Consider the following 57671-nt stretch of genomic DNA (forward strand, 5'->3'; position numbering starts at 1 on the left):
TGTAGCCTATGTTACCATAGACGGATTTTTTTGTCACCGTCATTTCTGTTAAACATTGTCTTGAATCGTCTAGTTTTTCTCAGACCACTCTTCGACATTCCATGTTTTGGTAACCCAACCCTCGTAGAAATCAGGTTCATGAGATACCAGTAACACCGTTCCCTTGAATTCTTGCAAAGCACGCTGCAACTCCGCTTTGGCTGTGACATCGAGATGGTTTGTCGGCTCATCGAATAAAATCCAGTTGCTTTCACGCATCAAGAGTTTGCATAAACGAACCTTGGCTTGCTCTCCACCACTCAGCATGTTAAGCGGACGGGTAATGTGCTCATTTTTCAACCCACAGCGAGCGAGATGACCCCGGACCTCATTCTGGGTCAAATGTGAAAACTCATTCCAGACATCCTCGATAGGCGTGATATTTCCAGCACGAACTTCCTGCTCAAAATAGGCCGTTTCGAGATAATCTCCCAAAAAGGTCTTTCCACTGAGTGGAGATATTTTGCCCAGAATGGTTTTCAGCAGTGTCGATTTACCCACACCATTACAACCTACGATGGCAATTTTCTCACCACGTTCAATTGTCATCGTCATTTTGGGCAGCAAAGGATACGTATATCCAATTTCAAAATCAATGCCCTCAAAGACCGTTTTGCTGCTCGCGCGGGCATCCTTGAATTTGAACGTTGGTTTAGCTGCTTCATCCGGACGATCAATACGTTCAATTCTGTCCAGCTGTTTCTCCCGGCTCTTCGCTCGACCTGAAGTTGAAGCACGTGCCTTGTTACGCTGAATGAAATCTTCCTGCTTCTTGATGTACTCTTGCTGCTTCTCGTATGCGTCAATATGCTGGGCTTTATTCATATCAGCCATCTCAAGGAACTTGTTATAGTTCGCTGCATATCTCGTTAATTTGGCAAATTCCAAATGATAAATGACATTTACGACTTCATTCATGAATTCCGTGTCATGGGAGATTAAGAGAAACGCATGCGGGTAGTCCTTCAGGTACCGTGACAGCCATTCAATGTGCTCTACATCCAGATAGTTGGTCGGCTCATCCAGCAAAAGAGCTGTAGGTTTCTCAAGCAGAAGCTTGGCAAGAAGCACCTTGGTACGTTGTCCACCACTTAGAGCTGCGACATCTCGATCAAGACCAATTGCGGACAAACCAAGACCATTGGCCATTTCTTCCACTTTTACGTCAATCAGATAAAAGTCGCCCTGTTCCAGTTGTTCCTGAATATCGCCCATCTCTTCCAGCAACTGCTCCAGCTTATCTGGATCTGCATCTGCCATCTGGTCCGTAATATTCATCATTTCTTTTTCCAATTCAAGCAACGGAAGGAATGCATCCTTAAGGACGTCACGAATGGTTTTGCCTGGCGTAAGCTTCGTGTGCTGATCCAGATATCCATAACGGACCTTAGGTGTCCATTCCACTTTTCCACTATCTTTAAGCAATTTACCAGTAAGGATATTCATTAATGTGGATTTACCCACACCATTGGCACCAACAAGTCCTACGCGCTCTCCGGCAAGTAAACGAAACGATACATTTTTAAATAACGTGCGATCTCCAAAATTGTGACTTACGTTCTCTACTGACAATAAACTCATAAGATGAGGTTGCTCCTATCTATTAGACATTACTTTTGTTATTGTTCCGAAACCCTATTCTAGCACAGGTCCCGTCTTTTCTGAAAGTAATGTAAACAGTTCAAGAACCTCTTACATAATTTTGTCATACAGGCTACCCTAACGATTAGAGCATTTATATTCGAAATAGCCTTGTGCAGCTGCTTGTCTTGCGTCTGTAAACACCTCTTCAGCACGGTAACCATTACCACATGTGGAGGGATAATAGTACCTGATACCCGTTAAAGGATCTACCCCACCTACGATGGCCGTTTTCTTCACAAGTCTGCCTCCACCGATCGCATAATTGTTGATCTTTTGGTCACCCACACCTATACCTTGGATAAAGGCCATAATCCCTGTATCGTTAATGGAGTTGTACCAATCTTCCTGCGCAATCAGGGGGATCGTAAACGTATAGGAAATACCGTTCTTTCTGGCAAACTCATTATGGCGGTTAATCACATCAGCCAGATCATCCTGCACAGTAGTCACAATCCGGCTTTGTCTAACTTGCTCAAATACGCTGGTATTCTGAAGTAAAGGAATCTGTGTGCTTGAGGCCAGTTCTTTTTGAAACCCTTCAATCCATTTCCCTGCGTTTGCGTCATAGGCATATACGTAGTCGTCCAGTGTGAAGTTAATACTGTTACCATTAGAATCTGAATATGTATAAGGTTTCTTGGGGCTCCACACTTGCCTGAAAGAATCTTCACGGTTACCCGTCATCTCTGTTTCTGTGGACAACATATAATAGCCATCATAATCCAGAATAACCACGGCAGGAATGTAATTAAACATGTTTCGAATAGCTGCGGGATCATCCTGAATCCCCATATTCAAAGCCATCGTCTGCGTAAATGTTAACAAGGCAAGCTCTTTGTCCGCTTTAACAAACTTGGTTGAATCATAACCTGCTTCATCATTTTGTTTCTCATTCTGATGCATCACTGCACCTGCATCCATGACTGCAGTTTGAAGTGCAGATCTGTATCGTTGGCCAAGATATTGAGCCTCTTCGGCATCTTGGGTATGGAGTGAGATGATCCAGAAGAGCGGGAAGAAGATCATCACAAATACAATGGATAGCTCAATAGAAATAGGTAAGGATTTGATATAATCACCGCCTTTTCCCCTTCTCCGCACCGTGCGTGCGACTTTCATCGCACACGGCGCTCCATCTTTTTAGATTTTTATTACAATAGGTTCCAAGTTACTCATTTTTCGGTACAGGTTGATTTTCTGAATCGTAGAGTCTGAAAATCCAAACGGTGACATGAGTTTGACAATCGTCTCTAATTTTGTAGCATGAACGAGTTTATGGATATCTTTGTGTAGAATACGTAGATTGCTAAAATCGTCTGTCCCACCTAAGAAGATTGGCAAAAGATGATGGCAATGCACGTAATCAGCAGTTAGTAAAATGCCAGATATCTCGCATTTGCCACCCTGCATACTATACCTACTCAGTCTGTTATCCAGGTACTCAATGCTACGGTTTGGTATGTTTGACTGCATTAGTTTAATTAGTTCATATCTAATATCCGTCTTTAAATCCCTATGGAGTCTCTTTCTTCCTTCTGATGTATACGGATTTAACGTCTGCTGAAAGCATAGGTTATTAACCGTTTTTACATCTCTGAACGGAAAGAGATATACTCCGGCGACCTTGAAGGTTCTATACCTGTTCCTGTAGAACTTCTTGAAGGTTGGTGGGGCATTATCAGGATATTGGTATTTACCAATAACTTTGAGACGATTGTATGTGAATGCTTTCAGATCATAGGCAAGTCGTGAGAATTCTACACTAACATGTGTTGCACGTGAAAAGTAATTGTGTAACCCAAGTACAAAGCTATTGAAGAGAAGAGCGTTTTGAGTAATTGGTGCTTTGTGCAGATTCTTAATGCGCTCTCTTGTTTGCTTCTTGATTTCTGCTCTCTTCTTTTCATTTATACCCGTATAGGCAACTCTTCTTTTCCCTTTTTTCTCAGCCCATATTGTGAATCCCAGGAAATCGGATTTACGTTTTCTAAGGTTCACAATCTGTGATTTTTCGGGTGAGATGTCCAGTTTAAGACGGTCTCTAAGATAGAGTTTTACAGCGTGATACCACTTCTGAGCTGATTTCCAATCCCGACAAAGAATTTTAAAATCATCGGCGTACCGCACAATATATCCTTCTTTAAGATTGGTTTTCTTTAGTGCTCTAATCCTATGGTAGTCTCCTGCATAGGCGTATTGAGTTTCGAAGTTTGTCCATTGTCCTGCAACCCACTGATCCAAGTCATTTAATACTACATTTGATAGGAGAGGGGATAAGATTCCACCTTGTGGTGTGCCTTTCAACGGTATCCCTTCATCTTCTATTTCAGCTTTAAGCATCTTGCTGATAATTCGAAGAACTCTTTTATCCCTAATACCCATATTCCATAGTTGTTTCAAAAGCAATGTGTGGTTCACATTATCAAAGAATCCCTGAATATCAACATCAACAACATAATGAAGATTGGTTGTATTTATAAGATGTTGTACTCTCGCTAGAGCGTTGTGTGTAGATCTTACCGGTCTAAACCCGTAACTATGTTTATAAAAGTAAGCTTCCGCAATGGGTTCAATGATTTGTTTAAAACATTGTTGAATGATTCTGTCAACTATGCATGGAATACCTAACGGTCTTTTTTTGCCATTAGGTTTTGGTATAAGGACTCGCCTAACCTTTTTGGGTTGATAATTCAAAAGCTTGTTTCTTACGAGGCTCACACTCTCTTCTTCTGTTAGTGTCTTTATATCCTCGATGGTTTTGCCATCTGTTCCTGGTGTAAGTGAGCCTTTGTTTGATTTAATTGTTCGAAAGGCTAGGAGGATGTTCTGATTAAAGTTTATTAACCCGTATAAATTATCGAACTTTTTTCTTCCTAGTGCTTTTTCGTGTAAATCAGTAAAAGTACTCGTCATGTCGTAGTAGTCCCAGTATCGAAGAGTTTGCACTGTGGCTTCACCTCCTTACGGTGATTCCCCACGTTCCTACCTGATCGGTGCAATTCACTTTTCGGAAAAATTGTGTATTATCTAAAAAGACTTGAGGCTGTTCCTCCGCAGCCATTACAGCCACTTCATTGGTCGTGCCTCTACTCTCACAAGGATTAGTACATTTCAGCAAATTTCTGCCTTATAGTAGACGTCTAGGATGACAGTCCTTTAAATCGACGTTCCTTGCTTTCCTTGTACCTTGTGACCTAGCTATGCTTGCTAGACCTTAGGTGCCTCCTTTGAGCCTGTGGACTTGATATCGCCATTGTTCGATATAGCGTGTTTCCTAGACTACAATCGTACTCTACGCTATCCACCCTGACTTATGTCAGTACATATGTTTCCATATGTTATGAATTTAGACCCGTACATTCGGAGGTTCGTCAGGCTTTTACAACCATTCTCACCATAGCCCGCTTTTCAGCCATCCGGCATATCAGTTAGCATACCTTCTCAATAGAGTGGCTTCAGCTTCCCTTCTGCCGACTTCACCTGTGCTTCATACCCGACACGCTGTCCGTGTCACGCACGCAGGAGATTAACGGAATTGTTTCAGGATACGTGGTTCCCTCTTTCCAATTCTCGGTCGCAAAGTTGGACTTATTTAATTAAGTCCCCGCTTTTCCCGAATTGTTCGGTTATAGCGGAACAAGTCACACGTAATCTTCATTGAGGACCATACCTCCGTATGTTACAAATACTGCTGAAGCCTGAGCCGTACCACTCAACCATTCACGAATGAGCATGGAAGGTGTACGATTTGTATTTTGGAGTGTCACGGTGAAAAAATCCCCTGTCGTCATCGTATATCTTCGGCCAGGATCATCAACCGGTATCACACCTGAGGATGGGAATAGTCTTTCTCGAATCTGTGCTGCATAATATCCATCCTGCACTACCTCATAGGTCCCGTTAAAACTGTTATTGTCCATCGGGTCTGTATAATGAGGTACATATTTTTTATGTAAATGTTCCATCGACACCTCATACAGATTGCCCGTCTGGGCCAGTTGCTCCTCAAACTCAGCCAACATTCGAGGTGAAATATATCCTTTCGTTCGGACAGCATCAACTAAACGTGTTACATTCTGAACAGCCGTCATACGTGATATATCATCCTGCCGATCAGCTGTTTCAGCAGCTGGATACACATAGAGCAGAAGGACTGCGAGCAATACGGCAAGCAGCTTGGATGCGGCATTAATCAATTCATACTGGCCTCCTTCCAAAAAACAATCTTGAGCAGTTCTCCAGTTTCATTTCGTATAAACTCTGGTCTGTAGGTAGCATCGAGTTGGACAGGAATAGTCGCTGTTTTGCTGACAAGTGGATCGATCACATACGATGTCCCATCTACCTCCACAGGAATGCTAGTGCCTGTCATCTGTCTCACAGTATGCAACACTTCCACACCACTATACTGATACGGATTGGTGGTATGCAGTGTTGTTGCCAGCCGACCTTCCATGCCTGCGGTTGTCTGTACTCTGTCGTTCAAGGCCGCTGATAAAATCTTAACATTCTGTTGCCCGTACAGGCAGGCTGTCACAAACAGGACAACCGCCGTACAAAACAACATGAGATGCTGTGTATTCCGGGACATGTTAAACCAACTCCTGTCAGGATTGCTGGAAGATCAACCCTCTTACCACGTTGGATCGGTCTTTTACGATAATGGCTTTGAATTTACCACTTGGATTGACGTATTGATTGTCTTTTTCACTCATGGTCTGGTTAATAATCCCCACTTTATCGTCAGGTGCAATAACCGAGCCGTAGTCCGCATTATTGAGATCCTGTGAAATGTTTAATTGATTGCCGTACCATTGACCCGCTTTATTTTTACCTGTAATAACTTGAATACCGAACTGATCCTTGTCCGCATATTTACGCAGCGCATTCGTTACCTGTGATCCACTGATGGTTGTTCCGTCATATACCGTAAATGCAGCCTGGGACAACTCGGTTTGGATATCAGCAAAATTGTTCTGGGCCGTCTTGGTTGCCTCCTGAGCCGATATAAACAACAGAACTACAATTGTGATTAAAGCGATTGTTAAGAATATCCCTGCTGCCACCTTTAAAGCACTTGATGCATTATTCATGATAAATCCTCCCATGTTATAAGTTATTAAACTATTTCAGACTGTCACACAGATGAATTGTGCTACAGTTTCTGAATTTGTTCATAATAAATGTTCATCTGCAAGAAGCTCATACCGACCAATGGTATGACCAGGTACAAAAAAATTAGGGCATACATAGGAGTAAATCCGATGGTTCTCCCCCATGATGCTTTGACATCAATCATTTTGCTGTACTCTTGCTTGCGTTGTTCAAAATAAAATGCCATCATACTCTCAAGATCATCGAAGGCTTCACGTATTGAGATTTTGCCAAGGGCAAGCTGCAATTTATCAACCAGTCGCTGGAACTCGGGCAAGCCCGCCTCTTCCTTTAATTGTTCAAGTGCAAGCTCTGGACCATGTTCAAAATGCAACAAACATTTTTGCAGCGGACGCTTGAAAATGACGGCAAATCGATTAAGCCATTCCAATATCTCCTCGACTGACATCCTGTCCATCTCACGCAAAATGGATATCACTGTCTGGAATTGATAGATTTCATGTCGCATATCCAATCTTCGCATTTTCCGTTGAAATAACATGAGCCATACCGGCATGTAATACCCTGCTACACCCATAAGAATGGCTATAATCATTTCCCACCAGCGTACATATTGCTTGTTGTACACCTCAAGTTTCTGCATAATGCGCGTGATGGTCTCATTCTGGGCATCATGGTCTAACTGAACTGGAGATAACTGCTGTAACACTTTGGAGACTTCTTCGTATGTAGCTCCTCGGTTCATTTCTACACTTGCCAACACGGATTGATCCAACGCTGTTTTTTCCTCAGCTTTCCTGAGATCCGCTTCAGCCATTGCACCAAACATTCGATCATCGCGGATTGGATCATACAAGATGTGGTTACGTTCAACCTGGTGCAACAGCAAGATGCAACCCATTGTAAGGACCAAACAACCTGCGAATAACATCACTCGTCGAATGGCAAGCCATTCGTATTTCAACTCTGAACTGCTCTCCCTCATGAGCCGTATCGTTTGACTGTACTGTGAACTGCCAGGTTTTGCTGCAAACAACATCACCAATTTTCGTATGAAGGTCTGCCTGTACAGAAACTGATCCAACCATGAATGCTTATGCCCTGACCGGTAACGTGTCTCATCGTATTGCTGGAGCCTTTGCAGAAGCAAATAAGCAAGAATAATGATGACATAGATCGATATTTTGGTAACAAAACCGATTTTGCTGCGATAAAATTCATCCATCGTTGGGAAACTGACTCTGGCCCAGCGTTCGATTGGAGCGGTGAATAATACCGGAGCTAGCGCGATGATATTAAGTCCTTTAAGCAGGTAATCCAATTTATCACGCCGCAAAATCTCCAGATGAATCTCCTGAGTCAGGTTACCAAGTCCTTTAAGATAAATAGAGCCTTGTGCTCTGTCCTTATCCCCAAACTCCATAACCATGTAGGAAACGCCGGCAAATCCTTTGAGAAAACGGTTGGGAGCCCCTTCATAATAACGCTCAAGTGCTTCATTCGGATCTGGAGAAGTTAGAGCTTCGTAGATCAGTCTTACTTGTTCTGCTGCTTCTCCTGTACCTGCTTCAGCGGCTTCATATAGCGCTTCTTCGACCATGCCATGCTGATGATACCGATGCCTTACATCTGCAAAGAGATCCAACATCTGCACCAGCAACCTTTTTTCCATACGACTGAGGCACATATCCAATACCAGGCTGTTTAGTACCACAGCACAGAGTACGGAAAGTATTACAAAAGCGATACCCGGCTGCAGAAGAAACAGAATGACACTTATGCCTCCATAACCTCCAAGAATAATCAGAACCACTGTCATCGTCAGCCTGCGAAGTGAAGGCTCATCCCCAACATGGCGGAATGAAATACGTTTCTGCACCTGTAGAATATAAGCTGATAGCAGTGGGACTTTCATTCCAAGACGGTAGGACTGCAACAAGATTGATCCCAGTCCCTTGAATCCCTTCCCGTTAGGAGCAAAAATCACGCCGGATTGACTTGTTGAACCACCTCCTCTGTGACGTAACATACTTAAAACCAGAAGTGTGATCAGCAAACCTCCTGCACAAATACTTAATACGAGGAGCAAAATCCATTTAATTGTCATGCTGATCACCCCAGTGTTGCTTCATAAACTGTTCAAATCTCTCAGCATCCTGTAATGTCATCTGTTCTCGCATATCCATCATGCATCCAGAGGAGATTGGAGATGTTGCGACATACGCTCCATCTCTGTACTCCACAACATTATGAAATGTAAATCCTGCTCTCTCTTCCACGCTATCACCTTGATTCGCACGAGGAAGACACTCCGTAATTCGTTCGATATATCTTCGTCCCTCAGCATCTTTCTTCATATGAACATCGAAGTTAATTACACTCACAACCTGCTCCTCAGCAATATGCTCATGCTGGAACATACCTGTCTTGAGCAAGGAATTACGGAGGGAGAAGACCAGATCACGAAACGTTTTGGCATGGTGGGTAAACAGGGTGAACAGACTGGCAACCTGAGACATTTGAATCATCCATGCGGCCACCTCATCACTCGCAACCTCACCGAGAATATTGACGGTACCATCCGTTTTTTTCTGCAAATCAAGCCCTTGTTGACCTGAAATGTGTTCAGTCTCTCGGAAACTCAAAATATTACGTCGGCTATAGATCCGTCTTAATTGAAGTTCAAACGCCATCTCCTGCACCCGAAGGGTGTAAGATGCATAGATGTGTTTGACCATAGCCATAAGCAACGTCGTTTTACCAGAACCTTGGGCCCCGGTTACAGCTGTGATCCGGCTTCCTTTCATCAGGAATTGAAGTAATGTGATTGGCAGATCTGCATTGTTACCCGTAATCAATTGTTCAAGTGAAGCATTCGGAATATCGAACTTCCGGACGAAGAACGCCCACGATTCTGCAAAAGGAGGTCTAACAACTACGACACGGGAGCCGTCTTTCATCTCGTTCACCTTGTAGCCACTTGCTTCCGACAATTGTCCAGGATAATTGTATTTGTATATATTCTGGCATACCCTTTTCAGTTCACGAATACTGCCGAAGGACAGAAAGGATAGATGAATGGACTTACCTTTATAGAAAATCCAGACACTTTCCATGCCGCTAAGCGGTTCTTCATGTGCATCATCCTCCAGTCCTTGATCCAGCAAATCATTCCATGATGCCGGTTTTCGAAGTCCCATATTATGAACAGCATCAAGCATACCGCTGACACCACCACTAACACCGTCAATACGCTGGTCCCTTATCTCATCAACAACCGAGAAACCTTTATAATGCTGGTAGATACGTTGCACGATGATATCCGTCTTTTCTCTGAATCCAAGCTCTCGATATTCGCACTCGAAAACATACTGAATATCCTCCTCAGAGATATAATAACTTCCTCCATCGTCCGTACCTTCCTCCATTCTCAGTCTGCCAAGATCGTAGGTATCAATCATTCGGGAGAGTGCATCCATACCGAATTGCTGTCGGTACAGATAAAACACAATTTCGAATCGGTCCTGGATCGTCAACAAATCTGGTTCTGCAAACAAAATAACTTCATCTACATTTGACTTGTTCAGCCCTATGCTTCGAGTCAGCAGATCCCCTATCAGATTTTTGACATACGTTTTGTCGCTGATACTGCCTGAGACACAGCCCTTCAGCGCTTTTCTCATTTCGGCACGTTGATTGATTCTTCGTCGATATTCTTCTTCATGCAGACCCGCATCCGCGAGCTGACTATGACTAAGCTCATGAAGTGAGTTCTTCACCTTCTCAATCAACATATCAATTGTGAATGATTCCTGTTCAGGAACACGAGCATTCTTTTCACGAAGAAACGTTTTATACTTGAACCAGATATAAGTCAGGCACAGAATTAAAATCAAACTTATCCATATGGTATTCCAGAGCATCGGAGGTTCAGGCTCCCCTTTCCAGCCTCTTCAGAACTGTGCGCATACCTGCACCGTCCATAATCAGGCGAGCGAGTTCGCTCATACTTGCAGCAAAGCTCCCTTTACGAATATCCTTATCCTCAGTCAAACTTTCCAACTGCAAGTATCTAGCGACATCTCGCCGATTCATTGCATCCAGGTATCCGGTTGTGTACGGTATCGCAGATATCGTACCTTTGTATTTGAACTGGCGCCGAATATTGGAAAGCGTTGCACGGGAATGCAAATCGTATTTGTTAATTACAACATGTATATTCTTATTGTTCATTCGTTCTGGCAGGATCTCTTCAAAGAAAAACTCCAGATTTCGCATATTTTGATCGAGATTAATTACAACATAGTCCGCCTGTTGCAGCTTGAGCTGTGAATCGACACCAGCATGATGCGCATCCAGAAGAACCAGATCATAATACTCGTTAGCTACTTTCAGCAGCTTTTTCACAGTCTCATCATGTTCCTGCGGGGAACGTTCCATCTCATCAGTTCTTCCGGTTAGGAAATCAAGTCTTTCCTTCAGAAGTGGCTTGGTATAATCCCTGAGATTGTGCTTATTCAGGCTTCCGCTCGAATGCAGCCGTTCAATCGCATCCCAGCCACCCTCTTCGAAGGAGAACATAAAATCCGCTGAATCCGTATCTTTGGACGGTAGAGCAGCTTCTGTGCCAGTACCGGCAATGCCTGCATTAACAAGTAACACTCTTGTCCTGTAGTGAAGCGACATCGCATAAGCACTAATTAATGTGCTCGAAGTGCAACCTGTTCCTGCAAAAGGGCTCCAAAAGGTAATGGTGCTCATGCTCTCATCCTCTCTGCTTCTTTCATCGCACGACGACTACGAACACTTTCCCAACCTGTTAACTGCTCGACCACGCGACACAACGATTTTTTGTAATTTCGTGACAAAGGTCCAAGATGAACTCGGCGATGATGCTCATTCTCAAGCTTAACCGCAGCTGTTAACTCATCCCACGGAAGCACTAAGGATTCTCCTGTCCATGCAAACGGACTGCCCTCCAGATACGCCCACAGATAACGAGCTTCAAGCTTGCAGTCAACCCCGTTAATTAAGATCCGCTGAAATGACAGCTCACCAGGTAATGATTGTTCTTCAAGCAACCGCTTCAACCAGCCCTTGCCACGTTCCAGATTGTAACGCTCATAATCACTCACCCAGACTCTTACATCAGCATTCAGCCAGAGATTACGGGAAGCAAAGTGTGAGGTCTCCATGTCATATAACACATAGTCATAACTGTCTAATCGCTCTCCATTTACTTCAAGATGATTCTCTACAGCTGCTGAAGTGACAAAATGACAAGCGATATCAAATCCTTCAAATTCCGTAATTCGCAAAGACTGCTTACTGTCACCCACACCGTATCCATACTTCTGTTGTAAGGTTCCATCTACGAGCAAAACCTTGTTGCCTGTCGAAGCCAATATCTTGCATAGATATAACATCAGATCATTTTTCTCACATAAACCCGCAAAGATCCATGTATGCATAGATGTTACAACTCCTTTCTTTTTCTAAAAATCCTTGTTATCTGAATTATTCTAAAATAAACCTCGGATTTCGCTCTATTCTCCACCCGTTAGCAAGCTCTGTTGTTCTGTTTGTGAAGCTTCAGCAGGATCATTCACGCTTCCAGAATTAGCTCCTGCTCCGTTTCCTGAACCATCATTCCACATCACTCCATCCGACGTTGCCGGATTATTGGCTGATGGACGACTGTTATAGGTAACTGAGGATTGTGCCACATCCTGTTCAACCCCTTTTGACGGTGCTGTCACGGAGGCGGCCAGTGAACTTTCAAGCGAACTTCGCACCTGTCTGGATAACTCCTGTTCGGCTCGTCGAACAATATTCGGATCACTCTCCAGCAGTTTTAACACTTCTGAATTGGCGGGATACGTCGCTATTGCAGGTGTCTGAAACTGTGGTTCTACATAGGTTAAGGCATAGATTGAAGCTTTATGTAAATAGGCATCTACAATTGCACTTGAGAGTGACAGAATCTCTTCCTCCGTCATCGTAATCCATAAGGTAGCTGCATTGAGTCGTTCCACTTTTTTCTTCGATAAGAGAACATAGTCATGTCCGGTAGGGAATTGGATACGAACATCAATAATATCTCCCTTAACAAGTGAGGACGGCAGTAATACAACTTGCAGCTCTCGATTTCTTAAATCGGGCGGAGCCGGTGCATCCTCATACACCATCTCGGTGGTAATGGCTGTTCCTTTTTTCAACTCTATTTTGGCCACTTGGCCGTCGATCTGCTTGGTACTGGACCAGAGATTTCGCGGTGCTTGTGCATCCGGAACAGCAATGAGCTTCAGATCCTCCGGTAATATCGGTTCACCTGCTTCAATATCCCGAATCGTAACCCATCCTTGTGCTCCCGAATCCCATTGTTGCTTTAACTCAGCTTCCTTTTCCTCATATGCCGATAAATAACGGGCTTCTACAGCTGACCTGACATCCCCCATCGTTTTGACATTGTAAATAACATATCCTCCGAACACCAATCCTACAGCTCCTGCTCCGATAAGTCCGGCATAGATCAGTTGACGGCTTTGTTTTCTTAATTTAGACAAAAGAGGCTCTCCTTTCGTAATCTCTTCTAATCATGTACTTTCCTTCGTGAAAAGAACGAACGTTTCTTGGGTTGTTGTGCCATCATATGCGTTAAAATATGAGAAAACACTTTATCCATCTGTGCGTTCTTGTCAAAAGGATCAATATGTAACGGCAGCCCATATACACTCGGTGTATCCAGAGCTTTACGAATGCGCTGAACAGCTTCACTTGCTGCCAGGGGCAGACAATATATCCATTTCTCTCGTGGATACCGATGATGTGATCGAACAAAAGCACCAATCTCCGCCTGTCTCCATTCGGCACCTGAGCCTATAACAATAGGTAGATCTGCACGCAGGAATTCTTCCAGCCGGTTCTGGTCCTGACCACTACCAAGATCCATCACGATGAACTGATAACTCCCCCCAAGCAAAGACAAAATATCCGCTCGCCCGGATTGTTTCCAATAATGCACACCATCCACTGCAAACTGTCTGCCTGCTGGCACCGGTTTACCCGATTGAGCGATTTGTTGAATCCTTGCAAAGGATTGAGAACGAGGTGACATTTCAATCACAGCTACTTTGAAGTTTTGCCTTTCGAGATAATGACTGATAGCTATAGCCGTGTGGGTAACCCCTACACCAGATGAAGCCCCAGTCAAGGCAATAACTCTTGTTCCGCCATTCAAGGTCATGGTTGCATCTCCACCAGGCGTTATTCCACCGGGTATTCGGAGCAGTTCCTTCCGCACCTCATCGGCAGATTGGAATCGCTCCTCGGCATTATATCTTAACAATCTTCTTGCCACAGGGATGTACGTCCGTGGAACATCGCTCCGGATAGAACTTTCCACACCCTGAATCCATTCCGTATAGGCCCCTCTTGTCATAAGATACAGCAGCAATGCTCCGAGTCCATATAGATCTGAACGCGCATCGGTCTGACCCGAGCCATATTGTTCTGGAGCGGCGAAACCAGCGGTTCCCAACTTAACGGTATCTTCGGCACTTTGCGGTTTGTAACTTCTGGCGATGCCAAAATCAATTAATCTTACTTCATGTTCCGGAGTGATCATGATGTTTGATGGTTTCAGATCCCTATAGATCACAGGTGGATTCAGATTATGCAAATAACTCAACACATCGAGCAATTGAAGTACAAGCTCCGTCAACTGCTCCATCGGGATCTTCCCACGACACTGCTTGAAATACTCACTGAGCGTTAACCCGTCGATGTATTCCATCACCAAGTACGTGTACCCATCTTCATCCGGGACAAAAAAATCAACAATTTGCGGCAATCTTGGATGGCGAAGTGATGTCAGAAGAGCGGCCTCCGTCTCCATACTGCCTTCATATGGCATAATCGTTACGCTTTCTTTAATTGCCCATATCTTGCCCGGCAACTTCAGATCCTCCGCCTCGTATACATGGCTCATTCCGCCTGTTCCCAGAATGGATACGATACGATATCTACCTCCCAGCAGGCTTCCGCGTTCCAGCCTGGCCGGTTGTCTCATACCAATTCCTCCTTCATTACACAACAAAAAAGGGAAAGCTTCACCGAAGTAGAACAGACCGGATATCCGGTTTTGTTCACTTCGGGATGCTTTCCCTCAGGTTTGTTATGGTTAATATTGGTATCATTATAGTACAGGCAGGAATAGATTGTAAAGCACAAAATTTAATGTGCTTAATCTCTTAATATTTGACCATATAAAGTGTAATCTCTTCCCGGTTATGGAACAACTGCTTGGAACGTTGAATCTGCATCCGCGAACGCTCAAACGTATCAATCACATCTTTAATGAGTGCGAGCGGCTTTTTATGCAATAACTTCACGGTAACAATCGCTGTTCCCCCAGGTTGCAGACTGTATAGAAGGTCTGATACAAGTCGGCTCATCAGCTTCGGACTCCAACTCATATCACATACGAGCAGGTCGAATTCTCCTTCGCGGAAACGAACATCCCCTGCATTCTTTTTCAAGAAAGTCAGTTTGGGTGATGCCAGCAGCGTTGCATCCATCTTCGCCGGATCTACCGCGGTAACTTCAAGCCCACGTTCAAGCAGGAAGGAGGTCCATCCACCTGGTGCTGCACCGATATCAAGTGCTTTATGAAATGAAGTAAAGTCAATGCCAAACGTTTGCTCGGCTTCAAGCAATTTGAACTTAGCACGCGAGATCTGCCCATCTTCTTTTTGAAAACGTACGGCCCCCCCGCTCCAGTCTGACAGGTTCTGTTCAGGTCTGGATACGCCAGCATACAACATATCATTCGCAGCAAATACAGAAATGACATATTCAGCATCACGTACAACCCATTCACAGCCTAGCTCATCCAGCTTTTCAGTTAGCAGTTGCTTCAATGAGGCTGCGTTTTCTTGCCAAAAGGACCCTTCTGTCTTCCTTACCTGCAATACGACAGGGGTGCCGGACAATTCCTTATGATTTAGGACGAATGCTATCAATTTCTCAATAGACTGTTCCGAATCTTCTGTATTCTCCTGAAACTGAACAGGCTGAATATGACGTAAAAAAATTGGATACTCTTCCCACAGCTTACCTGCAACTTCTTCCTCCGCTACAGGCAGACCCGCAAGCAAAATTTCTCCTGGTACAAGTACTGTGCTCTTGACCGCACCAAACGTACGGCGCAACTCTTCCTGAGCATAAGGGGCAAAGCCATGATTGGCTGTGCATATAAAACGGGAGAAGTTGCCTTCTTCCCAAGACGATTGTGTACTCAAATTGTGTTACCCTCCAGAACGTACGCGTATCCAAGGACGACCGTCATCCCACTGGATATCGACAGGGACATCGTACGTATGCTTAATTGTATCTTGTGTCAAAACTTCATGCTTAGGGCCTGCCGCAGCAATACGTCCATCGCGGATCAAGGCCACATGCGTAAACAAAGGTACGATCTCTTCAACATGATGTGTTACATACACAACTGTAATGTTATGCTGGCGCAGACGATCAATCTCAGCCAGCATTTTCTCACGTTCATATAAGTCTAGCCCGGCACAAGGCTCGTCCATAATCAACAATTTTGGCTCAGCCATTAATGAACGAGCAAGCATGACTTTTTTGCGCTCTCCCTGGGATAACGTTCCAAGCGGGTTGTTAGCCAGGTTGGCAAAGCCCATATCATCCAACAAACTCATCGCCTTGGCTTTCACTTCATCAGGAATCGTCTGATAAAAACGCAAAAAAGCGTACGCTCCTGTAGCGACGACCTCCCATACCGGATCTCTGGGTGTGAGTTTCTCAATCAACGTTTGGCTGATATAACCGATTTCCTTACGTACTTCCCTGACGTCACATTGTCCATACAGATTACCGAGTACTTCAATACGTCCCTGGCTTGGAAACATATATCCGTTCATCATTTCCAACAACGTTGTTTTGCCAGAACCATTCCGGCCCAGAATAACCCAATGTTCGCCTTGTTCAATGTGCAAATGTACGTTATCCAAAATCTGATTCTCTTCTCGTCTAAGTGAGACATGTTCCATCGAGATTATACTCATTTCAGCACCACCTTCCGGATCTCCGAGAGCAAATGCTCCACAGAGCTCATCCGATAAACCATTTTTGGAACATCTTGTTGGCCATCAAAAAGCATCACTGCTGGAACGCTTGAAATTTGAAATTGTTGTACAAGTTCAGGAATATCATGAATGTTCATTTCAGATAAAATACCTTCTGGCAGCATGTGCTCTACTACCTCTAACATACGGCGTGCTGCCGCACATGTCCCACATAAAGGGGTATATATAAATACAGCCTGTGGCATGCCTTCCCATACGCCGCGCATTAACATTTTGGATGTAATTGGCTTCATTAACTTTCTTCTCCCGCAGCAACACGCAGCATGACCTCACCCGTCATTGGACCATTATGAATGGTTACCGAATCCGGTTTATTGCTGTATAACATCTCGTACATTTGGCGTTTTCCAAACATACTGGACGTATGCAAATAGATCTCACGTGGAAATAAACCTTCTCGTACAATGGATGCCGCGACCTCACCGCCATTGGGAGAATCCGGACCAAGCTCATAATCCAGAGACAAAATGTCCACATCACCATCTCTTAGCAGCATCAGGCACTCTTCTGCATTCGTTGCCAGAACAAATCCTTTCGGACAGGCCCGATAGTCATCCAAAAAAACATGCATACAATCGCTCCTCTCCCCATTATAACCAGGAACGCATGAGCGCTATATCATCATGGTGCGTTCCATCTTCGCCCGTTTCTGTCTCGAGCACAACAACCGCTTTTTGGAACTCAGGCGCAGTTAACAATGCTTTCATTGATTCATCTCCGATATATCCCTGTCCGATCCTCGCATGTCTATCCTTACACGAACCAGACGCATATTTGGAATCATTAAAATGTATAGCAGCAACATTATCCCAATATCCAAGCATCCTGCCCTTATCAAGCATCGCCGCTTCGTTGCCTGACGACCACAAACCTGAAGCAAAAGCATGGCATGTGTCAAAACAAAAAGCAATATGCTCCGGATATCGGCTTAATTTGCGAATCTGTATCATTTCTTCCATTGTCGTGCCCATCGGGCCATGATCACCTGCCTGATTTTCAATCAGCACCTTCGAATGTCCATTCCAATTCTCCAAGGCGGTATCCAAACAATGAATGAGGTTCTGATAACCCTCCAGCGGATCGTTTGTTTTGATATGTCCAAAATGGACCACCGTCCCAACAGAACCGCAAGCATTTGAAATTTCAAGATCATTGCGAATAGAAGCTATTGTAGCATGAAACCCCGCCTCTCCACGGGTCATGCCCAACGCCGGATTCGTAGGATAGGGTGAATGCGCAATCGAAGCAAGTCCATGCTGTTCACACCAATCCCTGCACTTCTCAGCATCCTTGAGGTCCAGACTTTTCAGGCTGAGACTACGCGGGTTCTTCGGAAAATACTGAAACGCCGTTGCCCCCATCTCATACGCTCTCTTGGCAGCCTGAAGAAATCCACCTCTGGTGCTGACATGTGCCCCGATACCAGTTTTAGGCCTCATGCTGGCATTTCGGACAGAAGAACGCCTTCTTGCCCGTAATTTCCACTCGTTCAATTGTTCCCCCGCAGCGCGGACAAGTCTCGCCTTCCCGATCGTACACTCGACATTGCTCGTCAAAACTTCCTGTCTTCGTATCCCCTTGCATCAGTGGCATTTCCATATAGCCACCCTCAGAAGCTGCTTCACGCAACACGGACTGCATCGAATGGAACAAGCGCTCCGTCAGCTCAGGTGAAGTCGCGATGTTCTGCGTTTTGGAGCTTGGTCTCAGACCAGCAGCAAAAGCAATCTCATCCGAATAACAGTTGCCAATCCCTGCAATGATATGCTGGTTTACCAATGTTGTCTTAAGTGTACCCCGACGACCTTTCAACAGAGAAGCAAAACGTTCCACGTTCATCCGTCGATCCAATGGTTCAGGCCCAAGATCAGACATCGCCTCTTCGGTTTCTTTCGAAGTAAGCAGATGTAAATAACCCAAGCGCAGTCCAATAAAGAATAAAATGTGATCGCCAAACTGGATTTCCACTTGCGTGGAACGATCAGGGCGTTCCTCTTCCGTGCCCCAGAAAATCATACCACCCAACATGAGGTGCAGCACCAGACGTTTACCATTAGCCAAGTGGAAAATCAAATGCTTCGCTCGGCGCTCAACAAATATGATGCGATTACCTGTAAGTTCATTGATGAACAGATCAGGCTCCGTATTTATCGTTTTATCGCGATTAATTACAACACCTGTAATCGGTAGATCAAGTATTTTCTCGGACAGCAAAGTCCGGTAATTTTCCATTTCCGGTAGTTCCGGCATCGTACATTACCCCTTTTTGGAAGCTTGGTCTGCCTCTTGCGACAGCCACTCCATCAATTTATGCAAATCTTCAAACACATGATCAGGTCGAGCCTTGGCTGCTTGTATGTGTCCATCCATATTATCCCGTGTTGTCACACCGGTAAGTACCAACAGCGTCTCACACCCTGCTGCCACTCCAGCTGCAATATCGGTTCGCATATTATCTCCGATCACTGCCACTTCATGAGACGCCAGGTTTAGCCGGCTAATGGCCGACTTCATTATAACACTCGATGGCTTGCCTATAACTGTAGGATGAACTCCGGTCGCGGCTTCAATTGCTGCTCCAATAGTCCCCGCCCCAGGTGTCAGTCCATCATCGGAAGGAAGCTGCAGATCCGGGTTGGTCATGATGAATTTTGAACCCGCATTAATCCACCTTAGCGCCTTGGTCAGTTTATGATAGGAAAATTCACGATCAATCCCCTGTATCACGTAATCTGGTGCCTCTTCTGTCAGCTGTAGTCCTGCTTTTTCTATGGCTTCCAGCAGTCCTGCTTCTCCAATACATGCCACTTTTGCACCCGGGGACTCTTCAGCAACATATTCAGCAGCCGCCACAGCAGAAGTACATACTTGAGACGCGTCGGCAGGTATGCCCATCCCGTTCAGATGATCTGCCACACCTTGTGGTGTACGGGAAGAATTATTTGTTACGAATAAATACGGCTTTCCTAGCTCTTGCAGTGTTCGAATAAGCTGATCGGCTCCTTCGATACGATGTCTGCCATGATAGAGCGTACCATCCAAGTCAATCAGATAGGCCTTAATCACACACAGCACTTCCTTTCTTCATTCCATTAACGTTTCATGTCCTTAATCATTTACCTCGAACTTGAACGCGAACCTATGTATTCAGGAAAAAAATAATGGGTTGCTGACATATGCACGCAACAAGTCGAACCGGATCGAACACCGACGGTTTAACTCGCGCGTCTTCTGTACAAGCTTGTCATTTCCTGCGCTTTCCCGGAAAATAATTTGAATCATTTCCCTCTTCATATTGCCCATCCTACACGCTTTCTGACCAGATTGCAAAAGGGACCGCGGGAGTTCCTCTCCCTCAGTCCCGTGCAATTACCCGGATCTTTATATGACGTGTTTAACCGTGCACTGGTTCGCAATCAGGTTTAAGATTCTTGCTTGCGATGCACGACAGGAATAAGCTGGTGTTCGTTTGCAAGTCTGGTATTCGGGAATACGGACTGCGCCTCTTCCAAAAGTGGCTGAAGTTGATCCTCGTCCTTATAGCGTGAACTGAAGTGAGTCATAATTAGTTGCCCTACATTGGCTGCTCTAGCCGCTTCTGCCGCTTGTTTAGAAGTACTATGATAGTACTCATGCGCTGTATCGGCCAAATCATGCATGAATGTAGCTTCATGCACAAGTACATCTGCATTAATGGAAAGTGGCTGTACGTTGTCACATGGACGTGTATCACCTAATATAGTGATCACCATGCCTCGTTTTGGCGCTCCCAATACATCTTCTGGACGAAGCGAATCACCGTTATCCAACGTAATGGTTTCTCCACGTTTCAACCGGCCGAACAATGGGCCTGGTTTCAAACCGTATTCCGCCAGTTTGGCTGGGTCCAGGCTTCCTGGACGATCTTTTTCCGTAATCCGATATCCATAGCTGTCAATCCGATGCTCAAGCAAAGCAGCTTCCACGATAAAACTGTCATCCTCGAACAGGACGCCGCCCGTATGTTCCACGATATTCAAATCATAGTTAACCCGGGATTGGCTAAGCTCCATTGTTGTACTGATCATTCGTTCCGTACCTGGCGGACCATATACGGTTAATGGTGTGGTGCCACCTTGATAGGCTCTGCTCGAAAGCAGTCCTGGAAGTCCAAATACATGATCACCATGCAGGTGAGTAATGAATATTTTCTCCAATTTGCTCAGTTTAAGCGGAGAACTTAAAATCTGGTGCTGCGTTCCTTCCCCGCAGTCAAACAACCACAAAGCTCTGCGCTCATCCAACATGCGTAGCCCAATGGAAGTTACATTCCGTTGAAGCGTAGGTACACCAGCATTAGTTCCCAGGAAATATAGTTCCATTCTGGATCGCACCTCTTTCTGTTGCCAGCAAAAAACCTCCGACAATGCGGAGGGCTTTGCCTGACACTCTACTGAATTTATGCCTTCTCTACATTAAAATACTTAGCTTGCGGATGGCTAAATACCATCGCTGATACGGAAGCTTCAGGTTCCATCATGAAACCTTCCGTCAATTCCACACCGATGTCCTCAGGCTGTAGTAACTTGAACAGCGGCCCTTGGTCTTCCAGATCCGGACAAGCCGGATATCCAAAAGATACCCTGATCCCTTGATAACGTGCACCGTGACGTTGCTTCATGGTCATCTGGGCAGAATCCGGGAATCCCCAGATATCTCTCATCATATGATGCACACGCTCAGCTAATCCCTCTGCTACTTCAAGTGCTACGGATTGCAGAGCATGCGAGCGAAGATAATCCCCTTGATCTTTCCACGCCGTCGATAGTTCACGCACACCGTGTCCGGCAGTAACTACCATGAAACCAACGTAATCCATTTGACCGGATTCAACAGGTTTCAGGAAGTCGGACAGGCACAGGAACGGCTCGACTTTTTGACGTGGGAACGTAAATGTATGCAAAATATTACTTGTGTCCTTTGGATCATAGATGATAATGCTGTTACCACTGGACTGAGCAGGGAAGAAACGATACATGGCATGTGCCTGAATAATCCCGTCACGAACAGCCTCTTGCATAATATCATCCACGACTGCTTTCAGGTCGGTAGCCTTCTTATCTCCTGAAGCAAGCAGTTGTTCAACTGAACCGCGCAACCCCAGATGGTGTCCAAGCAACATCTGCATGTTCACGTAGGGCAGGATGTGTGATAACGGATAGTTGCGCATCGTATGCCGCTCCAGATCAGGAGGGACAAGAACAGGATTATCTACAGCAATATCCGAACGCTCCACTCGTGTAAGCTCTGGAAGAGCCTGAACAGCTACAGCACTTGAAGCATCAGCTTCTTTTTCTGCTTCCATCTCCAGTTGCATCGCTTCACGTGAAACGGGGTTCATCAATTTGTTCGCCAGATCCAGACCGTCCATCGCGTCTTTAGCGTATACAACCATTCCGTTATATTCAGGACGAATACGATTTTTGGTGAATTTACGTGTTAGCGCCGCTCCACCAACCATAATAGGCACATCAATACCTGCTGTTCGCAAATCCTGAGCGGTAAGAATCATCTGCTGCGCTGATTTTACCAATAGCCCCGAGAGGCCGATAGCATCGACTTTTTCTTCTCGGTATGCCTCAATGATACGTTCTGGTGGTACTTTTATACCCAAATTAATGATCTGGTAACCGTTATTCGACAGGATGATCTCAACCAAGTTTTTACCGATGTCATGCACATCGCCCTTGACCGTGGCCAGAATGATCTTGCCTTTAACCGAAGTCTCGTTCTTCTCCATGAATTGCTCCAGATATGCTACAGAAGCCTTCATAACCTCCGCACTCTGCAACACCTCAGCTACAATTAACTCATTGTTGTTAAAGAGACGACCTACTTCCTCCATCCCCCGCATCAGTGGACCGTTAATCACTTGAAGTGCTGTGTATTTGGCAAGTGCCTGTTCGAGATCTGGCAGCAATCCTTCTTTACTTCCTTCTACTACATATGAAGCGAGACGCTCTTCTAATGAAAGGTTCGAGATTTTTTCCTTCTTCTCAACCTTCTTGTTACGGAACGCCGCTACGAACGCCGCCAAAGTTTCATCATTTGTGTTATATAAAAGCTCTTCCGAGAGCCTGCGTTCTTCTTCTGGAATGGACGCATAACGCTCCAGTTTCTCTGTGTTCACGATGGCATAGTCGAGACCTGCTTTGGTACATTCATACAAGAATACAGAGTTCAGCACTTCACGACCTGCTTCAGGCAGTCCGAATGAAATGTTACTGATCCCGAGTATCGTATGGCATTCAGGCATCGCTTCCTTAATCACTCTTATACCTTCAATGGTTTCTTTGGCTGAACCGATGTACTGTTCATCTCCCGTACCAACCGGGAACACCAACGTATCGAAAATGAGGTCTTCTGGTTTGAGACCATATTTGTTCACCAGCAAATCGTAAGAGCGCTTCGCTACGTCAAGCTTGTCTTCCCGACTAATCGCCTGACCCCGTTCGTCAATCGTTCCGACAACAACCGCACCACCATATTTATGAAGCAACGGCGTAATCAGCTCAAATTTCTCTTCGCCATCCTCAAGGTTAATGGAGTTAATTATCGCTTTACCTTGTGAGTACTGAAGGGCCAGATCAATTACTGAAGCATCTGTCGTATCGATCATCAGAGGAACCTTAACTTTTTTCACAACCAGTTCAAGGAACTTCACCATGTCTTCAGACTCTTCGCGGTCCGGGTCTTGTACACAAACGTCAACAATGTGCGCTCCATTTTTCACTTGAGCACGAGCAATTTCCGAAGCTTCTTCATATTTGCCTTCTACAATGAGTCGTTTGAATTTCCGTGATCCCAGCACGTTCGTACGCTCACCAACCATGTATGGACGATTGTCCTGTTCAATGTAGATTGGTTCTATACCAGACAATGCCGGTGGATGTGTTCCGTTCATTTCTCTTGGGGGGTACTGGGCAAGTGTATCGCGCATCGCCCGAATATGTGCAGGGGTTGTCCCGCAACACCCACCAGCAATATTCAACCAGCCCTGTTCGGCAAAAGCACCAATCTTCTGAGCAAGCGAGTCTGGTGACTCATGGTAATTACCATTCTCATCCGGAAGACCCGCGTTCGGGTAACAACTAACGGCAACCGATGCCATTCCGGAAAGCGAGCGAATGTGATCACGCATGAACTCAGGACCCGTAGCACAGTTTAGTCCTACCGAAATTGGGTTAAGGTGTTCTAAGGATATATAAAAGGATTCGATGTTCTGACCCGCAAGAGTCGTTCCCATCGGTTCTATCGTTCCTGATATCATCAGGGGCAGTGTAACGCCACTCTGTTCGAAGGCCTGCTGAATTCCAATGCTGCCTGCTTTTACATTGAGGGTATCCTGTGAGGTTTCGAGCAGTAGCGCATCAACGCCTCCCTCTATTAAAGCAAGCGCTTGCTCCAAATAACTGTCGATAAGTTCCTGGAACGTTACTCCCCCAGTTACAGACAGTGTTTTGGTAGTTGGTCCCATCGCACCTACCACATAACGTGGAGATTCCGGTGTAGAGAAACGATCAACCGCAGCTTTCGCAATTCTGGCTGCTTCCAGGTTAATCTCGCGTGCCCGATCCTGAATATCGTATTCAGCAAGCACAACGGATGTGGCACCAAATGTATTGGTTTCAATTAAGTCGGCGCCAGCCTCCAGATATTCTTCATGAATGCGCTGGATCAGCTCTGGACGAGTAAGCACCAACATTTCATTACATCCATCCAAATCTTCGCCGCCAAAATCTTCGCCAGTCAGATCAACTTGTTGAATCATGGTCCCCATTGCACCGTCGAGGATTAATATTCGTTGTTTTAATGCATCGTGTAGACTAATCTTATCCAATATCTTCACCCCCGCAAAACGTTAAATATTAGTTTAACAGAAACTAACTTAATGTGAAAGATCGGGTTTTATCGCGGAAGATGGCGGGTTTGCAAGAATTATGAACGGAATTTGAGAATCGACAAATACAGAGCAATCCGATATAATTCAATTAAACCAAGTGGAAAAGAGGGAAAGAACATGGCTGAAATTGTTATCCGAAATACGAACGAACGCATCACTGGTGACGAAAATGTTCGAAATTTCTTGAACAAATACGAAGTATTATATGAGAAGTGGGACGCATCCAAACTGAACACTGATCTGCAAAATAACTTTGGATTAACTGATGAACAGAAAACCGAGGTTTTGGAAACTTACGATTATGAAATCAGAGATTTGGCTGCACGTCGCGGATACCAGATCTGGGATGTCATCACGCTGTCCGAACAAACACCAGATATCGAAGAAAAGCTGGCCAAGTTCGAAGAGATCCACACCCACGCTGAAGATGAGATCCGTGCAATTGTCGCTGGTAAAGGAATCTTTGTTATCAAAGCTACAGATGATGTGGGTTACTTTAATGTAGAACTGTCTCCTGGAGACGTCATCTCTGTACCTGAGAATACACCGCACTTCTTCACCTTAATGGAGAACAAACAAATTATTGCTGTACGTCTGTTCATCGAAAAAGATGGCTGGATTGCAGATCCATACCCTGATCCTACATTTATCAAACAAGCCTAACACTCTCGTGTTACAACTTGCTTAACCAAAACCCCTGTTCAATTGAACAGGGGTTTTTCGCATATGCATATGGAGAGTATGATACAACATCGGTGCGTTATATAAAATAATGCGGGTATTTCGCCTTAATCGATTCCTGTTCAATAACAACCAGTCTAAGATGAGCTTCCATCACTTGAACAGCTTGATCGGTCTGACGCTCTGTGATAAGCCGATATATCTCTTTGTGCTGGGAGATAATGACCTCCAGGTTGGAGTCCTCCGCTAGACGTAATAAACGCAACCGATTAAACGGAATATTCAGTTGTTGCAACATTTTCCACGTCCTCAGCTTACCCGTGCCCTGGAACAAAATCTGATGAAACTCTTCATCCAGTTCAAAAAGCCGATAGAAATTGTTTTTCCCTATACAGACTTCCTGCATTGCAATGTTGGTTTCAAGTCGAAATCTGAACTCTTCAGGAAAAGAAACACAAGCCAAAGTTACGATTTCCTTCTCCATCTTCTCCCGCATAAACCTGCCTTCTTCCACATGCTCCAGATTAATGTGAGAGACGATCGTTCCACTCTGGGGAATAATGTCCAGCAGTTCTTCTTCAGCAAGCTTCATGAATGCTTCTCTAACGGGTGTTCTGCTCACCTGCAGTTCATCTGCAATCTCTTTCTCTGAAATCTTGGTACCTGGCTTAAGTTCCAGGTGAAGAATTCGTTCTTTTAACAGGTTATATGAATATGCCCGGGTCGAGCCTCTAATTTTTTGATTAAGTGACATGCCTAGACCTCTTTCTATCAGCCGTATTCATTCATCTTAGCACAAATTACCGTTCCACTTATATATCGGTGTGAAACGGTAATCTGGCCAACATCAACTATTATTGCTTGTTTTCTTTGTAGGCTTTGTACGTATCATTTGCCAGCTTCAGATAATTAGATAATCCTTGACTCTCCAGCTCTTTGGCAAATGTATCGAATTCAGACAAGTCCCGCTCACCCAAGATAAATTTAAGTGTATTTTGATCCGAATAGTCTTTCAGTGGTGTACTCAGAAGTGTCACCCGTTCACGGTCCTCTGAAGAGTAAGGAATCGGTGGTTCTGCCGGGATCACTTCCTTGGTATCCTTCATGTCTTGCTGGAATTTCAACTCTTCTTCACTAAACATGGATTGCAGCAGATCTGTGGTACCCCCGTAGGCAAATACTCCACCAGAGAAACCAAAGTCAATACGCAGATCTTTCGTTCCTTTCGGATTCAAGCCATTGTAGTTCACGTCTTCTACCAATTTACGTGTTCCGCCCTCTTTGGTAAATGTTTCGCCTTCAACGCCCCATTTGGCAAACTCTTGACCCTCATCGCTGTAGTATAACCAATCAATAAATTGCATAATAGCTTTGAAGTTTTCGCTTTTTTGAATTTTCCCGGAGATCATAACACCGTTTTCAAGTCTGGAGCCAGACATTAATTGCCCTTTTGGTCCACCAGGTACTGTAATCTTTGCAACTGAGTATTTACCTTCTCCCAGCGTTTTGTTCATATCATTTCGGTGCAGCACCACCGTTTGGGAATTACCATTAATCATGAATGATTTGCCGGATACAAATTTCTGTACAGCCTGATCATCATCCTGTGTAAAACTTTCTTTGTCCAGCAATCCTTCGGATACCAACTTGTTAAAGTATGTTAGCAACTCTTTGTATTCTGGTGTTGTAGCCGTGTACACAAATTCATCCTGATCTTCCTTATACGTCAATCCGTTACCAAAACCCCATCCAGCCTTGGTACCAAAGCCAGTAGCAGCGATGTTCAACGTACTATTAAATTGGAATCGGTCCGAAAACGGAATGGAATCCGGATAAATCTCTTTCAGTTTCTTCGCAGCATCATACAATTCGTCCCATGTGGTCGGAATCGCGATGTTATTTTCTTCAAAAACATCCGTTCTTACGAGTAGTGTGTAATCTGGCCATACTTCTTCATGCAGACCTGGGAGTACATAGTACTTTCCATCTTCCTGTCGAAGTCCTTCAAGTTCATCTTCCAGACCCCATTTTTCCACTTTATCCTTGAAGTTTGGCATCAAATCAATATAATCGCTAATCGGCAAAATCGCACCAGAGGACACAAATGCAGACTCTTCACCAGGGTACGTTTTAGGAATAACCAGTGGTGCATCACCAGAGCTTATCAACAGAGATCTCTTCTGAGGGTAATCACTCATCGGTACAATCGTTGGCTCAAGCGTAACACCCGTCAGTTCGGTAATTTTATTAAAAAGTAACCAGTCTTTTTTATATGGATAACTAGGTTGATCACTATATAGTATGGAGAGATTAAATGGCTCGGTCGCCTTGAATGTATCCCCTACATTGTACGTCTCCATCGCTGCCTTGGTTTGAACTTCTGTGACGTCACCTCCAGCTCCGGTACCGCTGCTACATGCTGCCAGAACAACGGTCATCATTGATGCCAACACCATTTTACCAACAAACTTACGTGGCTTTTGATTCATTTAGGTTATCCCCCTGAATTTGGTTTAGGTTGACCTTGCCTTAAAACTTTTTAATCAATAAAAAGCGAAGCGCTCGCCTTTATCACCGGATTTTCCCTTTTAAAAAGGGAATCGAAAAAATCTGGGGATAACAGCGATTGAAAGGTTATTCTGTCATCGGAGTGTTCCGTGTAAATCATCTTTAGTACAATTTATATAGCTGCTGCGTGTTACTGTTTAACAGAACCTAACATGATACCGGTTACAAAGTATCTTTGGACAAATGGATAGATGGTGAGTATCGGCAAGATGGTTAGTACCATCGTTACTGACTTAATATTGGCTGCAATCTGTGTCAGGTTATCAGCTGAGGTTGCACCGGCAGATGCCCCGCTTGTCGCTCCTGCAATCATATTGCGCAAATAAATGGTGACCGGGAACAGTTCTTTTTTGTCCAAATACAGAAAGGCTGGGAACCAGGAATTCCAATGACCTACTGCGTAGAACAGCACCATGGTTGCCATAACTGCTTTACTAAGCGGCAATATAATGCGTAACAAGATCCCGTATGTGTTCAAACCGTCAATGGAGGCAGCTTCCTCCAGTTCTTCAGGCATATTTTCAAAAAATGACTTCATGATCAGCATGTTGTATATGCTAATTGCGCCAGGAACAACAAGTGCCCACATGGTGTTGTTGAATCCAAGGGAATTAATCAACACATAGTTTGGAATCAATCCACCACTGAAGAACATCGTGAATACGGCGAACATTGTCAGAAACTTGCGACCCATTAACCTCTTTTTGGACAGGGCATATGCGAAAATAGTCGTCATAAACATGGAGATTAATGTACCTACTATGGTGTAGATAATCGTGTTTTTATAGTTGGTCCAGAACATACTGTCACGTGAGATGGTCTTGTATGTCTCTACATTGAATCCTCTTGGGAACAGACTAACCTTGCCCGAATTAATATAGGACTCACTACTGAAAGATTGTGCCACGACATTTAAGAATGGATAGAGGGTTATAAATACCACGAATAGCAGAAAGATAACATTGAATACTTTAAATACCTTATAAGATCTGGATTCCTGCATGATGCTCCTCCTTTACCATAAGCTTCTTTGTGTCAGTCTGCGTGAGATGGCATTTACGGAGAACACCAGAATCAGACCGATCAGCGATTCGAACAACCCAATTGCGGTAGCATAACTGAAGTTACTGGATTCCAGTCCGACCCGATACAGGTAAGTGGAGATCACATCAGATGTCTCGTAGATCAGCGGGTTGTACAAGAGTAAGATTTTTTCAAATCCAACAGCCAGGAAATTACCCATGTTCAAAATCAATAACGTCACAATCGTTGGCAAGATCCCTGGAATCGTTACATGAATCGTTTGCTTCCACCGATTGGCACCATCGATACGCGCAGCTTCATACAAAGAATCATCAATGGTTGTCAGTGCAGCCAGATACAGAATCGCTCCCCAACCCATACCCTGCCATACCTCAGAAGTGATATAGATTGTTCTGAACCACTCAGCCCGCTGCATAAAAGGAATATTGTCTCCGGTGAAGAAAGCCACCAGTCCATTAATGGAACCATTCACTGCTGTCAGCTGCAGGATCATACCCGCAACGATAACGATGGACAGAAAATGAGGCAGATAAGACGCGGTCTGTACAAACTTTTTAAATCGTTTACTCTTCACTTCGTTAAGCATCAAAGCAAAAATAATTGGAACCGGGAATGTAAAGAGTAACGCAAGTCCGCCTAACATCAGCGTATTACCGAATACTCTCCAGAAGGTAGGGTCCTCAATAAACATTTTGAAGTATCTTAATCCAACCCACGTTTCTCCAAATATACTTCCCCCGGGAACAAAACGTCTGAACGCAATCACATTACCAATCATCGGCCCATATTTGAAAATAAGGAGATAAATGATGGGAAGGATTAATAGTGAATACAGCTGCCAGTCTTTGCGGAACAAAGTTGCTGCCGTTCGTAATCTGCTCTCTTTACGTAAAGATGTCATGGTTAACGTTGTTTTAGCGGTTTCCGACTCCATGTGTTTTCACTCCGATCCAGGACTTGATAAGTAAGAGTAATTCATGTACAATTCTCATCGTTTCTCCTCTTGTAGAAGACAACAACTCCTTTAACTTCACCCCCACTACGAAATAGATAATTGCTAAATGTAAGCGATATCAATTTGATGTATTATGTAGAATCACACAATCCAAGATGCTTCACATCATTAATTAGCACTTACTACGTGGTGTGATCTCCAAATCGAAAGAAGATTTTTCAAAATATTAAGCGCTTACAATCAATCGAAAATAATAAGCAATAACTCCCTGCTTCCATTTTGATGAAGTCAGTCAAAAAGAAATTGCTTTAGGACAAGCTAAATACTAGTCATACTAGTATGTTAGTTATATTCTAATCCAGCTTCCCTCTAATTTCAATAACTTTTAGTAAAAAAAATGGATATCTCTTTTAACAAGGTAATTTAGTCAACAAGCTCAAATAAAAAAACATTGGTAACTTCAAGAACGACGTCATCGTTCATTGAAGCTTCCAATGTTTCAGGGTGCTGAGGAAAGATTTCATAGCTGATCTGCTTAGAAATTAGCAATAAGCTGATTTAATTCCGATAAATGCGTTATTTCATGGTCTGGCGCATACGTTTCATTGTTGGTCTTATGCTCACGGTTAATCCATACGGATTGGATGCCAGATGATAAAGCACCACGAATATCAGTCGTTAACTTGTCTCCAACCATCATGCTCTCTTCGGGTTTAACACCCAGTTTACTCAAAGCATGTTCAAATATCGACGGATCTGGTTTTCCTTTTCCGAAGTTACCCGAGATAATAATCTCATCAAAAAAAGGAGTCAATTCAGGTACACCATCCAACTTCTCTTGTTGCAAAGCAGGACAACCGTTTGTTAACAACAACAGTTTGTACTTTCCTTGTAACTGACGCAAGGTATCCATCGTTTCTTCGTATACATGAGGTCTGGATCTCCGTTCTACTCCAAACTGTGCGGCCAGTTGTTCAGCAAGATCTTCCCGATCTATACCCAACTTCAACAAGCCACGACGCCAGGATTCTTTACGGTAAACTGGAGCAAGCTGTTCCAACTGACGGAACTCAGGTTGATCCCCACCAGTAAAGTTAGCCCAAAGACCTTCAAACGGATTGATTCCAATCATTTTAGTAAAAGGAAAGGTTTCATATGATTCATACAGTCCACGTGCCTCATTACGAACAGCTTCTTCAAGTTCTTCTGGTTTAACCCCAGTCTCTTGCGCTGCGATTAGACAAGTCTCATGAAAAGCTTCTCGAACACTACGCTCATCCCATAATAAAGTATCATCTAGGTCGAACAAAATCGCTTTTAACGCCATTCCGATCATCTACCCCTTTATGCAATAATTACTTTTCGACGGTTTCCACGGTGATCTGGTGTGCTTTTGCAAACTTCAGCAAACGTTCTGCAATCGCATCTGTATCGTAACGGTTCAATAACTTGGTGAACACCCATCTTTTCCCACGACTGTTATGTTCGATAACAACTGTACCTGGTTCAATTCTGAATTTGACAATATCGTCAACCCCAATTGAACGTTCACGATTACCCTTCGTCGTGATAATCCGATTACTGCTAATCTTGATGTATGGACGACGAAGCATGAAGATGACTGCCAAAAATACATAAAGCAGCATGGTCACCCAGTCCCAAGTTGTCATTGGAGCTTGCACAAGAAACGTGCTCATAAACAGATACAAAAAGGCGAGACCAATCAAAAATATAGGGAACAAAAGGCTGCGTCCCTTAAAGACTTCTTCACCTGGTGTACCTGTGATTGGTTGACCACTTTTTTTGCGTTGCTGATTTAACTGCTTGGAATTTTTCTTAACCGTTCTCTCGAACGAACGCGACATGAGAATCCCCCTTATGTGTCTTTGTATCGGCTTACATAATTGCAAACCAACATTTCCCCCTATAAATTGCACACTCAAAATAACAGGAAGAAACCTAAATATCATAATGATATCATTAGGTTTCGTTAGTGTTTGAGTTTGCCTTGGTGGCCTTTGTCATTCTCATCATCAACAATCTCAATGGTATCCAGTTGTTGTCTGAAATTGCTGCGAATATTACTCAAATAAATCTCTCTTAGCTCGGCACGTTCAGCAAGTTCTTCCTCCGACAATCCAGTGGACTTTTGCTTACGAGCCAATTCGTTAATGCGTGCTACCAGACTATCTATATCCAAGCTTGTCCCCTCCAAAAATACAAAGTCATATTAACTTTGCCATTATAAAGGCAGCTTGTCAAGCTGACACGCGTTAACACTCATTGATGTGCATTTTATTCTGCAAATTGCGGTAGAGTTAGTACTTGCCCCACTTGGATGGAAGTCGCTTGAAGTTGATTCACTTTCTTAATTGCTTCTATATAAATACGTGTATCCATATTCGTCGGTTTATGTTCCAAAGAAATACTCCATAATGTTTCCCCTTGTGAAACGGCTATCTTTCCTCCAGGCAGAACATCATTCTCATTGCCAGCAAATACAGTTAAAACAGTGCTGCATCCAATAAATATAATCAAAGAGGTAATGGCTACCTTTAACATCCATGAAGAAATCTTGAAACGCGCTAAAACCTTCTTGTAGTTCCCTATTTTAGACTTCACCAGTTCCGAATTCATTGGTTCATAAATGCTTTGATAAGTAGAATATCTCATTAAATACCCGCCTCCAAACGTTTGTTCCTATCTGTTGAAATCAATATAACACGAACACTTGTTTTGTTCAATAGATTTTTAGAACAATTGTGCGCTTCTTTTTTGAAGGAGAAATTTCTTATTTCACTTCCTTTTGCAAAGCATTTGCAGTATTATGCTCTGACTTTTGGACAATTTCTGTTCTATAAGTTTAAAAACACTGATTTAATGCTATTTTATTTAGAACTTATGTTTGTACGAACGGAGGTTCTATGTTATAATTTTCCCAAACGTTACTAAAATGGGGTTGATACGGTATGTCGAAGATATCCAGCAGGCAGCAGGCTATTCTGGAGTTTATACGAAATGAAGTCCGGTTGAAGGGGTATCCTCCTTCCGTACGGGAAATTGGTGAAGCTGTTGGACTGGCTTCCAGCTCAACAGTACATGGACATTTGGATCGTTTGGAGAAAAAAGGTTTGATCCGACGCGACCCTACCAAGCCAAGAGCCATTGAGCTTTTGAGCCAGGAAGAATCTGAGCATTCTCATCAATTTGCTCATAGCGTTGCACGTATTCCTGTTGTTGGTAAGGTTACAGCCGGGGTTCCAATCACTGCAACCGAGAACATTGAAGACTACTTCCCTCTTCCTACACATTATGTAGGCGAACAAAAAGTGTTTATGCTTTCAGTAGTGGGAGATAGTATGGTGGAAGCTGGAATCGTTAATGGAGATTACGTTATTGTCCGTCAACAGCAAACTGCTGATAACGGTGATATCGTCGTTGCAATGACTGAAGACGATGAAGCTACAGTGAAAACGTTCTATAAAGAGAAAGATCATATTCGCCTTCAACCGGAGAATGCGACCTTCGAACCTTTACGTTTGAAACATGTTAGTATTCTGGGTAAAGTCATTGGCCTTTTCCGAGATATTCATTAATATTTAACTTGAGTAACACAACTAGATGTAATGAAATACGAAAGAGGTTGCCCTGATCAACAGGACAACCTCTTTTTTTCATGTTTATGTTATTTTTGCGGCTAATTATTCACTGCGTTTCAGAACACTCTTGTGATGCGAGAACACATCAAAGCTCTGTTGACCGTGATATGAGCCCATACCGCTCTCTCCGACACCACCAAACGGGAGATAGTGTGAAGTCATATGAGAAAGTGTGTCATTAATACATCCCCCACCGAAGGATACTTGATTCAGAACCTGATCCTGCAGTTGCTCATCCTGTGTGAAGAGATATAGCGCCAATGGTTTTGGCCGGCGAACAATCTCATCCAGCATAGGATTCAGGTCACTGTACGTAAACACAGGAAGAATTGGACCGAAGATCTCTTCTTGCATCACAGCTGATTCCCAGTTCACATCGCCAAGTACAGTCGGTTCAATGAGCAACTGCTCACGTACAGAACGTCCACCAATCAGCGTTTTGCCATCTGTGAGGAATCCCGACAACCGATCAAAGTTACGCGCATTGACAATGTGCGGGAAATCAGCATTCTGTAGCACATCATCTCCAAATTTATCTTTGATCTCTGCACTAATCAGATCAATCAATTCATCATGAACTTGTTCATGCACAAGCAAGTAATCCGGAGCAACGCATGTTTGCCCTGCATTCAGGAATTTACCGCGAACAATACGTTGAGCCACCAGCTTCAAATCTGCATCACTATGGACAATAGCAGGGCTCTTGCCACCCAACTCAAGAGTTACAGGAGTCAAGTGCTCCGCAGCTGCCTTCATAACAATGCGACCAACACCTGTGCTTCCTGTGAAGAAAATATAATCAAACTTCTCTTTCAACAATGCTGTGCTGGCTTCGACTTCCCCTTCCATAACGGCAATATACTCCTGAGGGAAGATCTCCTGTATCAGATCATATGTCAGACGAGATACGGCTGGTGTTAATTCAGAAGGCTTGATAACTGCACAGTTACCAGCTGCAATTGCTCCAATCAGTGGACCAAAGGCCAGTTGGAAAGGATAGTTCCAAGGCGCAATAATAAGCGTCACTCCGTATGGTTCAGGGTAAATGGTGCTCACCCCATCCGGTATAGCCGAATTGGTTGGGACTTGTTTTGCTGCAGCCCATTCATGCAGATGTTCTAGTGCAAAATCCAGTTCACCCAGAACAATGCGAATCTCGGAACCGTAAGCTTCCGACTCGGATTTGTTCAGATCAGCCCGAAGTGCATCTTGAATCCGTTGCTGATACTTTTCAATTCCTTTTTTAAGCTGTTGAAGTGCATTAATCCGATACTCGATATTTTTAGTTTGTCCTGTATAAAAAAATGTACGTTGTTCTGTCACCAGTTGTTTTGCTTGATCCATATTAACATCTCCAATTAATTATTTAAAATTAAATTGCTAAAAATTTAATTAAAGTATACCTCCTCTATATGAAACTTTCAACATACGTTTGAAACATTGATTTGAGAGTATTTGAAGTTGGGTTGAGGTTTTAAAAGCTAGTACTCCCTTCTATTTCATGGCTATTAGAAGTTCTAAACTTGATTTAAATCTTTTGTTTTCGACAGTTTAATGCACTGTAGAAAGAATTCTAATTTCAGTTTCTCTTTAATAAGTTAATGATTTTATCCGTTCCCGCCCACAATTTCACAGCGAGCAGATTTTAATCCAACAACTACTCCTGAGATCGGCTTATATGTGCCAATAGAAGTAAACAGAACCCCGAGTCTGTCCGATTATTCGTATAAAGGCGTGTTATATTTATCAGATCAAAACCGCAATCTGCCATTTAAGAGTTATTGACTCTAAGAAAGGATACGAACGATACGATCGTGACGAGTTGCCTATGGAAATGTGCGCCGAGGGTGGTGAAGGTGAAGATATCGAATACATAAGTCCATCGGATAATCGTGGTGCCGGCAGCTTGGTAGGTAATCAGTTGGAGGAATATCCAGACGGTACATTAGTAGAATTTATATTTGAGTAAGGGGATAAATTTTTTTATGAGTGAAAAACTTAACGTAATTAGTGACTACTTTGGTGTTTTTTGTTTGGGTGCAATCACGTTGTTTATTTTTGTGCTATCAGTAATGTTTATTATCAAGAGTTTTATCAATATTTATAGAAAATTAAAAGGTATAAATTCTCCGGCAATGACACCCTGTAAAACATGTAGACGCTCGATTTCAAACACTGCTATTATTTGTCCGTACTGTGGTGAACATTACGGTAAAATGAATGAATTAGGTGATTCAATATTTATCTGTTTCCTTTTTGGTTTAGGTCTTTTCATATTAGGAATTGCGAGTCTAACTGAGTCCGTTGAATGGTTTGAGCGTACTTATATGAACTGATCGACACAAATGATATTCTCCATAACTTACCGCCTCAATCCTTTGTAGCAAACCGCTATAATTGGGTTGAGATGTTTTTATGTTCATAAGTCCTATGTTACTTGAAACAGCACCGGGTCCCTTCTCTCATTCGGATTACCTTTTTGAACCGAAGTTGATGGACATCGGTTGATATATTCGCAACAGTCCGGATCCGTCCGGTTATATACACGTCACAATAATGACTGCACTCGTCAGTACCCGGAATTACAGTTGCCGTTTGACTCAGACATCATTTTGGACGGTGAAGTAGCATGCGCCTATCCAACAACGGGACTGAACGATTTCGAAGCATTCATGAGCCGCTTCAGCACTAAACAGGATAGTAAGATACAACAGCTCACTCGTACGCTGCCAGCCACATTCGCTATATTTGATATTCTTTTCTTCCAAGGACGAGATCTACGTAAACTACCTCTTATGGAACGCAAGATGATCCTACACAGTCTGTCTCTTCCTTCCTCTAACTTTGGAGTTGTACCCCATATAGAAGGTGCTGGAGAGGAGTTATAAACTCAGATAGAGACTATGGGTATGGAAGGTGTAGTTGGCAAGCGTAAAGACAGCCAGTACGTCAGCAGACGGTCCAAGGACTGGATGAAGGTCATTAACTGTTCCTATGCTGATGTGTTCATCACAGGATACAAAAAGGCTGAATTTGGTTGGCTTGCTGCCGTTCCAGATCCAACTGGCAGAATACGCCCAGTGGGAATTATTGAATATGGTCCCAGTCCAAAACATAAACAAGCATTTCGTGGAGTTTGCAAGCAGCTGATAACAAGTGAAGACAAAAACCACGTTTACCTTGAACCCCGAATTCAGGCCAGAGTAAAAATGCGTAATTGGACCAAATCAGGCTCGCTGCGTATCCCTGTGTTTGATCAATTTATCGTGTGATTATATATTAAGGACAATACAGGAGGTGCTTTGTATGTGTGGTAGATTTACGATCACTGACCCCTTAGATACAATAATGGAGCGTTACTATGCTTCTATAGCTGATGGATTCGAGTACAAACCTAATTACAATGCAGCACCCATGCAGTACATTCCTACAATTATCGGTAGCAAAGACGGTAATCGATTGGGTGCGCTCCGATGGGGACTGGTTCCCGTTTGGGCAAAGGATGACAAGATCGGTAACAAGATGATTAATGCCCGTGCTGAGACGTTAACCGAGAAGACTTCCTTCAAGCGTCTAATCAGCTCCAAACGCTGCATCATCCCCACGAACGGATTTTATGAGTGGCGTAAGGAAGGAACGGAAAAGCAACCAATGCGTATTCTGATGAAGGATGACCGATTGTTCTCTTTGGCAGGATTGTACGATACCTGGACAGATCCTGACGGGAACAAGCTGAGCACATGCACAATAATTACAACGGAACCAAATAGCCTTATGGAGGATATCCACAACCGCATGCCGGTTATCCTGCGCTCTGAGGATGAGGCAGAGTGGCTTGGAAGAGATAATGATGATGTTCAGTCACTACTTGGTTTGCTTAAGCCATATCAAGCTTCAGAGATGAGAGCGTATGAGGTGCCGAAGGAAGTCGGTAATGTGAGGAATAACAGTTTGGAACTGTTGAAGAAAGTAAATTAGAGTTTCGACTAGAGTGATACCTTAGTGGTAGTCACTCTTTTTTACTGTTCATATTTCAGAAATATATGGAAATAGACGAATAACTTTGATAACATAAGTGGATTGATTACATAAATGGAGGATCTTAATGGCTGATAATATGGCATCATACTCACTTCTGGGTATTGCCGGTCTCATTACTACTTGTTTGTTTATATTTGGTATAGCTTGTTTAGTAGCATTGTTTATCAATGTCTTCAGGCTACTCAAGGGTCGAATTAACCGAAAGTTAGAACAGTGCCAATCCTGTGGTAATACAATCTCAATTTCAGCTATCATTTGCCCTAATTGCGGACACCATTACGGTAGATCTAATGGAGTTTTCAATTCAATTTTCGGGTCATTCGTTGGTTTCGTAATTTGCATTTGCGGAGGATTCATAGCATTAGCTGAACTTATAAAGATGATAAATAATTAGATGAGAAGGAGCCATAAAAGCCTCCTTTTTTGGTACCTTAGATTCAAACAGGTTAGGGAATTATTTACTGCTCATGATCTTAATTGATGCCTTTCTATTACTAGGTAGTATTCATTTTCTAACATCCACACATTTGTATAGAAAATTTTACATAGTTCTGATAGACTATTCTGGATTGATTTCATCATTGAAGGAGTTTGTTATGATTCATAATATCAGTGAGGTTTTTGGTATGGTATTCTTTGCAGGATTGATCTTAGCGTTATTTGTACTAGGCTTAATGGGTATTGCTGGAATGTTTCTTAATATCTTCAGAAGATTGAAAGGACTAAGGACTAAAAAAGTGGAACCTTGCAGATCTTGTGGGCATTCAATCTCAAGTTCTGCCATTATATGTCCTAATTGTGGAGAACACTACGGACGAGGAAGTGGATTTGCTAATTCAATCATTGGTTGTTTTATCGTTGGATTTGTTTGCATTGGAATTGGTTTCTATGCCTTGTCAGAATTTCTTGAGACATTTGAAACCTTTAGTTTTAAATAGTAAATATTACATAGTAAACAATACTATTCTGGATTGAATACATAGTCGGAGGAACGCCATGTTAGAGCACATAAACAACATCGTGGGTAATTTATTCGGTATAGGGATCATTATCGCAATGTTTGTACTTGCGGTGCTAGCCTTTAAAGCAATGTTTAGAAATATAATAAAAAGATTTAAACCACCTTCTAGTAACTTAATTAACTGTGTATCTTGCAGAAGTGCCATATCTGGAGATGCTTTCATGTGTCCACATTACGGACATCATTACGGGTGATCAAGAGCTGGGAATTCTATATTTTACTGTTTATTGGCCGGATGCGGATTCTTGCTTGCGTCGTTGTATGGACTTGAACTCTTCTTCAAAGAGGGTATCATTAGTTTAGATTTCTTTAAAAGATACTTTAATTAATCGCATACAAATAAAAAGGAGCCAGAGTTTGGCTCCTTTTTTTGTGCTCTAAATTCATACTGATTTCGGAAGTATATGCCACCCATAATCTCAATAGATGACTCGCTATACCCCTCTACTGGTCCGCTATAGTCAATGAGTTATTCACGATCCGCTTAGATATGCCAGACGGACACAGGGACTTGGGTTAAGGCTGCTGTGAGGAAGTCCAAATCTTTGGATAATGTCTTATATGTATAATTTATCTCATCACCTATCTATAATAATTCGACAAAAGGCATGTTTTTCCTGCACAAATAACTCATCTCCATCAATTCAATAAACAGAACATTCCAGGATAACATTCAAAAACCCAATATTTTACAATAATATTATTTACAAATGACGATTTTATATGGTATATTTATCCATGGTTGGCCAACCTAACTATGCAAGAGCTCTTCGATATCTTTAATTTCAAATAACAACTTAAAACAGAATCTTACTCTATTGGTTCTAGTATATTTGGGAGGTTTGAATATGAAAAGATTAAGAAAATTTTCTATTTCTATTATGGCAACCGCTTGTTTATTGGCATTCAGTTCCAGTTCAGCATTCGCTAAAACTGGTTGGGCTGATTCCTTTGAGACAGCAGAAGTGATGTACTCAAGTGTTAACCAATCTTCCGGATTTAGCGCAACACAGTATTTAGATAGCATGAGCGACAACGATTTTTATGTAGTCGACAATACAAACGGTTCATCCGAAATCACATATTCTGTTGTAGCCACTCCACCAGCTAACTTCGACATTGTTATGGGTGTTATTAAAATGAATGCAAGTGGTGCGATCCTGTCCATTCAAATGGATAACTGGAATGGACGGGGATACCCTGAGGCAATAAGTTGGAATGCTAAACCTGGTGAGAAAGTTTACTTCAGAATTATGGATAACGGAATCAACAACTACAACGAACCTTATACAATTCAATTCACAAAAACTAGCTAAATAATATTATAGTAGATGTTCAAATGGGTCCCCCGTGCAGGAGGACCTTTTTTATTTGTAGTACTTTGAAGGTATGGTTCATAGACTACCAGTGGCTCCATGCCAATGTTTTTTCTGTAAGCATCGTTGATTGCATCAATTTCCATTTTAACACTAATTTTTTATAGCTATTATTACATAATCTAATAACTATTAAATATAGGAACGAACCTTAGCACTTTACTAATAGAGTCCTGTTTCTTTCTTCTTTGTACTACTTTATCAATATTCTCCTCCTGAGCTTTTCCAAGTGATTAGCTCTCGTCCGCTGAAATACAAAGAAGAATTATTCAGTGACACCAAGACAGTAAAATCAGAAAGAAAAATATTTTTTGTGGGCACTTTGATTTTTCTTTAAATATATAGGTACTTGCCCACAAAAAGAAAAACCCCTCAGCGCTAGAGCGCCAAGGGATTGAGCTATTAGTACAAAGTAATATATTGATCGCGTTCCCATTGGTGGACTTGTGTTCTATACATATCCCACTCAATTTCTTTCAGCTCATAGAAGTGAGCCAAGGCGTGGTCGCCGAGAGCATCACAGATAACTTCGCTGCGGATCAATTCATTCAATGCTTCTTTCAGGTCAGCTGGCAAGCTTGGAATGCCTTCTTCCACACGCTCTTCTTCTGACATGATGTAGATGTTACGGTCAATTGGAGCTGGTAAGGAAAGCTCACGTTTGATTCCGTCCAGACCTGCTTTCAACAAAACAGCCAAAGCCAGATAAGGGTTAGCAGCCGGATCCGGGTTACGAACTTCAACACGTGTACTCAAACCTCGGGAAGCTGGGATACGGATCATTGGGCTACGGTTACTCGCAGACCATGCTACATAACAAGGGGCTTCATAACCTGGTACCAGACGTTTGTATGAGTTCACAGTTGGGTTAGTAATTGCTGCAAACGCACGTGCATGCTTCAGAGTTCCAGCCATGAAGTGACGAGCAGTTTTGCTCAGACCCAACTCGTCCGACTCATCAACAAATGCGTTCTCATTGCCTTTGAACAAGGATTGGTTACAGTGCATACCGGATCCGTTCATACCAAACAACGGTTTCGGCATGAATGTAGCATGTAAACCATGCTGACGTGCAATCGTTTTAACAACGAGTTTGAACGTTTGGATCTGGTCAGCTGCTTTCAGAGCATCAGCATATTTAAAGTCGATCTCATGCTGACCTGGAGCTACCTCATGGTGGGAAGCTTCGATTTCAAAGCCCATTTCTTCAAGTGTGATAACGATGTCACGACGACAGTTTTCACCAAGATCCGTAGGCGCAAGGTCGAAATAACCACCTTGGTCATTCAGCTCGTTAGTTGGGTTTCCTTTTTCGTCTGTTTTGAACAAGAAGAACTCTGGTTCAGGACCAACGTTGAAGGAAGTGAACCCCATATCTTGGGCTTCCTTAAGGTTTCGTTTCAAGATGCCACGTGGATCTCCTGGGAACGGATTACCATCCGGAAGATATACGTCGCAAATCAGGCGTGCAACACGGTTCTCTGCAACCCATGGGAATATAAGCCAAGAATCTAGATCTGGATAGAGGTACATGTCGGACTCTTCAATACGTACATAACCTTCAATGGAAGATCCATCGAACATCATTTTGTTATCCAGAGCCTTAGTCAACTGACTCACTGGAATCTCAACGTTTTTGATAGCTCCAAGCAAATCAGTAAATTGCAATCGAATGAATCGTACGTTTTCTTCTTTCGAAATGCGGAGAATGTCTTCTTTTGTATAACTCACTATAACCTCTCCCTTTCTTATCTGCGTATTTGGCTTGCCTGTTATATTTGTACATTAGAAATTTCCACGGGTCAAGGAGTCTCACACCAAAAGTGCATGTTTTCCCCTCACTCGCCAAGTTATACGAATTTAATTTTTATTAAAGAATCGGGAAAGCTCTCCCTGAATGAGAGATACTTGTCCTGGTCTCTTACCTGATACCAGCTGCTGCTTCAGCAAGCGGTGCAACTGCGTATCGGACAACTCTCTGCGTTTAACTTCAGTGTCTGGCGTGATAACTGTAGCTTCCTCGGATTCTTTCGAAACAGGATTCATCACTTGTTTGATCCCCGCGATGTTAACTCCTTTTTCAATCAAAGCCTTGATCTCTAGCAATCTCTCTACGTCATTAAAAGAGAACAAACGTTGATTACCTGACGTTCTCGCAGGAACGATCAAGCTGTGCTGCTCATAGTAACGAATCTGACGTGCAGACAGATCCGTAAGTTTCATTACAATACCAATCGGGAATAAGGCCATATTTCTGCGAATTTCATCACCCATGTTCATCAACCTTCCAGTCATCTATTCTTCACCCTATTGTACATTTAGTTATTACCAAGTGTCAATGACGTGTTAGATAAACTCACAATAATTTACGATCTTTCATCGTCTGTAACGCCATCAAAACGCCATATTTGACATGAGAGTACGTTAATCCGCCTTGCATATACCCGATATACGGCTCTCGAATAGGCGCGTCGGCTGATAATTCCAGACTTCCGCCCTGAATGAACGTACCTGCCGCCATAATGACAGGGTGCTCATAACCAGGCATATCCCACGGTTCAGGAACCACATGACTATCCACAGCTGCTGCACGCTGAATCCCCTGCACAAAGGCGATCAGATGCTCGGCAGAGCTAAACTGAACAGCCTGGATCAGATCTGTGCGAGCTTCATTCCAGGCGGGTTTGGTTACAAAGCCGGATTCAGCAAACATCGCAGCAGCAAACGTACTTCCTTTGATAGCTTGTCCTACAATTGTCGGTGCCATGTAAAGTCCTTGGTAGATGCCGCGTGTTGTTCCGAGCATTGCTCCAACCTCTCCCCCAATACCAGGGGCTGTCAGACGATAAGCTGCCAGCTGTAAGTATTGTTCCTTCCCACATATGTATCCACCGGTTTCCGCAATACCTCCACCAGGATTCTTGATCAGTGAACCGGCCATAAGATCAACTCCGACTTCTGTCGGTTCACGTTCCTCCGTGAATTCACCGTAACAATTATCTACGAATACGATGACATCCTCCTTAAGCCCTTTAACACGCGTAACCATCTCAGCAATCTCAGCAACGCAGAAGGAGGAGCGCCAGTCATAACCACGTGAACGTTGAATCCCAATGACTTTTGTAGCCGGTGTGATGTTTTTCTCAACTTCTGCCCAGTCCACTCTACCTTCAGCAGTTAAGGCCGTCTCCCGGTAACCGATGCCAAAATCGCGTAATGAACCTGTGCCGTCACCGGGCTTGCCAATCACTTTATGCAATGTGTCATAAGGCTTACCCGTGATGTATAATAATTCGTCACCTGGACGCAATACGCCAAAGAGAGCTGTACTAATCGTATGTGTACCTGAAGCAAAATGAGGACGTACCAACGCAGCTTCAGCGCCGAAGACATCAGCATATACTTCATCAAGCACTTCACGCCCACGATCGTTATAGGCATAACCTGTTGAACCTGCAAAGTGAAAATCGCTTACTTTTCGCTGTTGAAAAGCATTAATCACCTTCCATTGATTGTGATCTGTGATCCGATCAATCTGTTGAAGGTGTCCTTCAATCTGACGCTCCACTTGACGTTGAAGTTCAGATATTTCTGAATCAAAGCTTACCATCTTACTTCATTCCCCTTCATAGCACGAATCTAACGTTGAATAGCCATTATTGTGTAACTTATCACATCAATATGTCATGAATATTACGATTCAATAAAATTTTCGAGCATATAACCAAATTTCTCATATTCACCTTTTTGCAATTCCACTTCATAAATTACGTCATTCTCTTCAAAACTTGTATCCACTACATCACCAATTTTGTAGAGTACTGACGTAAGATCACCACGTTCTGCCGGAATACGGAAGCGTTTCGTGTCACCTGTCAGCTCAGTCTGAATCAATTCACGGATTTTAAGCAGATCTTCGGAGTCTAATGCGCTTACTTTAATATGATCTTTATCCAGTGGAAGCATCTCAAGCTGTTCTGGTGTGCAAGCATCTTTTTTGTTATACAGGACTAACTGTGGTTTATCCCCTGCACCAAGTTCTTGCAAAATTGTGTTAACTGTTCGCATCTGATCTTCACGCATAGCTGATGAGGCGTCCACAACATGCAGGATGAGATCTGCTTCATTTACTTCCTCCAGCGTTGCCCGGAAAGCTGCAATCAGATCATGCGGGAGATTTTGAATAAATCCAACTGTGTCAGTAAGTACGATTTCTTTACCACTTGGAAGTTCCATCGTGCGTGATGTTGGGTCCAAGGTAGCAAATAGCTGATCTTGAATATACACATCTGCCGCAGTCAACTGTTTGAGCAAGGTTGATTTGCCAGCATTGGTATAACCAACAAGGGCCACCTGAACAATACCTGTCTTCTTCCGGCGTTCACGGTGCAACTTACGATGACGAGTCAATTCTTCGAGATGACGTTTCAGATCATCAATGCGGCCACGAATGTGACGGCGGTCTGTCTCCAGCTTGCTTTCACCTGGGCCTCTTGTTCCGATTCCGCCCCCGAGTCTGGACAGGTTCTTACCATGTCCCGACAACCGTGGCAGCAGGTAGCTATGTTGAGCCAATTCCACTTGAATGATACCTTCTCTAGTGTTGGCACGCTGTGCAAAAATGTCCAAAATCAATTGGGTACGATCAATAATTTTGAGATCCAAGGTTTCTTCCAGATTACGAACCTGTGCTCCTGACAATTCCTGATCAAAAATAGCTGTAGTTGCTCCGAGTTCCTCCGCGATTGCACGGAGTTCTTCCACCTTACCTTTACCAATAAACCATTTGGTATCCCGTTTTTCCCTGTTCTGAGAAAGTACACTCAGCACTTCCACTCCAGCTGTCTCGGCAAGCTTCACCAATTCCTCTAAAGAGTACTCAGGATTGATACCTGTACGTTTTACATCGTCCGTAACAAGACTCACCAAGACGGCGCGATCTTTTTTGACCATATCTGTATCATGTGTGCCATTTGTCATGTATATGTTCACTCCCTCTAATTACTAATCCGTTAATATTCATTACCACAAATATGCCATGGCATGCCTTAAGCCGAACCGGTTGGCCCGGCCGGCTGGTGTAAAAACTATATTATCGCTTACTTTCGCTCAAAGTTCAAATCCTCTGTACGAATTGTCATCAGCTCCAGTTTTCCTGGACTGCCTTCCGAGTATTGTTCCAACAAACGAACCGCCTGATGCCTGATCGAACGCTCAATGGCATTACGAACGTATCTGGCGTTACTGAACGCATGCAGCGAATCATTTTTTTCCTGAAGCAAATGCTGCTTTAGCTTGAGTATGGTCTGTGGCATTAGAATATAATCACGCTCTTTGGCCATAATCTCAGAGATTTGAATCAACTGATCAATGCTATAGTCTGGAAACTCTACTTGAATGGGGAAGCGGGAAGGTAATCCGGGATTCGTCTGAAGAAAAAAATCAATCTCTTCCGAGTAACCGGCAAGAATCAGGATAAACTGATTTTTGTTATCTTCCATGGACTTAACAAGCGTATCGATTGCTTCCTTGCCAAAATCCTTTTCTCCACCGCGGGCCAAACTGTATGCTTCATCAATGAACAATATCCCACCAAGTGCCTTCTTAACCAGATCTCTTGTTTTCTGCGCCGTGTGACCAATATATTCTCCAACCAGATCCGCACGCTCTACTTCAATAAGATGCCCTTTACTCAACACACCCATCTTCTGAAAGAGTTTGGCAACGATCCTCGCCACGGTGGTCTTACCGGTCCCCGGATTACCTTTGAAGATCATATGATACACGTGCGCACCACTAAGTAAGCCTGCTTCGGTACGCATCTGAGCAATCTGTAAGAAAGCATAGATCTCAAATACCAAGTCTTTGATATTTTCAAGTCCAACCAGTTGCTCCAATTCACCCTGTATCTCCTGGAAGTGCGCATGTTTGGTTATACTTTTGGCTGCCTGTACTGCCGCTGCTTCATCTTTGACCAACATCTGAGGTTCCTGGTTACGCAACACAATATTAATTTGTCTGGATGGTCTGCCTCCTGGTTGCTCTCCTGCAGCCATGACCCGTCCGTTCATTCGCCATCACCTCTATTTTATCGGGCTGAACTCTCCTGATTATTAATGTATTCTATCAGGTGCTCCAATATTAGAAGGATCATGAAGAATTCTACGGATAGGTACATGTCTCAAATCTGAATGTTTTTTCGAAACTCTCCGTTCTCAAACAAACTTTGCCTGTGCTTCAGTGATAACTGAAAGTATGGGAATACATGTGCATCAATGGCATGCAGCAGTTCCTTTGCAGTCTTGTTAGCCAAGTCATAATCACCGGTCGTAATATGCTTCCGTGACAATGCATCTTCAAGCTCATCTTCATCCAGCAAAAATACTTCTCCATCTTTCAGTACAACGACATCCAGATACAGATCATCAAACCAAGGAACCCCCTGATCGGTTATCCCCTGACTTCGACATGTATCAATGTACCATTCCACAATCCGTTCCTGATCGTCAAACATCGCTGTAACTACAAAGTGCTCTCCCTTCGGGTAGTATTGCAGCCAGGAATACCCTTTATCTGCGATACAGAAGGTACTGCCTCCATATGTTTTCCACAAAGGTTCTTTCAAATCCTGTATGGTGTACAACGTAATATAACCTGTAAAAATTTTGGATTGAACGAACCGGCATGTGAATTGTCGGTTCGTAATCCGACGCCAGTTCGCGCGGTCCCCGAATTTCCGTTTCATACGAACCCCTCTTTGCCGACTACAGGTCCATGACCTGCTCTGATGTTATTGGTGAACAATGTAATAACGTCCGAATGATGGATTCCAGCGCTCTGGATCCATCTTGAACAACGTATTACGAATAGTTACAGCTTACCATATTTAAGGTATACACTCAAAATCAAGCTTTGTCCCACGTATTCATCAAATCAGCTTCCATTACTGTTGGTTCCGTATAACAAAAAAACTGCTTCACCGGTTTTCCGGGAAGCAGTTTTTTCAATGTAGCTATTCAGTGATTCGTTGGCTTAGCCGCCGGTTCCAGCTTGAGAATCTGCAGGTGCATCTGTCCCTCCAGTATCCCCACTTGTTCCGCTGTCCGGAGTTACAACCTCGCCTGGCGTTGTTATGGCCCCATCATCGGGACTTTCACCGGTACCCCCTGGCTCTATTGTCCCCTGACCAGGTGGGGTCGTGTTTTCTCCCCCAGGTTGACCGTTTCCTTGGCCGGCTCCACCGTTATTACCGTTATTGCCATTGTTGCCGTTATTACCATTACCATTTCCGTTGTTGCCATTTTCATTGCCGTTACCGTTATTACCGTTCGAGTTGCCATTATCCGGTGAACTATTGTCCGGATTCTCCGTACCTGGCTGCTCAGGATCTATCTCTGTTCCAGGGTCTATACCAGGATCAGGTTCCTCCGGTGGCATTTCCTGCGCTTCAATCATCAGGGAAATGGTGTTGGAAGGATCCGTCTCAAGTCCTGATGCCAAGTCGTAAGCTGTCACATAGTACTCATAGGTTAGACCAGGCAACGCACTTAAATCTTGTGCATTGGTCGCTCCTATTGCATCAATGAGATGAGTGAACTGGGCTTCGGATGTTTCTTTCCGATAAATCCGATATTGCGTACTCGCGTCACCCGTTCCAGTCCAACTCAGGGAGACGGTTTGTGCATTTGGATCGTAGGATCCACTCAGCCCACTAACGGACAGAGCTGGCTTTTCTGGTTCTTCTACTGGCGGAGGTGCCTGCCCTCCAGCTGGTGTTTTGAATTGCTTCACTGGAACGCCTTTTAAAGCATCTCCCATGACTTTGGCAAAGAAAGCTGCCGACAGCTTACTGCTGTTCTTAAGCATATGATTGGCATCCGGATTGTCATAGCCCATCCAGACTGCGGCAGTCCATTCCGGTGTGTATCCAACAAACCATACATCACGGTTGGCACTGTTGCCAGAGATACCACTTTGAACAGTTCCTGTTTTACCCGCTACCGGACGATCCAGACGCGCTGAACGTCCCGTACCGTCATTAACCACGTTCTGCAGCATCTGTGTAAGCTGATACGCATTTTGCTCACTCATGACACGCTTTGTGTCCGAGTTATCATGTTTGTACGTGGTTTTGCCTGCGCTATCCTTAATTTCCTTAATCGAATAGGCTTGTTGGTATTCTCCGAGGTTGGCAAATGCACTATAGGCTTGCGCCATTTCCAGTGTATTTGTACCTTTACTTAGACCACCGAGGGCAATGGCCAGGTTTTTGTCTTCATCTGTCAGCTGTATACCTACACTCTTGGCAAAATTAATGCCTGTGTTAACGCCTATTTTATCAAGCAGCCAAACCGCAGGAATATTTTCCGACTTCGTAATGGCATCCGTCATACTGATCGTTGAAGAATATCCATGCAAGTTACCAGGACAGTAATTACCAAAACATTGCTTCGCATTACTCAGCGACGAATTGGCACTGTAATTTCCTGATTCAAGAGCCGGTGCATAAGACACAATCGGTTTAAAAGCTGAACCTGGTTGTCTTCGACTCTGCGTTACACGGCTATAACCTTTAGTCTGATAATCCCGTCCACCCAGGAGGGCAACGAGGCTACCATTCTCATGGTTCATGATAACCATGGAGCCTTGAACCTGTTGATCGTCTTTACTTGCCTCGAACAGACTATCATCTGTAAAGGCAGTTTCCATGGCTGTTTGAGCCTGAGCATCCATGGTTGTATAGATTTTGTATCCACCGATATTCAGATCATCTTCCGTTTTGCCTGTTACACGTTCAGCTTCACGGAGCACATAATCAATAAAACCTTGATACTTCTGGTCTTTCTCTGGTCGCTTGTAGTTATAGTTAATCTCTTTTGCTTCATCCATCTCCGCCTTGGTAATGTAGCCTTGTTCATACATCAGCTGCAATACCACACCACGGCGTGCTTTTGAGTCGTTTGGATTGCTCACCGGATTATAGGCAGAAGGCCCTTTCGGCATAGCTGCTAATGTAGCAATTTGCCACAACTTCAACCTCTTGAGATCAGTAACTCCAAAGTAAAATTCAGATGCTGCTTTAATCCCGTAACGCTGATGTCCGAAGAAAATCCGGTTCAGATACATCGTCAGGATTTCGTCTTTTGTGTACTTGCGCTCTAATGCCATGGCAATCGATACTTCCGTTGCTTTACGGAAGAACGTCTTGTCACGGGACAAGAACATGTTCTTGGCAAGCTGTTGGGTTAGTGTACTACCACCTTCCACCATGGAACGAGCCATGACATCCTTAACCGCCGCACGCCCAATGGACCAGATATCCACGCCCTGATGATCGTAGAATCGCTTATCCTCCGTTGCAACAAAGGCTTGCTTCACCAGCTCAGGAATATCATCTTCCTTGACGGGTTCCAGTTTCTGAATGGATAGTTCCCCCATTAATTGGCCATTGCGATCATATACTTTTGAAGTTTCATTAATTGTGGTTTTGTCCTTGTTGGCTTTGAGCAGATTCTCACCACTCACCATAATAAATAAATATCCGCCAAGTGCACAAAATATGGCGATTGCCATTGTGAAAAACAGTGTCCATCCAACGCGTTTACCCGTAATTTTTTTCTTTTTAGAGGTCTTTGGCTTCGCTTTTTTGGGTGACTTGTTATTGTTGTTGCGATTGTTAGACCTCGACAACGGATCGTTTGGCATGTTAACCTCCTGACTCCCTTTCGGTTGCATAATTTCTATTCGTCTTTAGGCTCAGGCATATATTAAATATATTTTGCCCGGAATGAAAAGAACAACCCTTTATTCAGGTTGCTCTGTTTCAATACCTATACTTGTAGACGAAATGGTTGGTGAAAAGGTTTCGTAATTTTTTTAAGCTTCGCCGCTGTTATCTTGCTGCATCAGCGATACGCTGCGTTGCGGCGTGAACGTGGAGATGGCATGCTTGTAGACCATTTGCTGGCGTCCGTCGCTGTCAATGACGATCGTAAAATTGTCAAATGCCTTGATCGTCCCGCGGATTTGGAAGCCGTTGGTCAGATAGACCGTAGCAGGAATATTTTCTTTCCGCAGTTGGTTCAAGAACGTATCTTGGATGTTGATGGACTTGTTCATTAGCCGTACCCCCATTGGTTCATTTGAATTCGTGTTCAGGTAATATTCAATATCGCTGAGTAGCTTTCGTGCTATTATATCATGAACAGTTTCATATAATCCACAAAAACCCCTTGTCTGCTATTTTACCCCCATTCTTGACGAGGTGAACAAATAGAAGACTTATCCATTATACACCGCTTGTCTGTTTTGCAAAAGAGGGACAAAATCTTCATTTTAAAGCACACTTATTCGTTGTTTGGAGAACTATTAATCTCTACCATCTGTTTTAGTGATAAGTAAAAACCTCTATCCTTTTGATGACTAAAAGGTAGAGGTTTACATATCTTGATCTCATCGATGCCTGTCAGAAGAATACTAATAATCGCTCAAATCAATCAAATTTTTGTGTAATCAATTCACTTATCTGCTTGTATTTCCCTTCAAAATCCTGGGTATCCGTCATGTCCACCCATTCAATATCCTTCATATGGCGGAACCAGGAAAGCTGCCGTTTGGCAAACCGACGCGTATCCCTCTTCAACCACTCCACCGCAGCTTCCCAGCTCACTTCCCCTTGCAGGAACGCTGCAATCTCCTTATACCCCAGTCCTTGCATGGAAATATGACCTCTGGCCACTCCTCGTTCCAACAAAGATTTCACTTCATCTACCAGACCTTGTTCGATCATCAGATCAATTCGTTCTTCTACCCGGGCATACAACTTCTGGCGATCCATTGTCAAACCAACAATAAGAAGGTCATAAGGTGACTCTTTCTTCTGTACTGCCAGCTGATCAGACCACTTCTCGCCTGTGAGGTGGTGGATCTCAAGCGCACGTACAATTCGCCGCTGGTCATTCGGATGAAGACGATCTGCACTGACCGGATCAACTTCCCTCAGACGATCATGAAGAGCCTGTGCGCCATGTTGCTCCGCATAGCTGAATTGTTGCTCTCTGAACGCTTCATCTGAACCACTATCGGAAAATTGGAAGCCGTAACATACCGATTCCACATACAGACCGGTGCCACCTACAATAAAAGGCATTTTACCACGTTCATGGATTTCACTAATTAATCGTGTGCAACTCTCCTGAAACTCGGCCACAGAGTATGGGTACTCCGGTTCATGAATATCAATGAGATGATGAGGTACACCCTTCATTTCTTCAGAGGTAATCTTGGCTGTTCCGATATCCATTTCACGATATACCTGCATCGAATCCCCTGAGATAATCTCACAATTGAAAGCTTGGGCAAGCTCGATGCTCATTCTTGTTTTGCCTACTGCTGTTGGTCCAACCAGCACAAGCAGTTTGGGTTTTGGTTTAACTTCCACGTTCAACATTAATCACTCCGTACAGGGTTTTTGCATTCGCCCGATCAAGTATTTCAAATCCGAGCCTGTCAAACTCCGCGCTGCCGCGCTTTTCTTTCATCACTACCCGTTTACGGGCAACCCGTTTTGCTTCCATAATACTCTGTTCATCCAGCGCGTGAGCATTTGCATAATCTCGCAAGGGCTGTATAGCACTTGAATCCATCATCGGTTCACGGAACATGGGGTCAAAATATACGGTATCACAGCTTCGATCCGGCATGGACCGCAGCAACTCAAGATGATCCACATGCCGCAGATCTATGCGCCGGAAAGCCTCATCCACCAAAGGCTGATTACTCTTATAATGAGACATGCCTTCTAGCAGCAGGGTATAGAGCGGTTGAGAACTTTCACAGGCGATGACTTGTCCACTCTTCCCAGCCGCAACCGAAAATACCAGCGCGTCTGAACCGAGTCCAGCGGTACAATCAACAATGGTGTCTCCTTCGAGTACCGCACCAGCTTCCAACATGGGGTCGGCTTCCCCTCTTAGAACACGTTTAGCGCGAACAAATCCCATGCTGGGGTGAAACTCGAGCTCCGTCGCATCTTTGCGATACAAACGCGCTCTCCCATTGAGCACAACCAGTATTTCGTTGATACCATAATGTTCAATCAGTCTGGGTAAAGACGTTCTATTGCGCGGTACGTAGGTACCTCCTGTCGTTTCGGCGAGCTTACGCGCACGCTCCACCTGAGAGGCAATCTCCTTGTCACCGGTTGTAATGTACATAATGTCCCCCTAAATAGCTACATCACTCGTTTAAATAATTTTTCCAGATCATACGTTGAAAATGAAACCACAATCGGCCGCCCATGTGGACAAGTGTAGGGCTGACGACATGAACCCAGACGCTGAATTAGCACTTCTGCTTCCTGATCCGTCAGCTTTTGGTTCGCTTTGATGGATGCCTTGCAGGAGCACATAATGGATGCAGCTTCTCGCATCTTGGCCACATCTATGCTGCGTTCACTAAGAACCCATTCGGACATTTCTTCGATAATGTCTTTCTCGTCCCCTTTAGGGAACCAGAACGGATGGGAGCGCACACGGAACGTCTGTCCACCGAAATGCTCCAAATATACACCTGCCTGCTCGAACCAGGCCAGTCTTGTTTTCAGCTTTTCCGTCTCTGAAGGTGTGAACTCCAGCGTAATCGGCAGCAGTAACTCTTGTGAGGCCTGAGCAGGGTTGCCAAATTTCTCGTAATAGTACTCATAATTTACGCGTTCATGAGCGGCATGCTGATCAATCAAATATAAACCTTGGTCATTTTGCGCGATCAAATACGTACCATGATGCTGTCCAATCAGACTCAGCTCTGGAAAAGCTGGCATAGATGCATCTGATTTTATGGCGGCAGCATGTTTAGTGGCATCAGGCAAACTTGAAGTTTTCCACGTCCGTTCATTTCTCGCACTCGAAGACGGATTATACGATGAACGTGCTTCCCTAACCGGTGAATATACGGAATCGGAGCGATACGTAGCTGGTTTGCCTTCAGCCAGCGGTTTCTCTGTTGCTCCACGACCTCCACCATCTTGAGAAGACAGGTCCGTTTTGGGAAATGCTTCGGAAGAACTTGTACTTACATCCTTAGTACCTTCCTGCACGTTAGCGGTTGTCTGCACCCCATCATGACTAATCCCCTTCTGCAAAATATCCCCGTTCCAACTTTCTATCTGCTCAGGGGGGTGTGTAATCTCAGGTGGAGCTTCGGGCAACGGCACTGAGTGACCCTGTTCAGATATCGGCTGTGCTGTGGACACATCCGCCGGAGCATCCAAATCCAGATCATCATCTTCCGCAGTCAACTTCAGCGGTGCAGCAGCAGGTTTCCCGAGTGGACCTTGTTGACCATATCCTTCTGCATCAGATGCATCTTTCAGAGGACCACGTGGAAAGAGAAATTGTTCCTGAATAAAGGAACTATCATCTCCGCGTCGGATCTGCTGCTTTTTGACCTGCGGAATCAATACCTCCTGCCGGAGGATCCCCCTCAACGTCGTCTCCACAAATTCATACAGTTCCGGTTCCTTGCTAAAGCGAACCTCCAGCTTGGCGGGATGCACGTTCACATCCACAAGAGATGGATGCATCTCCAACTGCACCACGACAAGCGGGAAGCGATTGATGGGCAGCAAGGTATGATAGGCTTTGAGAATAGCCTGATTGAGACCATAATTGCGAACAAATCGCCCATTAACAATCGTGGACATACCGCCACGATTTGCACGTGTCCATTCTGGCAGGCTGATCAGCCCGCTCACCCGGTAATCCAGACTTTCTCCCTGGATGGGAAGCATCGCTTTGGCAGCACTTGTCCCATAGATCGCTGCAACCACTTGCAGCAGATCGCCGTTGCCCAACGTCTGAAGCAACACATTCTCATTATGGCGCAGTCGGAACGAAATGTTTGGATGAGACATCGCCATCCGGTAAAGGACATCTGATATATGTCCCAGTTCCGTCTGGATCGTTTTCATATATTTGAGTCTGGCTGGTGTATTGTAAAATAGTTCTTTCACTGCAAAATCTGTACCTTGGGGTGAGGTTGCATCTTCATGAGAGACAAGGTTCCCGCCTTCAATCACGATGCGGCGCCCCCGACCGTCATTGTCACTTGCCGACAATACCTCTACCTTGGATACTGCGGCAATACTCGCCAAGGCTTCTCCACGGAATCCAAGACTTGTGATCTGGAACAGATCTCGGCCATGGGCTATTTTGCTGGTCGCATGACGATAAAAGGCGGTTTCCATGTCCTCTGGCTCGATACCTGAACCATTGTCTTTGACACGGATACTAAGGAGTCCACCCTCTTCCACCGTCACTTCAATCTTGGTGGCACCTGCATCCACCGAGTTTTCAAGCAACTCCTTTACGACTGAAGCAGGTCTTTCGACCACCTCACCCGCCGCGATCTGGTTGGCAATATGTTCATCAAGCACATGTATTTTCGCCACAGGTTTTCCCCCTCCCATATACTCAGGATAATTGCTGTGCCTTCAATTTGAGATCATTCAATATCTGCATCGCCTGAAGGGGCGTCATATTCATGACATCGATATCTTTCATCGTACGGATGAATTCTCGCGCTGGTTTATCCACCGCAACTACGTCCGCTTTCGTTACCACACTCGGCTCATCATCTCCAAAGATGGACAGTTGAACCACATCCGAATGGCTGCCACTGGATTGTACCTTACTGTTGTCTTTCTTAGCATGCCGCTTCCCGGTCAAACCTTCAATAGAAGGTGTGTAATCTGTACTTTCCGCAGTCTCATGCTCCCGAATCAATGGTGCTGAATCCGTGTGCTGGAATTCTACACCTTTTACCTTCAGGCCTGCTTCCTGCTTTTCGTTTCCGGTATTTTCACTGCCTACAGCTACTTGCGCCGCCGCATGTTCGAACCCATGCAATAGTCCATTCGCCCGCTCAATAATACTATCAGGCAGACCTGCAAGGCGTGCACAATAGATACCATAACTGCTGCTGGCTGCTCCGGCAATCAATTTACGCAGGAAATTAACTTTGTCACCGCTCTCTTGTACCGCCATCGAGTAGTTGGCCAGTTTGTCCAGGCTCTCCTCCAGATGAGCAAGTTCATGGAAATGGGTTGATACAAGAGCTTTACAGCCGATGATATCATGTACATATTCAATAACAGACTGAGCAATGGCCATACCTTCACTGGTTGACGTTCCCCGTCCCAATTCATCGATAATGATCAGACTGCGTGGTGTCGCTTTATCCGTCATGACCTGAATGTCGGCCATCTCCACCATAAATGTGCTTTGTCCTCCAATGAGATCATCCGCGGCACCAATCCGTGTGAAAATACGATCCATAATCGGCACTTCCGCCTGACCCGCAGGCACAAAACAACCCACTTGCGCCAAAATGGAGATTAAAGCGACCTGTCGCATGTACGTACTCTTACCAGCCATATTTGGTCCAGTTATCAGCAGAATACGTGCCTCTTCCTTGGTCATTGCGGTATGATTGGCAATAAATGCGCCATCTCGCATGACCGCCTCAACGACCGGATGGCGTCCTTCTTCCACAACCAGGTCATAACCGTCGGTCAGCGTAGGTCGTACAAAGTTTCGCTCAGCACTAATCACCGCAAAAGATTGATACACATCAATTTCGGCTACCTGTTCGGCGAGCTTCTGCAGTCTTGCGATCTCTTGGTTCAGTCGCTCGCGCAGCTCTGCGAACAGGCCATACTCGATATCAACCATTTTGTCCTGAGCTTCGAGAATCAGCGTCTCTTTTTCCTTCAACTCCGGCGTAATGTATCGTTCTGCATTGGCAAGCGTTTGTTTACGTTCATAACGTCCCTCTGGCAGCGCGGACAGATTGGACTTGGTGATCTCGATATAATAACCAAACACTTTGTTATATCCAATCTTCAGCGATCGAATGCCTGTCGCCTCACGCTCCCTCGCTTCCAGCTCCGCAATCCACTGTTTCCCGTTAACCGAAGCCTCACGCAATTCATCCAGACGTTCATGGTACCCTTCGCGAATCAGACCTCCGTCCCTTACCGATACCGGCGGCTCGTCCACAATAGCTTGCCCGATGGCTTCACGCAGATCATTGCAATCATCCATCGTTTCGGCAATATGTTGCAATGTTGCGGAAGATGATCCTGCGCAATGTTGACGAAGTCCTGGAATTTTCTCCAGCGATGATTTGAGCGCATTCAGATCTCGACCATTGGCATTACCAAAAGCAATCCGGCCTACCAAGCGCTCCAGATCATAGATGTCTTTGAGTTCTGCCCGCAGGTCCTCACGCAATATAAACTGGTTGTACAGCGTATCTACCGCTTCCAGACGCTCATTGATCTTCCCTTTTTGCAATAATGGCTTATCAACCCAACGACGCAGCATTCTCGCACCCATGGAAGTCTCCGTCCGATCAAGCAACCAGAGTAATGAACCTTTTTTGGAGCGTTCACGCACGGTTTCCACCAATTCCAGGTTCCGGCGGGTAAACGGGTCCAAAATCATATAATGATCCGGCTCATAGGTTGAGATCTGTGTTAATTGCCCCAGAGAGCGTTTCTGTGTCTCACTCAGATAGGAGAAAAGACGTGCAATGCACGCTTGACGTTCAGGCTCCAGTCTGGCCCACACGGCCTCGCCAAACTGCTGACGAACCAGATCTTCCTTATTTTTTGTCCATGATGTGTAGACCACTGGACGACCGATTGGTGATGCCTCGGCTTCTACCGTTTCAAGCAGTGCTGCATCCCCCACCAGCTCCGATGGTTCATAGATACCGATCTCATCCTTGAGCCATTCCTTGGAATACGGTACCGATGTCACATACAACTCGCCCGTGGACAGATCACAAGCAGCCAGCGCCAGCGTATTCTGATTACCTGTCAGGCAAACCATGTAGTTGTTGGACTTGTCCCCCAGGGTTTTGCCTTCCATCACCGTTCCGGGTGTGACCACACGTACAATCTCACGTCGTACCATGCCTTTGGTAACACTTGCATCTTCCATCTGTTCGCAAATCGCAACTTTATATCCTTTTTCAATCAGACGCTGTATGTAATTGTCAGCCGAATGATAAGGTACACCGCACATCGGAATTTTGTCATCCGCTCCACCATTACGTGCGGTCAACGTAATCTCAAGTTCACGTGCAGCATTAATCGCATCCTCGAAGAACATTTCATAGAAGTCACCCAATCTAAAAAATAAAAAAGCGTCCTGCGCTTCGGCCTTCACTTGCAAATATTGTTGAATCATTGGCGTATACTGGGCCATGATGAATATCCTCCATCCCGTTCCTATGATGTCAGGAAGAAACGCTCCCTGGAAGGACAATAAGACGGTCAGGCACTGTATTTGCGCCTCCGCCTTATGTGTTGGCTAATCGCCACTTCCTTCAAGGGTTGCTGCTTTAACTCT

48 protein-coding genes and 2 pseudogenes are annotated in these 57671 nt (G+C 44.2%); 8 read left to right on the top strand and 42 right to left on the bottom strand.

Translation table 11 applies throughout. The features are described 5' to 3' along the window. Positions 1-69 precede the first annotated feature (69 nt). The 21 genes from J2X75_RS10435 to metH form a co-directional block, all read right to left on the bottom strand. The gene (locus tag J2X75_RS10435; RefSeq protein WP_036613631.1) at positions 70-1620 is read right to left on the bottom strand and encodes an ABC-F family ATP-binding cassette domain-containing protein; all 1551 of its coding nucleotides are present in this window, start codon (positions 1618-1620) and stop codon (positions 70-72) included. A 138-nt stretch (positions 1621-1758) separates the two neighbouring features. Then, positions 1759-2709: a hypothetical protein gene (locus J2X75_RS10440; protein WP_397383524.1), complete on the bottom strand. Its 951-nt coding sequence runs from the start codon at positions 2707-2709 to the stop codon at positions 1759-1761. A 114-nt stretch (positions 2710-2823) separates the two neighbouring features. Beyond that, positions 2824-4629 carry a group II intron reverse transcriptase/maturase gene (gene ltrA, locus J2X75_RS10445; RefSeq protein ID WP_310336194.1) on the bottom strand — a complete coding sequence of 602 codons (1806 nt, stop codon included), beginning with the start codon at positions 4627-4629 and terminating at the stop codon, positions 2824-2826. 695 nt (positions 4630-5324) lie between these two features. Beyond that, positions 5325-5879 (bottom strand): hypothetical protein, encoded by a 555-nt coding sequence (locus J2X75_RS10450; protein ID WP_310336195.1) that lies wholly within the window; start codon positions 5877-5879, stop codon positions 5325-5327. After that, positions 5876-6274: a hypothetical protein gene (locus J2X75_RS10455; protein ID WP_310336197.1), complete on the bottom strand. Its 399-nt coding sequence runs from the start codon at positions 6272-6274 to the stop codon at positions 5876-5878. The genes J2X75_RS10450 and J2X75_RS10455 overlap by 4 nt, the downstream gene beginning before the upstream one ends. 16 nt (positions 6275-6290) lie before the next feature. After that, positions 6291-6776, bottom strand: a complete 486-nt coding sequence (locus J2X75_RS10460) for a hypothetical protein (protein ID WP_062834890.1) — start codon at positions 6774-6776, stop codon at positions 6291-6293. Positions 6777-6838: 62 nt separating this feature from the next. After that, positions 6839-8905: a hypothetical protein gene (locus J2X75_RS10465; protein WP_310336199.1), complete on the bottom strand. Its 2067-nt coding sequence runs from the start codon at positions 8903-8905 to the stop codon at positions 6839-6841. Next, complete coding sequence (locus J2X75_RS10470) at positions 8895-10721, bottom strand: ATPase, T2SS/T4P/T4SS family (RefSeq protein ID WP_310336200.1); 1827 nt, start codon at positions 10719-10721, stop codon at positions 8895-8897. Before J2X75_RS10470 ends, J2X75_RS10465 begins: the two co-directional genes overlap by 11 nt. Before the next feature lie 7 nt (positions 10722-10728). After that, complete coding sequence (locus J2X75_RS10475; protein WP_310336203.1) at positions 10729-11559, bottom strand: CpaE/TadZ family protein; 831 nt, start codon at positions 11557-11559, stop codon at positions 10729-10731. After that, a complete protein-coding gene (locus J2X75_RS10480) occupies positions 11556-12269 on the bottom strand; it encodes a hypothetical protein (RefSeq protein ID WP_310336205.1) in 714 nt (237 codons plus the stop codon). The genes J2X75_RS10475 and J2X75_RS10480 overlap by 4 nt, the downstream gene beginning before the upstream one ends. Positions 12270-12344: 75 nt before the next feature. After that, entirely contained in the window at positions 12345-13364 is a 1020-nt protein-coding gene (locus J2X75_RS10485; protein WP_310336206.1) for an SAF domain-containing protein, read from the bottom strand. A 26-nt stretch (positions 13365-13390) separates the two neighbouring features. Continuing rightward, positions 13391-14869: a serine/threonine protein kinase gene (locus tag J2X75_RS10490; protein ID WP_310336208.1), complete on the bottom strand. Its 1479-nt coding sequence runs from the start codon at positions 14867-14869 to the stop codon at positions 13391-13393. A gap of 181 nt (positions 14870-15050) precedes the next feature. Continuing rightward, positions 15051-16100: a 23S rRNA (cytidine(2498)-2'-O)-methyltransferase RlmM gene (locus tag J2X75_RS10495; protein ID WP_310336210.1), complete on the bottom strand. Its 1050-nt coding sequence runs from the start codon at positions 16098-16100 to the stop codon at positions 15051-15053. A gap of 6 nt (positions 16101-16106) precedes the next feature. Then, a complete protein-coding gene (locus J2X75_RS10500) occupies positions 16107-16880 on the bottom strand; it encodes an ABC transporter ATP-binding protein (protein WP_310336745.1) in 774 nt (257 codons plus the stop codon). 2 nt (positions 16881-16882) lie between these two features. Then, positions 16883-17200, bottom strand: a complete 318-nt coding sequence (locus tag J2X75_RS10505; protein ID WP_169481047.1) for a thioredoxin family protein — start codon at positions 17198-17200, stop codon at positions 16883-16885. Further along, positions 17200-17538, bottom strand: a complete 339-nt coding sequence (locus tag J2X75_RS10510) for a cyclic-phosphate processing receiver domain-containing protein (protein ID WP_310336214.1) — start codon at positions 17536-17538, stop codon at positions 17200-17202. Before J2X75_RS10510 ends, J2X75_RS10505 begins: the two co-directional genes overlap by 1 nt. Before the next feature lie 19 nt (positions 17539-17557). Next, positions 17558-18406: a deoxyribonuclease IV gene (locus tag J2X75_RS10515; protein ID WP_310336216.1), complete on the bottom strand. Its 849-nt coding sequence runs from the start codon at positions 18404-18406 to the stop codon at positions 17558-17560. After that, positions 18396-19217 (bottom strand): Fpg/Nei family DNA glycosylase, encoded by an 822-nt coding sequence (locus tag J2X75_RS10520; protein WP_124115279.1) that lies wholly within the window; start codon positions 19215-19217, stop codon positions 18396-18398. The genes J2X75_RS10515 and J2X75_RS10520 overlap by 11 nt, the downstream gene beginning before the upstream one ends. Before the next feature lie 6 nt (positions 19218-19223). Further along, positions 19224-20033 carry a TIGR01457 family HAD-type hydrolase gene (locus tag J2X75_RS10525; protein ID WP_310336218.1) on the bottom strand — a complete coding sequence of 270 codons (810 nt, stop codon included), beginning with the start codon at positions 20031-20033 and terminating at the stop codon, positions 19224-19226. A gap of 356 nt (positions 20034-20389) precedes the next feature. Further along, positions 20390-21328 (bottom strand): ribonuclease Z, encoded by a 939-nt coding sequence (gene rnz / locus J2X75_RS10530; protein ID WP_017688042.1) that lies wholly within the window; start codon positions 21326-21328, stop codon positions 20390-20392. Between the two features lie 77 nt (positions 21329-21405). Next, positions 21406-24846, bottom strand: coding sequence for a methionine synthase (gene metH / locus J2X75_RS10535; protein ID WP_210108473.1), 3441 nt, complete (start codon positions 24844-24846; stop codon positions 21406-21408). Positions 24847-25026: 180 nt separating this feature from the next. Between metH and J2X75_RS10540 the strand changes: the two genes are divergently transcribed. Beyond that, a complete protein-coding gene (locus J2X75_RS10540; RefSeq protein ID WP_047843398.1) occupies positions 25027-25572 on the top strand; it encodes a cupin domain-containing protein in 546 nt (181 codons plus the stop codon). Between the two features lie 97 nt (positions 25573-25669). Here J2X75_RS10540 and J2X75_RS10545 read toward each other — a convergent pair whose 3' ends face one another. From J2X75_RS10545 to J2X75_RS10580, 8 genes are all read right to left on the bottom strand, one after another. Then, positions 25670-26344 carry a GntR family transcriptional regulator gene (locus J2X75_RS10545; RefSeq protein WP_307535275.1) on the bottom strand — a complete coding sequence of 225 codons (675 nt, stop codon included), beginning with the start codon at positions 26342-26344 and terminating at the stop codon, positions 25670-25672. A gap of 100 nt (positions 26345-26444) precedes the next feature. Continuing rightward, complete coding sequence (locus J2X75_RS10550; protein WP_310336224.1) at positions 26445-28079, bottom strand: ABC transporter substrate-binding protein; 1635 nt, start codon at positions 28077-28079, stop codon at positions 26445-26447. A gap of 209 nt (positions 28080-28288) precedes the next feature. Next, positions 28289-29161, bottom strand: coding sequence for a carbohydrate ABC transporter permease (locus J2X75_RS10555; protein ID WP_310336226.1), 873 nt, complete (start codon positions 29159-29161; stop codon positions 28289-28291). A gap of 12 nt (positions 29162-29173) precedes the next feature. After that, positions 29174-30103: an ABC transporter permease gene (locus J2X75_RS10560; RefSeq protein ID WP_371129062.1), complete on the bottom strand. Its 930-nt coding sequence runs from the start codon at positions 30101-30103 to the stop codon at positions 29174-29176. 589 nt (positions 30104-30692) lie between these two features. Further along, positions 30693-31484, bottom strand: coding sequence for an HAD family hydrolase (locus J2X75_RS10565; RefSeq protein ID WP_076210090.1), 792 nt, complete (start codon positions 31482-31484; stop codon positions 30693-30695). 28 nt (positions 31485-31512) lie between these two features. Further along, positions 31513-32022: a hypothetical protein gene (locus tag J2X75_RS10570; protein ID WP_017688037.1), complete on the bottom strand. Its 510-nt coding sequence runs from the start codon at positions 32020-32022 to the stop codon at positions 31513-31515. Positions 32023-32147: 125 nt separating this feature from the next. Continuing rightward, positions 32148-32357 (bottom strand): DUF896 domain-containing protein, encoded by a 210-nt coding sequence (locus J2X75_RS10575; RefSeq protein WP_017688036.1) that lies wholly within the window; start codon positions 32355-32357, stop codon positions 32148-32150. A gap of 95 nt (positions 32358-32452) precedes the next feature. Beyond that, complete coding sequence (locus J2X75_RS10580; protein ID WP_310336229.1) at positions 32453-32830, bottom strand: LysM peptidoglycan-binding domain-containing protein; 378 nt, start codon at positions 32828-32830, stop codon at positions 32453-32455. Between the two features lie 296 nt (positions 32831-33126). On the opposite strand from J2X75_RS10580, the gene lexA reads away from it, so the two are divergent. Next, entirely contained in the window at positions 33127-33753 is a 627-nt protein-coding gene (lexA, locus tag J2X75_RS10585; RefSeq protein WP_017688034.1) for a transcriptional repressor LexA, read from the top strand. A gap of 105 nt (positions 33754-33858) precedes the next feature. Here lexA and J2X75_RS10590 read toward each other — a convergent pair whose 3' ends face one another. Then, positions 33859-35160 carry an aldehyde dehydrogenase gene (locus J2X75_RS10590; protein ID WP_310336231.1) on the bottom strand — a complete coding sequence of 434 codons (1302 nt, stop codon included), beginning with the start codon at positions 35158-35160 and terminating at the stop codon, positions 33859-33861. Positions 35161-35587: 427 nt separating this feature from the next. Here J2X75_RS10590 and J2X75_RS10595 point away from each other — a divergent pair. The 6 genes and pseudogenes from J2X75_RS10595 to J2X75_RS10620 form a co-directional block, all read left to right on the top strand. After that, positions 35588-35785: pseudogene (locus J2X75_RS10595) on the top strand (NucA/NucB deoxyribonuclease domain-containing protein); the annotation flags it as partial. A 16-nt stretch (positions 35786-35801) separates the two neighbouring features. Next, positions 35802-36152, top strand: coding sequence for a hypothetical protein (locus J2X75_RS10600; protein ID WP_310336233.1), 351 nt, complete (start codon positions 35802-35804; stop codon positions 36150-36152). Between the two features lie 79 nt (positions 36153-36231). After that, a pseudogene (locus tag J2X75_RS10605) lies at positions 36232-37088 on the top strand (ATP-dependent DNA ligase). A 34-nt stretch (positions 37089-37122) separates the two neighbouring features. Further along, a complete protein-coding gene (locus J2X75_RS10610) occupies positions 37123-37794 on the top strand; it encodes an SOS response-associated peptidase (protein WP_310336235.1) in 672 nt (223 codons plus the stop codon). Between the two features lie 659 nt (positions 37795-38453). Continuing rightward, positions 38454-38795: a zinc ribbon domain-containing protein gene (locus J2X75_RS10615; RefSeq protein ID WP_310336237.1), complete on the top strand. Its 342-nt coding sequence runs from the start codon at positions 38454-38456 to the stop codon at positions 38793-38795. Positions 38796-39726: 931 nt separating this feature from the next. Further along, complete coding sequence (locus J2X75_RS10620; protein ID WP_310336239.1) at positions 39727-40194, top strand: hypothetical protein; 468 nt, start codon at positions 39727-39729, stop codon at positions 40192-40194. Between the two features lie 462 nt (positions 40195-40656). On the opposite strand, the gene glnA is transcribed toward J2X75_RS10620, so the two are convergent. The 12 genes from glnA to mutS form a co-directional block, all read right to left on the bottom strand. After that, positions 40657-41985, bottom strand: a complete 1329-nt coding sequence (gene glnA, locus J2X75_RS10625) for a type I glutamate--ammonia ligase (RefSeq protein ID WP_091029299.1) — start codon at positions 41983-41985, stop codon at positions 40657-40659. A gap of 129 nt (positions 41986-42114) precedes the next feature. Further along, positions 42115-42528: a MerR family transcriptional regulator gene (locus J2X75_RS10630; protein ID WP_017687924.1), complete on the bottom strand. Its 414-nt coding sequence runs from the start codon at positions 42526-42528 to the stop codon at positions 42115-42117. Positions 42529-42610: 82 nt separating this feature from the next. Beyond that, the gene (locus J2X75_RS10635; protein ID WP_310336242.1) at positions 42611-43864 is read right to left on the bottom strand and encodes a methionine gamma-lyase family protein; all 1254 of its coding nucleotides are present in this window, start codon (positions 43862-43864) and stop codon (positions 42611-42613) included. 83 nt (positions 43865-43947) lie between these two features. Continuing rightward, the gene (hflX, locus tag J2X75_RS10640) at positions 43948-45234 is read right to left on the bottom strand and encodes a GTPase HflX (RefSeq protein ID WP_253437272.1); all 1287 of its coding nucleotides are present in this window, start codon (positions 45232-45234) and stop codon (positions 43948-43950) included. Between the two features lie 119 nt (positions 45235-45353). Then, positions 45354-46325, bottom strand: a complete 972-nt coding sequence (locus J2X75_RS10645) for an AAA family ATPase (RefSeq protein WP_062834999.1) — start codon at positions 46323-46325, stop codon at positions 45354-45356. A 110-nt stretch (positions 46326-46435) separates the two neighbouring features. Then, positions 46436-46999 carry a ribonuclease FAU-1 family protein gene (locus J2X75_RS10650; RefSeq protein WP_062835000.1) on the bottom strand — a complete coding sequence of 188 codons (564 nt, stop codon included), beginning with the start codon at positions 46997-46999 and terminating at the stop codon, positions 46436-46438. A gap of 287 nt (positions 47000-47286) precedes the next feature. Beyond that, positions 47287-49959, bottom strand: coding sequence for a PBP1A family penicillin-binding protein (locus tag J2X75_RS10655; protein WP_310336245.1), 2673 nt, complete (start codon positions 49957-49959; stop codon positions 47287-47289). A 171-nt stretch (positions 49960-50130) separates the two neighbouring features. Beyond that, positions 50131-50373, bottom strand: a complete 243-nt coding sequence (gene hfq / locus J2X75_RS10660) for an RNA chaperone Hfq (RefSeq protein ID WP_017687918.1) — start codon at positions 50371-50373, stop codon at positions 50131-50133. A gap of 373 nt (positions 50374-50746) precedes the next feature. After that, entirely contained in the window at positions 50747-51703 is a 957-nt protein-coding gene (gene miaA / locus J2X75_RS10665) for a tRNA (adenosine(37)-N6)-dimethylallyltransferase MiaA (protein WP_307535233.1), read from the bottom strand. Next, positions 51684-52469, bottom strand: a complete 786-nt coding sequence (locus tag J2X75_RS10670; RefSeq protein ID WP_310336256.1) for a class I SAM-dependent methyltransferase — start codon at positions 52467-52469, stop codon at positions 51684-51686. The genes miaA and J2X75_RS10670 overlap by 20 nt, the downstream gene beginning before the upstream one ends. A 17-nt stretch (positions 52470-52486) precedes the next feature. After that, positions 52487-54703, bottom strand: a complete 2217-nt coding sequence (mutL, locus tag J2X75_RS10675) for a DNA mismatch repair endonuclease MutL (RefSeq protein WP_310336257.1) — start codon at positions 54701-54703, stop codon at positions 52487-52489. 22 nt (positions 54704-54725) lie between these two features. Beyond that, positions 54726-57527, bottom strand: a complete 2802-nt coding sequence (gene mutS / locus J2X75_RS10680; RefSeq protein WP_310336259.1) for a DNA mismatch repair protein MutS — start codon at positions 57525-57527, stop codon at positions 54726-54728. Positions 57528-57671: the final 144 nt, after the last annotated feature.

Origin of the sequence: Paenibacillus sp. 2003, assembly GCF_031455635.1 — a bacterium.
GTDB classification, from domain to species: Bacteria; Bacillota; Bacilli; order Paenibacillales; family Paenibacillaceae; genus Paenibacillus; species Paenibacillus amylolyticus_B.

What these genes read in the sequence shown, in the direction of transcription:
- J2X75_RS10560 (WP_371129062.1), bottom strand. Translation starts at nt 30,103, where the DNA reads ATGACATCTTTACGTAAAGAGAGCAGATTACGAACGGCAGCAACTTTG.
- rnz (WP_017688042.1), bottom strand. Translation starts at nt 21,328, where the DNA reads ATGGAACTATATTTCCTGGGAACTAATGCTGGTGTACCTACGCTTCAA.
- J2X75_RS10490 (WP_310336208.1), bottom strand. Translation starts at nt 14,869, where the DNA reads ATGAGACAACCGGCCAGGCTGGAACGCGGAAGCCTGCTGGGAGGTAGA.
- J2X75_RS10505 (WP_169481047.1), bottom strand. Translation starts at nt 17,200, where the DNA reads ATGAAGCCAATTACATCCAAAATGTTAATGCGCGGCGTATGGGAAGGC.
- J2X75_RS10510 (WP_310336214.1), bottom strand. Translation starts at nt 17,538, where the DNA reads ATGCATGTTTTTTTGGATGACTATCGGGCCTGTCCGAAAGGATTTGTT.
- J2X75_RS10655 (WP_310336245.1), bottom strand. Translation starts at nt 49,959, where the DNA reads ATGCCAAACGATCCGTTGTCGAGGTCTAACAATCGCAACAACAATAAC.
- hfq (WP_017687918.1), bottom strand. Translation starts at nt 50,373, where the DNA reads ATGAACAAGTCCATCAACATCCAAGATACGTTCTTGAACCAACTGCGG.
- J2X75_RS10460 (WP_062834890.1), bottom strand. Translation starts at nt 6,776, where the DNA reads ATGAATAATGCATCAAGTGCTTTAAAGGTGGCAGCAGGGATATTCTTA.
- J2X75_RS10555 (WP_310336226.1), bottom strand. Translation starts at nt 29,161, where the DNA reads ATGCAGGAATCCAGATCTTATAAGGTATTTAAAGTATTCAATGTTATC.
- J2X75_RS10615 (WP_310336237.1), top strand. Translation starts at nt 38,454, where the DNA reads ATGATTCATAATATCAGTGAGGTTTTTGGTATGGTATTCTTTGCAGGA.
- miaA (WP_307535233.1), bottom strand. Translation starts at nt 51,703, where the DNA reads ATGTTGAACGTGGAAGTTAAACCAAAACCCAAACTGCTTGTGCTGGTT.
- J2X75_RS10520 (WP_124115279.1), bottom strand. Translation starts at nt 19,217, where the DNA reads ATGCCGGAACTACCGGAAATGGAAAATTACCGGACTTTGCTGTCCGAG.
- J2X75_RS10610 (WP_310336235.1), top strand. Translation starts at nt 37,123, where the DNA reads ATGTGTGGTAGATTTACGATCACTGACCCCTTAGATACAATAATGGAG.
- J2X75_RS10480 (WP_310336205.1), bottom strand. Translation starts at nt 12,269, where the DNA reads ATGCATACATGGATCTTTGCGGGTTTATGTGAGAAAAATGATCTGATG.
- J2X75_RS10475 (WP_310336203.1), bottom strand. Translation starts at nt 11,559, where the DNA reads ATGAGCACCATTACCTTTTGGAGCCCTTTTGCAGGAACAGGTTGCACT.
- J2X75_RS10600 (WP_310336233.1), top strand. Translation starts at nt 35,802, where the DNA reads ATGAGTGAAAAACTTAACGTAATTAGTGACTACTTTGGTGTTTTTTGT.
- J2X75_RS10635 (WP_310336242.1), bottom strand. Translation starts at nt 43,864, where the DNA reads ATGGTAAGCTTTGATTCAGAAATATCTGAACTTCAACGTCAAGTGGAG.
- J2X75_RS10550 (WP_310336224.1), bottom strand. Translation starts at nt 28,079, where the DNA reads ATGAATCAAAAGCCACGTAAGTTTGTTGGTAAAATGGTGTTGGCATCA.
- J2X75_RS10545 (WP_307535275.1), bottom strand. Translation starts at nt 26,344, where the DNA reads ATGTCACTTAATCAAAAAATTAGAGGCTCGACCCGGGCATATTCATAT.
- J2X75_RS10645 (WP_062834999.1), bottom strand. Translation starts at nt 46,325, where the DNA reads ATGAACGGACGGGTCATGGCTGCAGGAGAGCAACCAGGAGGCAGACCA.
- J2X75_RS10630 (WP_017687924.1), bottom strand. Translation starts at nt 42,528, where the DNA reads ATGGGTGATGAAATTCGCAGAAATATGGCCTTATTCCCGATTGGTATT.
- J2X75_RS10515 (WP_310336216.1), bottom strand. Translation starts at nt 18,406, where the DNA reads ATGAGGCCTAAAACTGGTATCGGGGCACATGTCAGCACCAGAGGTGGA.
- J2X75_RS10540 (WP_047843398.1), top strand. Translation starts at nt 25,027, where the DNA reads ATGGCTGAAATTGTTATCCGAAATACGAACGAACGCATCACTGGTGAC.
- J2X75_RS10570 (WP_017688037.1), bottom strand. Translation starts at nt 32,022, where the DNA reads ATGTCGCGTTCGTTCGAGAGAACGGTTAAGAAAAATTCCAAGCAGTTA.
- J2X75_RS10650 (WP_062835000.1), bottom strand. Translation starts at nt 46,999, where the DNA reads ATGAAACGGAAATTCGGGGACCGCGCGAACTGGCGTCGGATTACGAAC.
- J2X75_RS10470 (WP_310336200.1), bottom strand. Translation starts at nt 10,721, where the DNA reads ATGCTCTGGAATACCATATGGATAAGTTTGATTTTAATTCTGTGCCTG.
- mutS (WP_310336259.1), bottom strand. Translation starts at nt 57,527, where the DNA reads ATGGCCCAGTATACGCCAATGATTCAACAATATTTGCAAGTGAAGGCC.
- J2X75_RS10620 (WP_310336239.1), top strand. Translation starts at nt 39,727, where the DNA reads ATGAAAAGATTAAGAAAATTTTCTATTTCTATTATGGCAACCGCTTGT.
- J2X75_RS10565 (WP_076210090.1), bottom strand. Translation starts at nt 31,484, where the DNA reads ATGGCGTTAAAAGCGATTTTGTTCGACCTAGATGATACTTTATTATGG.
- lexA (WP_017688034.1), top strand. Translation starts at nt 33,127, where the DNA reads ATGTCGAAGATATCCAGCAGGCAGCAGGCTATTCTGGAGTTTATACGA.
- hflX (WP_253437272.1), bottom strand. Translation starts at nt 45,234, where the DNA reads ATGACAAATGGCACACATGATACAGATATGGTCAAAAAAGATCGCGCC.
- J2X75_RS10580 (WP_310336229.1), bottom strand. Translation starts at nt 32,830, where the DNA reads ATGAGATATTCTACTTATCAAAGCATTTATGAACCAATGAATTCGGAA.
- J2X75_RS10465 (WP_310336199.1), bottom strand. Translation starts at nt 8,905, where the DNA reads ATGACAATTAAATGGATTTTGCTCCTCGTATTAAGTATTTGTGCAGGA.
- J2X75_RS10670 (WP_310336256.1), bottom strand. Translation starts at nt 52,469, where the DNA reads ATGTACATTACAACCGGTGACAAGGAGATTGCCTCTCAGGTGGAGCGT.
- J2X75_RS10440 (WP_397383524.1), bottom strand. Translation starts at nt 2,709, where the DNA reads ATGATCTTCTTCCCGCTCTTCTGGATCATCTCACTCCATACCCAAGAT.
- J2X75_RS10435 (WP_036613631.1), bottom strand. Translation starts at nt 1,620, where the DNA reads ATGAGTTTATTGTCAGTAGAGAACGTAAGTCACAATTTTGGAGATCGC.
- J2X75_RS10455 (WP_310336197.1), bottom strand. Translation starts at nt 6,274, where the DNA reads ATGTCCCGGAATACACAGCATCTCATGTTGTTTTGTACGGCGGTTGTC.
- J2X75_RS10590 (WP_310336231.1), bottom strand. Translation starts at nt 35,160, where the DNA reads ATGGATCAAGCAAAACAACTGGTGACAGAACAACGTACATTTTTTTAT.